Source organism: Amycolatopsis orientalis DSM 43388 (assembly GCF_000411975.1).
GTDB lineage: Bacteria > Actinomycetota > Actinomycetes > Mycobacteriales > Pseudonocardiaceae > Amycolatopsis > Amycolatopsis orientalis_D.
The window spans coordinates 1-55,445 of record NZ_ASXG01000099.1; the positions used below are offsets into that span (position 1 = coordinate 1).

The 55,445-nt window shown below is 71.0% G+C and carries 54 protein-coding genes and 1 tRNA gene; 24 read left to right on the forward strand and 31 right to left on the reverse strand.

Translation table 11 applies throughout. The features are described 5' to 3' along the window. Nucleotides 1-241 precede the first annotated feature (241 nt). Entirely contained in the window at nucleotides 242-838 is a 597-nt protein-coding gene (locus L942_RS19290; RefSeq protein WP_037362315.1) for a hypothetical protein, read from the forward strand. Between the two features lie 76 nt (nucleotides 839-914). Here the strand turns inward: L942_RS19290 and L942_RS19295 are convergent, their stop codons facing one another. The 4 genes from L942_RS19295 to L942_RS19310 all read right to left on the reverse strand — a co-directional run bounded on the left by L942_RS19295 (nucleotide 915) and on the right by L942_RS19310 (nucleotide 4,915). Beyond that, entirely contained in the window at nucleotides 915-1,847 is a 933-nt protein-coding gene (locus L942_RS19295; protein WP_037362316.1) for a PrsW family intramembrane metalloprotease, read from the reverse strand. A 52-nt stretch (nucleotides 1,848-1,899) separates the two neighbouring features. After that, complete coding sequence (locus L942_RS19300) at nucleotides 1,900-3,264, reverse strand: erythromycin esterase family protein (protein WP_235079264.1); 1,365 nt, start codon at nucleotides 3,262-3,264, stop codon at nucleotides 1,900-1,902. Between the two features lie 31 nt (nucleotides 3,265-3,295). Next, nucleotides 3,296-4,489: a tRNA uracil 4-sulfurtransferase ThiI gene (gene thiI, locus L942_RS19305; RefSeq protein WP_037362318.1), complete on the reverse strand. Its 1,194-nt coding sequence runs from the start codon at nucleotides 4,487-4,489 to the stop codon at nucleotides 3,296-3,298. 108 nt (nucleotides 4,490-4,597) lie between these two features. Continuing rightward, nucleotides 4,598-4,915 carry a helix-turn-helix domain-containing protein gene (locus L942_RS19310; RefSeq protein WP_081655132.1) on the reverse strand — a complete coding sequence of 106 codons (318 nt, stop codon included), beginning with the start codon at nucleotides 4,913-4,915 and terminating at the stop codon, nucleotides 4,598-4,600. A 797-nt stretch (nucleotides 4,916-5,712) separates the two neighbouring features. Here L942_RS19310 and L942_RS19315 point away from each other — a divergent pair. The 3 genes from L942_RS19315 to L942_RS19325 all read left to right on the forward strand — a co-directional run bounded on the left by L942_RS19315 (nucleotide 5,713) and on the right by L942_RS19325 (nucleotide 6,909). Further along, nucleotides 5,713-6,144 carry an Hsp20/alpha crystallin family protein gene (locus tag L942_RS19315; RefSeq protein WP_037362557.1) on the forward strand — a complete coding sequence of 144 codons (432 nt, stop codon included), beginning with the start codon at nucleotides 5,713-5,715 and terminating at the stop codon, nucleotides 6,142-6,144. Nucleotides 6,145-6,238: 94 nt separating this feature from the next. Further along, on the forward strand, nucleotides 6,239-6,622 hold the full coding sequence (locus L942_RS19320) for a hypothetical protein (protein WP_037362320.1): 384 nt from the start codon (nucleotides 6,239-6,241) through the stop codon (nucleotides 6,620-6,622). Further along, the gene (locus L942_RS19325; protein WP_037362322.1) at nucleotides 6,619-6,909 is read left to right on the forward strand and encodes a J domain-containing protein; all 291 of its coding nucleotides are present in this window, start codon (nucleotides 6,619-6,621) and stop codon (nucleotides 6,907-6,909) included. The genes L942_RS19320 and L942_RS19325 overlap by 4 nt, the downstream gene beginning before the upstream one ends. Before the next feature lie 90 nt (nucleotides 6,910-6,999). On the opposite strand, the gene L942_RS19330 is transcribed toward L942_RS19325, so the two are convergent. From L942_RS19330 to L942_RS19345, 4 genes are all read right to left on the reverse strand, one after another. Further along, a complete protein-coding gene (locus L942_RS19330) occupies nucleotides 7,000-8,019 on the reverse strand; it encodes an LLM class flavin-dependent oxidoreductase (protein ID WP_051166092.1) in 1,020 nt (339 codons plus the stop codon). Further along, a complete protein-coding gene (locus L942_RS19335; protein ID WP_037362324.1) occupies nucleotides 8,016-9,332 on the reverse strand; it encodes an MFS transporter in 1,317 nt (438 codons plus the stop codon). Before L942_RS19335 ends, L942_RS19330 begins: the two co-directional genes overlap by 4 nt. Before the next feature lie 88 nt (nucleotides 9,333-9,420). Continuing rightward, nucleotides 9,421-11,037, reverse strand: coding sequence for a carboxylesterase/lipase family protein (locus tag L942_RS19340; protein ID WP_051166093.1), 1,617 nt, complete (start codon nucleotides 11,035-11,037; stop codon nucleotides 9,421-9,423). Nucleotides 11,038-11,081: 44 nt separating this feature from the next. Beyond that, on the reverse strand, nucleotides 11,082-11,900 hold the full coding sequence (locus tag L942_RS19345; RefSeq protein WP_037362326.1) for an alpha/beta fold hydrolase: 819 nt from the start codon (nucleotides 11,898-11,900) through the stop codon (nucleotides 11,082-11,084). Between the two features lie 211 nt (nucleotides 11,901-12,111). Here L942_RS19345 and L942_RS19350 point away from each other — a divergent pair, with 211 nt between their 5' ends. The 4 genes from L942_RS19350 (at nucleotide 12,112) to L942_RS19365 (ending at nucleotide 18,229) form a co-directional block, all read left to right on the forward strand. Continuing rightward, nucleotides 12,112-12,945 (forward strand): IclR family transcriptional regulator, encoded by an 834-nt coding sequence (locus L942_RS19350; RefSeq protein ID WP_051166094.1) that lies wholly within the window; start codon nucleotides 12,112-12,114, stop codon nucleotides 12,943-12,945. Nucleotides 12,946-13,171: 226 nt separating this feature from the next. Next, complete coding sequence (locus tag L942_RS19355; protein WP_051166095.1) at nucleotides 13,172-14,722, forward strand: AMP-binding protein; 1,551 nt, start codon at nucleotides 13,172-13,174, stop codon at nucleotides 14,720-14,722. 74 nt (nucleotides 14,723-14,796) lie between these two features. Further along, nucleotides 14,797-17,028, forward strand: a complete 2,232-nt coding sequence (locus tag L942_RS19360; protein ID WP_037362328.1) for a CaiB/BaiF CoA-transferase family protein — start codon at nucleotides 14,797-14,799, stop codon at nucleotides 17,026-17,028. A gap of 433 nt (nucleotides 17,029-17,461) precedes the next feature. Beyond that, nucleotides 17,462-18,229: an enoyl-CoA hydratase/isomerase family protein gene (locus tag L942_RS19365; RefSeq protein ID WP_037362330.1), complete on the forward strand. Its 768-nt coding sequence runs from the start codon at nucleotides 17,462-17,464 to the stop codon at nucleotides 18,227-18,229. Nucleotides 18,230-18,270: 41 nt separating this feature from the next. On the opposite strand, the gene L942_RS19370 is transcribed toward L942_RS19365, so the two are convergent. Then, complete coding sequence (locus L942_RS19370; RefSeq protein ID WP_037362332.1) at nucleotides 18,271-18,606, reverse strand: indolepyruvate ferredoxin oxidoreductase subunit alpha; 336 nt, start codon at nucleotides 18,604-18,606, stop codon at nucleotides 18,271-18,273. Nucleotides 18,607-18,622: 16 nt separating this feature from the next. Beyond that, nucleotides 18,623-19,609 carry an NAD(P)/FAD-dependent oxidoreductase gene (locus L942_RS19375; protein WP_037362333.1) on the reverse strand — a complete coding sequence of 329 codons (987 nt, stop codon included), beginning with the start codon at nucleotides 19,607-19,609 and terminating at the stop codon, nucleotides 18,623-18,625. 226 nt (nucleotides 19,610-19,835) lie between these two features. On the opposite strand from L942_RS19375, the gene L942_RS19380 reads away from it, so the two are divergent. The 7 genes from L942_RS19380 (at nucleotide 19,836) to L942_RS19410 (ending at nucleotide 26,869) form a co-directional block, all read left to right on the forward strand. Then, entirely contained in the window at nucleotides 19,836-21,062 is a 1,227-nt protein-coding gene (locus L942_RS19380; protein WP_037362335.1) for an aromatic ring-hydroxylating oxygenase subunit alpha, read from the forward strand. Next, a complete protein-coding gene (locus L942_RS19385; protein ID WP_037362337.1) occupies nucleotides 21,062-21,994 on the forward strand; it encodes a catechol 1,2-dioxygenase in 933 nt (310 codons plus the stop codon). Before L942_RS19380 ends, L942_RS19385 begins: the two co-directional genes overlap by 1 nt. Beyond that, nucleotides 21,991-23,262, forward strand: coding sequence for a M20 family metallopeptidase (locus L942_RS19390; protein ID WP_200862866.1), 1,272 nt, complete (start codon nucleotides 21,991-21,993; stop codon nucleotides 23,260-23,262). The genes L942_RS19385 and L942_RS19390 overlap by 4 nt, the downstream gene beginning before the upstream one ends. Continuing rightward, nucleotides 23,259-24,125, forward strand: coding sequence for an alpha/beta fold hydrolase (locus L942_RS19395; RefSeq protein ID WP_037362341.1), 867 nt, complete (start codon nucleotides 23,259-23,261; stop codon nucleotides 24,123-24,125). The genes L942_RS19390 and L942_RS19395 overlap by 4 nt, the downstream gene beginning before the upstream one ends. 106 nt (nucleotides 24,126-24,231) lie before the next feature. Next, on the forward strand, nucleotides 24,232-25,086 hold the full coding sequence (locus tag L942_RS19400; protein WP_037362343.1) for an alpha/beta fold hydrolase: 855 nt from the start codon (nucleotides 24,232-24,234) through the stop codon (nucleotides 25,084-25,086). Continuing rightward, nucleotides 25,083-26,036: a quinone oxidoreductase family protein gene (locus tag L942_RS19405; protein WP_037362345.1), complete on the forward strand. Its 954-nt coding sequence runs from the start codon at nucleotides 25,083-25,085 to the stop codon at nucleotides 26,034-26,036. Before L942_RS19400 ends, L942_RS19405 begins: the two co-directional genes overlap by 4 nt. 62 nt (nucleotides 26,037-26,098) lie before the next feature. Beyond that, complete coding sequence (locus L942_RS19410; protein ID WP_037362347.1) at nucleotides 26,099-26,869, forward strand: IclR family transcriptional regulator; 771 nt, start codon at nucleotides 26,099-26,101, stop codon at nucleotides 26,867-26,869. Between the two features lie 355 nt (nucleotides 26,870-27,224). Here the strand turns inward: L942_RS19410 and L942_RS19415 are convergent, their stop codons facing one another. The 11 genes from L942_RS19415 to L942_RS19470 form a co-directional block, all read right to left on the reverse strand. Next, on the reverse strand, nucleotides 27,225-28,355 hold the full coding sequence (locus L942_RS19415; protein ID WP_037362349.1) for a glycosyltransferase: 1,131 nt from the start codon (nucleotides 28,353-28,355) through the stop codon (nucleotides 27,225-27,227). Then, nucleotides 28,352-28,942 (reverse strand): TetR/AcrR family transcriptional regulator, encoded by a 591-nt coding sequence (locus tag L942_RS42060; protein WP_158684493.1) that lies wholly within the window; start codon nucleotides 28,940-28,942, stop codon nucleotides 28,352-28,354. The genes L942_RS19415 and L942_RS42060 overlap by 4 nt, the downstream gene beginning before the upstream one ends. A 207-nt stretch (nucleotides 28,943-29,149) precedes the next feature. After that, nucleotides 29,150-30,400: an alpha/beta hydrolase gene (locus tag L942_RS19430; protein WP_037362351.1), complete on the reverse strand. Its 1,251-nt coding sequence runs from the start codon at nucleotides 30,398-30,400 to the stop codon at nucleotides 29,150-29,152. Then, nucleotides 30,393-30,647 (reverse strand): hypothetical protein, encoded by a 255-nt coding sequence (locus L942_RS19435; protein WP_037362353.1) that lies wholly within the window; start codon nucleotides 30,645-30,647, stop codon nucleotides 30,393-30,395. The genes L942_RS19430 and L942_RS19435 overlap by 8 nt, the downstream gene beginning before the upstream one ends. 1 nt (nucleotide 30,648) lies before the next feature. Then, nucleotides 30,649-31,287, reverse strand: coding sequence for a VOC family protein (locus L942_RS19440; protein WP_037362355.1), 639 nt, complete (start codon nucleotides 31,285-31,287; stop codon nucleotides 30,649-30,651). A gap of 12 nt (nucleotides 31,288-31,299) precedes the next feature. After that, nucleotides 31,300-32,058 carry a maleate cis-trans isomerase family protein gene (locus L942_RS19445; RefSeq protein WP_037362357.1) on the reverse strand — a complete coding sequence of 253 codons (759 nt, stop codon included), beginning with the start codon at nucleotides 32,056-32,058 and terminating at the stop codon, nucleotides 31,300-31,302. Next, complete coding sequence (locus L942_RS19450; protein WP_037362359.1) at nucleotides 32,055-33,578, reverse strand: FAD-dependent monooxygenase; 1,524 nt, start codon at nucleotides 33,576-33,578, stop codon at nucleotides 32,055-32,057. Before L942_RS19450 ends, L942_RS19445 begins: the two co-directional genes overlap by 4 nt. Then, entirely contained in the window at nucleotides 33,575-35,245 is a 1,671-nt protein-coding gene (locus L942_RS19455; protein WP_037362361.1) for an AMP-binding protein, read from the reverse strand. The genes L942_RS19450 and L942_RS19455 overlap by 4 nt, the downstream gene beginning before the upstream one ends. A 169-nt stretch (nucleotides 35,246-35,414) precedes the next feature. Beyond that, the gene (locus tag L942_RS19460; RefSeq protein WP_037362363.1) at nucleotides 35,415-36,101 is read right to left on the reverse strand and encodes a TetR/AcrR family transcriptional regulator; all 687 of its coding nucleotides are present in this window, start codon (nucleotides 36,099-36,101) and stop codon (nucleotides 35,415-35,417) included. A gap of 22 nt (nucleotides 36,102-36,123) precedes the next feature. After that, complete coding sequence (locus L942_RS19465; RefSeq protein WP_235079265.1) at nucleotides 36,124-37,269, reverse strand: alpha/beta hydrolase; 1,146 nt, start codon at nucleotides 37,267-37,269, stop codon at nucleotides 36,124-36,126. A gap of 164 nt (nucleotides 37,270-37,433) precedes the next feature. After that, entirely contained in the window at nucleotides 37,434-38,270 is an 837-nt protein-coding gene (locus L942_RS19470; RefSeq protein WP_037362365.1) for a helix-turn-helix transcriptional regulator, read from the reverse strand. Between the two features lie 101 nt (nucleotides 38,271-38,371). On the opposite strand from L942_RS19470, the gene L942_RS19475 reads away from it, so the two are divergent. Further along, nucleotides 38,372-39,247, forward strand: coding sequence for an alpha/beta hydrolase (locus tag L942_RS19475; RefSeq protein ID WP_037362368.1), 876 nt, complete (start codon nucleotides 38,372-38,374; stop codon nucleotides 39,245-39,247). Between the two features lie 17 nt (nucleotides 39,248-39,264). On the opposite strand, the gene L942_RS19480 is transcribed toward L942_RS19475, so the two are convergent. Next, complete coding sequence (locus L942_RS19480) at nucleotides 39,265-39,603, reverse strand: P-II family nitrogen regulator (protein WP_037362370.1); 339 nt, start codon at nucleotides 39,601-39,603, stop codon at nucleotides 39,265-39,267. Beyond that, nucleotides 39,600-40,910 carry an ammonium transporter gene (locus L942_RS19485; RefSeq protein WP_081655134.1) on the reverse strand — a complete coding sequence of 437 codons (1,311 nt, stop codon included), beginning with the start codon at nucleotides 40,908-40,910 and terminating at the stop codon, nucleotides 39,600-39,602. Before L942_RS19485 ends, L942_RS19480 begins: the two co-directional genes overlap by 4 nt. Before the next feature lie 304 nt (nucleotides 40,911-41,214). Between L942_RS19485 and L942_RS19490 the strand changes: the two genes are divergently transcribed. Beyond that, nucleotides 41,215-42,189, forward strand: coding sequence for an alpha/beta hydrolase (locus tag L942_RS19490; RefSeq protein ID WP_037362371.1), 975 nt, complete (start codon nucleotides 41,215-41,217; stop codon nucleotides 42,187-42,189). 73 nt (nucleotides 42,190-42,262) lie between these two features. Next, complete coding sequence (locus L942_RS19495; protein WP_051166098.1) at nucleotides 42,263-43,348, forward strand: GlxA family transcriptional regulator; 1,086 nt, start codon at nucleotides 42,263-42,265, stop codon at nucleotides 43,346-43,348. Here L942_RS19495 and L942_RS19500 read toward each other — a convergent pair. Genes L942_RS19500 through L942_RS19510 form a run of 3 tightly spaced genes read right to left on the reverse strand, consistent with a single transcriptional unit; the run spans nucleotide 43,308 to nucleotide 46,237 of the window. After that, nucleotides 43,308-44,228, reverse strand: coding sequence for an NAD-dependent epimerase/dehydratase family protein (locus tag L942_RS19500; protein WP_037362374.1), 921 nt, complete (start codon nucleotides 44,226-44,228; stop codon nucleotides 43,308-43,310). The two genes, L942_RS19495 and L942_RS19500, sit on opposite strands and share 41 nt — an antisense overlap. Nucleotides 44,229-44,262: 34 nt before the next feature. After that, nucleotides 44,263-45,042 carry an alpha/beta fold hydrolase gene (locus L942_RS19505; protein WP_051166099.1) on the reverse strand — a complete coding sequence of 260 codons (780 nt, stop codon included), beginning with the start codon at nucleotides 45,040-45,042 and terminating at the stop codon, nucleotides 44,263-44,265. Beyond that, nucleotides 45,029-46,237, reverse strand: a complete 1,209-nt coding sequence (locus L942_RS19510; RefSeq protein ID WP_037362376.1) for a saccharopine dehydrogenase family protein — start codon at nucleotides 46,235-46,237, stop codon at nucleotides 45,029-45,031. The genes L942_RS19505 and L942_RS19510 overlap by 14 nt, the downstream gene beginning before the upstream one ends. Nucleotides 46,238-46,308: 71 nt before the next feature. Between L942_RS19510 and L942_RS19515 the strand changes: the two genes are divergently transcribed. From L942_RS19515 to L942_RS19525, 3 genes are all read left to right on the forward strand, one after another. Then, nucleotides 46,309-46,884 carry a TetR/AcrR family transcriptional regulator gene (locus tag L942_RS19515; protein ID WP_037362378.1) on the forward strand — a complete coding sequence of 192 codons (576 nt, stop codon included), beginning with the start codon at nucleotides 46,309-46,311 and terminating at the stop codon, nucleotides 46,882-46,884. An 84-nt stretch (nucleotides 46,885-46,968) separates the two neighbouring features. Next, nucleotides 46,969-47,895 carry an acetoacetate decarboxylase family protein gene (locus L942_RS19520; RefSeq protein ID WP_037362380.1) on the forward strand — a complete coding sequence of 309 codons (927 nt, stop codon included), beginning with the start codon at nucleotides 46,969-46,971 and terminating at the stop codon, nucleotides 47,893-47,895. Nucleotides 47,896-48,012: 117 nt separating this feature from the next. Next, nucleotides 48,013-48,717, forward strand: coding sequence for a type 1 glutamine amidotransferase domain-containing protein (locus tag L942_RS19525; protein ID WP_037362381.1), 705 nt, complete (start codon nucleotides 48,013-48,015; stop codon nucleotides 48,715-48,717). A gap of 150 nt (nucleotides 48,718-48,867) precedes the next feature. On the opposite strand, the gene L942_RS19530 is transcribed toward L942_RS19525, so the two are convergent. The 3 genes from L942_RS19530 to L942_RS19535 form a co-directional block, all read right to left on the reverse strand. After that, nucleotides 48,868-50,469 (reverse strand): TROVE domain-containing protein, encoded by a 1,602-nt coding sequence (locus L942_RS19530; protein WP_037362383.1) that lies wholly within the window; start codon nucleotides 50,467-50,469, stop codon nucleotides 48,868-48,870. 111 nt (nucleotides 50,470-50,580) lie between these two features. Further along, a tRNA-Ser gene (locus tag L942_RS44330) sits at nucleotides 50,581-50,651 on the reverse strand. 296 nt (nucleotides 50,652-50,947) lie between these two features. Beyond that, nucleotides 50,948-52,015: a hypothetical protein gene (locus tag L942_RS19535; RefSeq protein ID WP_158684494.1), complete on the reverse strand. Its 1,068-nt coding sequence runs from the start codon at nucleotides 52,013-52,015 to the stop codon at nucleotides 50,948-50,950. Nucleotides 52,016-52,114: 99 nt separating this feature from the next. On the opposite strand from L942_RS19535, the gene L942_RS19540 reads away from it, so the two are divergent. From L942_RS19540 to L942_RS19550, 3 genes are read left to right on the forward strand one after another with little or no spacing between them, the layout of a single operon-like run. Continuing rightward, nucleotides 52,115-52,534: a MarR family winged helix-turn-helix transcriptional regulator gene (locus tag L942_RS19540; RefSeq protein WP_037362578.1), complete on the forward strand. Its 420-nt coding sequence runs from the start codon at nucleotides 52,115-52,117 to the stop codon at nucleotides 52,532-52,534. Between the two features lie 8 nt (nucleotides 52,535-52,542). Continuing rightward, nucleotides 52,543-53,109, forward strand: a complete 567-nt coding sequence (locus tag L942_RS19545; protein WP_037362387.1) for an isochorismatase family protein — start codon at nucleotides 52,543-52,545, stop codon at nucleotides 53,107-53,109. Further along, nucleotides 53,106-54,500 carry an MFS transporter gene (locus tag L942_RS19550; protein WP_037362390.1) on the forward strand — a complete coding sequence of 465 codons (1,395 nt, stop codon included), beginning with the start codon at nucleotides 53,106-53,108 and terminating at the stop codon, nucleotides 54,498-54,500. The genes L942_RS19545 and L942_RS19550 overlap by 4 nt, the downstream gene beginning before the upstream one ends. Before the next feature lie 106 nt (nucleotides 54,501-54,606). On the opposite strand, the gene L942_RS19555 is transcribed toward L942_RS19550, so the two are convergent. Beyond that, nucleotides 54,607-54,873 (reverse strand): hypothetical protein, encoded by a 267-nt coding sequence (locus tag L942_RS19555; protein WP_158684495.1) that lies wholly within the window; start codon nucleotides 54,871-54,873, stop codon nucleotides 54,607-54,609. 143 nt (nucleotides 54,874-55,016) lie between these two features. Then, nucleotides 55,017-55,421: a hypothetical protein gene (locus L942_RS43010; RefSeq protein WP_158684496.1), complete on the reverse strand. Its 405-nt coding sequence runs from the start codon at nucleotides 55,419-55,421 to the stop codon at nucleotides 55,017-55,019. Nucleotides 55,422-55,445 lie beyond the last annotated feature (24 nt).

The window sequence follows — 55,445 nt, forward strand, 5'->3', positions numbered from 1 at the left end:
CGATCGGCGGTCGTGCTGCACGCCGTGATCACCTGGACCAAAGCTTTGTCAGACACGCCCTAGGCCACGTCGCACCGGCCTCGCCGCGGCACCAGCGCGTTCCGGCTGCCGTGCCGCCGGGGTCCGAAGCGCTTGGCCTCCACTGGTCCAGACCTCCGCGGAGGTCCTCCGCCAGCCACCACAGTTCGCACGAGCAAATACCTCCGTGTCGTTTCGGCCGATCCGGGCTTACGTTCGGGCGATGGCGAACGAATTGACCATTCCGCTTCTGCCCTGTCCCTCCGTCGACGAAATCGCGTCGTTCTACGAAATGCTCGGCTTCGGGATCACCTACCGGCAAACCCGGCCGAACCCGCACGTCGCGCTGCGGCGGGAGGACATCAATCTGCACTTCTTCGGGATGGCCGGCTACGACCCGGCGCAGTCGTACAGCACCTGCCTGGTCATCGTGGCCGACACCGGCGAGCTGTTCGAGGACTTCGCCGCGAGAATGCGTTCCATGCACGGAAAACTGCTCGTCTCCGGCATCCCGCGGATCACCCGGCCGCGGCTGCGCAACGACCGCTACACCGGCTTCACCCTCGTCGACCCGGGCGGCAACTGGATCCGGATCCACCAGGCCGGCCAGGCACCGGAAGCGCGGACCAAGCTCGCGAAAGCCATGGAAAACGCCGCACGGCAGGCAGACGCGCACGGCGACGAACGCCAGGGGCTGAAAATCCTGGAAGGCGCGCTGAAGCGAGCGACCGGCGACGAACCCGAGTTCCAGGCGGCTCGGGAGTACCGCGACGAACTCCTCGAACGCGTCCAAGGGAACCAGCCGCCTCCCCTCGTCTGAGCACGGCCCGGCACGACGGCGCTGTCCGGCGAGGTGAAGCTCGCCAACAGCCAGAGCTTCCCGGCCGGCTCCGCGGTCACCCTCGGACAGTCGGCATCCGCCACAGCACCGCGGACCGCTCCTGCCTGTTCGCGCCGCGGCGTTCCAGGACGAGCCACCCCACGCCGACCAAGGCCAATACCACCAGGCCTCCCCAGCTCAGCAGCGTGAAAAGGTTGGCCTGCAAGGGAGTCGGCTGGACTTGGTAGCCCTGTTCGAGCAGCCAGGACTGCGTCGGCGTGCCGGTGAGCAGCAGTGTGAGGGTCAGCGCGATGCCGTGCATGGAATCCCACAGGGCGTGCAGCACCGAGACGCCGAGGTACGACAGGAGCAACCGGCGCGTGAACGCGAAATGCCGGTGGTCGCTGGCGGAGAACAGCACTCCGCCGAGGATCGCGGTCCACAGCCCGTGGCCGACCGGGGCGAGCAGTCCCCGCAGGATCTCGGTCTGCACCAGGTCGACCAGCGAGAGGCCGTGTTCGGTGAACAACGCGGTGAACGCGTAACCGGCGGATTCGAAGGCAGCGAAGCCGAACCCGACCGCGGCGCCGAGAATCATGCCGTCCAGGGCGAATTTGCGGGTCAGGCGGCGGGTGAGGAAGGCCAGCGCGGCGAGTTTGACGGCTTCCTCGACCAGTCCGACGCCGAAGAACAGGCCCGGCGAGGGATGCAGCAGGTACGTCTCCAGCAGGGAGGCCCCCAGCACGCCGAGCACGCCGCCGGTAATGAACGTGTTCAGCAGCAGTTCGGCCGTCACCTCGCCGCTGTGCCGGCGGCCGAACGCCCAGGCGACGAAGGTGACCGGCACGAGGAAGCTGCCCAGCAGGACGAGCGTGGGCACCAGGTTCGGATTGCCGGTCGCGAACGTGACGACGACCGTCAGCAGCCACAGCAGCAGCCCGACGCCGAGAATCCGGAGCCAGGACCGGCGGGGGCGGCTCGGCGCGGAGCCGGTGGACTCGTAGTGCATGTCGTCTCCTCAACAGGTCGATGCGCGGCCGGAATTCCTTGCGGGGAGCCAGTTACTGCCCGCTCGGGTACGTCTCGGGCTCCCTGGGGGCCAGTTCCTCCTCGAGCGGATGCAAGGGAGTCAGCGCACTGCTGGAATCACAGTGCACGAAAGCGTCGTAGCGGCGGGCCGGAACGGTGGGCACGTAGTGCCCGAAGTCGGAGTCCGGGCGATAGACGACGCCGATCGCCCGGTGGCCGCGAAGCTGGTCAGCCCATCCGGAAGGCTTGCCGGGGAACAAGAAAAGCGTGTCGGCGTCGGGAACCGCTTGGTGCAGCAGCCCTTCGAGGCTGTTCTCCCGCGCCGGGGGAACCTCCACCCGGGCGGGCGACGCGCCCCAGCGCTCGCCGGCGATCACCGAACCCCGGTGACTGCCGAACCCGACGGCGACCACGCCCTCTCGCTCGTGCCGCTGGCGCACCAGCTGGCCGAGGTTGAGCAGCCCGGCCGCGGCCATGTCGGTGGCTCGCGCGTCCCCGATGTGGGTGTTGTGCGCCCACACCACCGCCTTGGCCTGCGGTCCGTAGGCCCGCACGAGCCGGTCGAGAGTGTCGGCGAGATGCCGGTCGCGGACGTTCCAGGACCGCCGGTCCCCGCGCACCAGCTCGCGGTAGTAGCGTTCCGCACCGGCCACGACCTCGGCGTTCTGCCGGGCGACGAAGCCCGGGTCCAGCCCGGGCGGCGACGAACCGTCCTTCCCGCGGCGCAGCTCCGCCAGCAGCGCCACGACCTCGTCCCGGCAGCCGTCCGGCACGATCGCGCTGGCCCGCGCGTACCGCTGCGGCTCCCCCGAATACGGCTCGAAACAGCGCCACGCGGCCAACGCCCGGTCCACGTGCTCCGGCCGGTGTTCCCGCAGGTAGCCGAGCACCGCGCGCAGGGAGTCCCAGAGGCTGTAGACGTCCAGCCCGTGGAACCCGACCGGCGGGCGCCCGGCCGAGCGGGCCGCGTTGAACTCCCGCAGCCAGCGCGCGAACTCGGCGACCTCCTCGTTGGCCCACATCCACCGCGGCCACCGGTCGAACTCCCACAGCACCTGGGCCGGGTCCTTCGGCACGCCCGGCGCGCCCGAGACACAGCAGTGCAGCCGGTGGCAGTCCGGCCAGTCGCCTTCCACCGCGACGAACGAGAAGCCCTGTTCGGCGATCAGCCGCCGGGTGATTTCCGCGCGCCACCGGTAGAACTCCGAGGTGCCGTGCGACGCCTCGCCGAGCAGCACGTACCGGGCGTCGCCGATCCGGTCCAGCAACGGCTCCAGCTCCCCCGGTTCGGGCAGCGGCACCGCTGCCCGGCGAACCTCGTCCACCTCGTCCATCCGGCCCTCTTCCTCGAACGGCGCCTCGACCCTCCCCGGATATCCGCTGTGGACGGTCGGCACACCTGCCGCGTCCGGTGCGGCTGCCCGCGGCTCAGGCGGGCGCGGGCTGCGCGGGAGCGGGCCACGGCTCGAGAATCCGGGCGGACTCCAGCAGGGTCTCGGCGAGATCGTCCGGACCGAGGCGGCGCTCGATGGCGGCCAGCCGGTCCGGCGTCGTACGGGTGGCCGCGCGCGGCGGCGCGAGCAGGGAGCAGCAGTCCTCGTCCGGCAGCACCGAAATCTCCGCGGTGCCGATCCGCCGCGCCTCGTCGATGATCTCCTCCTTGTCCCAGGCGAGAAGCGGACGCAGCAGCGGCAACGAGCATCCGTGCTCGACCGCGGCGAGATTGCTGAGCGTCTGGCTCGCGACCTGGCCGAGACTGTCGCCGGTCACGACGGCTTCCGCCCCGATCCGGCCGGCGAGCCGCTCCGCGATCCGCAGCATCAGCCGGCGCTGGGCGGGGATCTGCTCCGGTCCGGCACCCGCCGTGGCCAGCGCGCGCTGCGCCGTTCCGATCGGCACCACATGCAGCCGGGCCTCCCCCTGGAACCCGCCGAGCACGCGGGCCAGGGCGTACGCCTTGTAGACCGAATCCGGTGCGGCATAAGGCGCACCGGTGAAATGCACGAACTCGCAGCGCAGGCCGCGGCGCATCGCGCGATAGCCCGCCACCGGCGAGTCGTACCCGCCGGACAGCAGCACCAGCGCCCGGCCGCTCGCCCCGACCGGCAGGCCGCCCTGGCCGCGATGCCGCTGGACCGAAACGAGCGCGTCGCTGCCGTCCACTTCGACCTCTACCTCGACCTCCGGGTCCCGCAGATCGACCGGCCAGCCGAACTCCCGGCGCACCCGGCTGCCGACGACCGCGGCGAGTTCCGCGGACGTCAACGGGAACCGCTTGTCCCGCCGCCGGGCCCGCACCGCGAACCGCGGCGCGCTTCCGGCCGCCGCGCGGTCGCGGACCAGCTCGACCGCGGCGTCTCCGATGGCTTCGGGCGTCCGGGCCGTGCGCAGCGCGGGCTGCACCACACTGATCCCGAACACCCGCCGGGCCCGCTCGACGATCTCCTCGCGCGGCAGCCCGGACGTCAGCACCAGCACCCCCGACCGGCGGCTGATCCGCAGCACGTCCGGCCCGCCCACGACGCGGTGGATGCTCTCGAGCAGGCACCGCTCGAACATGCCCCGGTTGCGGCCTTTGAGCATGACCTCGCCGTACTTGAGCACCACGCACCGCCGCGGCATCCCGTCAGCCTCCTTACCTCTCCGTCCGGTGTGCGCGCCACGCCCGCGCCGTACCGCCGGAGCCTCGTCCCACTGCGGTGCGGTCGACCGGCCGCCAGCCGGATGCGGTCAGCTGTCGCGTTCGTCGAGGCGGGCGCGGAGGCCAGTGATGGTGTCGTGGGCGTCGGCGAGTTCGTCTTCCAGCCCGATGATCCGGGCGGCCGAGGCGAGCGAGTGGCCCTCGTCGAGTTGCTCGCGCAGCCGCAGCACCAGCGACAGCTGACGGCGCGAGTAGCGGCGGTGTCCGCCTCCGGAGCGTTGCGGCCGCACCACCTCCGCGGTGTCCAGGCTGCGCAGGAACGCCTGCCGCACCCCGAGCATCTCCGCCGCCTGCCCGGTCGTGTAAGCCGGGTAATCGTCGTCGTCCAGATTCTCCAGTCCGGCCACGCACACCCCCTTCCTCGGGATCCCGCCTCTCGCACTGCCGACTCGAGGTTATCTCGACCGACCGCTTGACACAATCTCCAGTCCGCGCTATAGAAATAGGCAGACGCGAGAACTGACCTGGGTGCCGACACGACGTAGCCGGGGAGTGATCGACGATGCCGGACACCGCCCGCCGCGAGGACGCGACCGCCCGCGCGTTCGCCGAGCTGGTCTGCGCCGATCCGGCCTGGCTGCACGCCGAATTCGCGGCGATCGTCACCGCCGGCTTCCCCGACCCCCCACCGTCCCCGGAGCCCGCCGACGACGCGCGCCCCCAGCACCCCGGACGCGCCCGCGCCGGGCAGCCGGTCGCGGCGAGCAGGTGGCGGGCGTGGACCCGCGAACGCCGGGAGCGCTCTCCTCCGTCCCCGGCACGGGAACCCGACAGCCGTGACTTTCGCCCGGGAGGTGATAGCCCGGCGCTACCGGACCCGAGCGGGGAGGTCTGCCTCCCGCACCAGCCGGAGAGGCTCGTCCAGCCCCGGCAGCGCGTCTCGCGGCGCGATCCCGCGACCGCCCCGCCCCCTTCGGCAGCGCCAGCACGACACACACGAGCACGGTTGCTTTCTCCCTGAACTGGTCCCGGCCCCGCCGCACCTCGGGCGGGGCCGGATCTCCGCATCACCCCGTAGTCACCACTGAAGAAAAACTACAGCCGCGGGAACAAATAACCCGCACTGGTCGTTGACAGAAGTGCAGACGAAACGCCCGCCCCCCTCCGGCGGGCCCCAGGAAGGAGAACAAGGAGGCGCATGGTCATGCTGATGCGAACCGACCCGTTCCGCGAACTCGACCGGCTGACCCAGCAGTTCTTCGGCGGCAACGGCACCGCCACCCGCCCCGCGGTCATGCCCATGGACGCTTACCGGTCCGGCAACGACTACGTCGTGCAGTTCGACCTGCCCGGCGTCGCCCCGGACTCCATCGACCTCGACGTCGAACGCAACGTGCTGACCGTCAAGGCCGAACGCCGTCCGGACTACGGCGACGACGCCGACGTCCAGGTCACCGAGCGGCCCCGCGGCGTCTTCTCCCGCCAGCTGTTCCTCGGCGACACCCTCGACACCGACAGCATCAAGGCCGACTACCACGCCGGCGTCCTCACGCTGCGGATCCCGATCGCCGAGCAGGCCAAGCCGCGCAAGATCGCCATCGGCAGCAGCGGCGACGCGAAACAGATCAAGGCCTGACCAGCTCAGCGTGCCCCGGCTCGCGTACGGCCGGGGCACCGGTCCCCATCGTCCCCGTTCGCGTAACCAGCCCGTTCGGAGAACAGCGATTCCGATGCCCCGCACCCGTCCCGCTCCGGATCTCGCGCGCACCCTGGCCGGCGCCGCCCGCTCCGTCCGGCGCGAGATCCGCGCCCCCGACCTCACCCGGCCCCCGGAAGTGGCCGACCTGCGCGAAACCGGCTGGCAACTGGCCCAGCTCGTCGCCGATCTGTCCGAGCTGACCGCCCTGCTCGCCGAACACACCGGCGCCCACACCCGGCACCCGGACCGGATCCGCCGCGCCGACGGCTCCCCGGCCGCCCGCGAACTGGCGGCCGCGTGCCGGGACCTGACCGCCCTGCGCCGCGCCTTCGACAACGCCCACGCCGCCGCCCGCGACTACTACGCCAACCTGACCCACCTCAACCCAGCGCCGCAGCCCGAGCGATCCCCATGACCCGCCCGTCCGCCGACCCCCACCGCGTCCTCGGCCTGTCCCCCGACGCCACCGAAGCCGAAATCACCACGGCCTACCGCCGCGCGGTCCGCGCCTGCCACCCCGACACCGCCCACCCCGACCTGGACCGGCTCGCCGCCGTGCTCGAGGCCTACCGGCAACTCCGCCCTCCCCCGACCCGCGAAAGCAGTGCCGCACAAGAGATTCCGGTTCGGCGGCACCGTCCGGCGCCCCGCCGGCCCGACCTGCGCGCCGGGCCCGTGCGCCGCCATCCGGACACCCCCTGACTCCGGCGTTTCCCTTCCGTCGGAGAATCCAGTCCGGAAAACGGGGCGGCAATCAAACCGCCTCCGCCGACGCACGGGTGACCTGCCCGTTCACCGAGACGGCCGGTCCCCGCCCCGGGATTCCGCAACAGGCACCAGCTCGGCGAAATCCGCGACCAGAGTCCTCGGCAACTCGTACGAGCCGACCTCCTGCAGCAGCACTCCCGACACCCCGGCCTGGCGCAATCCGGTCAGCCGCCCCGCGATCTCGTCCGCCGTGCCGTACAAGCAGAACCGGCGGGCGAACAGCTCCGCCGCGTCATCGTCCACAAAGGACTCGCACGCCCGGATCGCGGATTCCCACGACTCGGCGTGCAGCAGATCGGGCGACAGGTCCGGCAGGCGTTCGGGCACGCGCACCCCGACGCCTGCCTTTTCCAGGAACTCAGCTCCGCCGTTCGCCGCGATGCTGAGGCAGACCGGTTTCAGTTCCCGGGCGTCCCGACGCACGGTGCCGGTGATCCGGCAGAACGCCGACACGGTGATCGGCACGGCATCCCGGCCGACCGCGCCGTCCGCCACCTGGCGCATCGCGGCCGCCAACGGATCCGGTGCCACCCCGGACAGGAGAATGGCGCCGTCCGCCAGCTCGCCGGCCAGCCGCAGGTTCCGCGGTCCGCTGGCCGCCACGTGGATCGGCACCGGAACCGGATCGCGCAACCGCGTCCGCGCGTCGCCGAAGCCCGTTTCCTCGCCGGAGAGGAGGCGGCGGATCGCGGTCAGCCCGGCGCGCAACCCGGACCGGGTCGACGGAGCGAGGCCGACCGGCGCGACCGAGCTGTTGCCGACCCCGACGCCGAGGACGAACCGGCCCGGCGCGAGTTCGGCCACTGTCCGCGCCGCGCCGGCTACGACCGACGGGTGCCGGGTCACGACGTTCGTCACCGCCGTGCCCAGGCCGATCCTCGACGTGCCCGCGGCGGCCGCGGCCGCGGTGGCGAAGACGTCTCGCCACAGCAGCTGCGAGTCCGGGAACCACACGTCGTCGAACCCTCGGCGCTCGGCCTCCTGGACGAACTCCACCAGCTCGGGCAGAGGCGCGCACGGCGGGACCCGGACGCCGACCCTCATGCCGCCGGGGCCCCGGACTCCTGGCGAAGACCGTCCGGCTGCGCGGAACGGGCCTGCCGGATCAGCAACCCGGCGACCAGGCTGACCGCCGACGCGGCCGCCATGTACACCGCGATGGAGACCCAGGTGCCGGTCGATTCGAGCAGCGACGCGCTGATCGCGGGCGCGAAAGCGTTGCCGCCGATCGTGCCGAGCGTGAACCCGATCGCCATGCCGCTGAAGCGCAGCGAAACCGGGAACGCCTCGGAGAAGTACACCGGGAACATCGCGTAGTTGCCCGCGTATCCGGCGAACAGCAGCGCGAACCCGAGCAGCATCAGGCCGAGGTTTCCGGTGTTCAGCAAGGGAAACCAGACGAACGGGAGCACGACCATCGACGCGGCGGTCGCGGTGAAGACCGTCCGCGCGCCGATGCGGTCGGCGAGCTTGCCGTACAGCGGCGCGGCGATCACGACCACCAGCAGCCCGGGCAGCAGCGCTCCGAGCATCTTCGACGTGCTCAGGTGCAGCGCGGTCTTGCCGTAGGTCAGCACGTAGACCGACGTCACGGTGATCATGATCCCCGCGCCGACGGTCGCCAGCGTCACGACGAGCACCGTGCCGCCGCATTTGCGCAGGACGTCGACCAGCGGCAGCTTGTGCACCGAACCGGCGCCCTTGACGTCCGCGAACTCCGGGCTTTCCCGCAGGCCCAGCCGGATCACCAGCCCGGCGACCACGAGCAGCACGCTCACCAGGAACGGGATCCGCCAGCCCCACGACAGCAGCGCGCTGTCGGGAAGCTGTGCCACGAGCAGGAACATGACGTTCGCCAGGATGGTGCCGACCGCGGTGCCGGTGTTGAGGATCCCGCCGAAGAAGCCGCGGCGCTCCTTCTCCGCGTGCTCGACGGTGAGCAGCACCGCGCCGCTGGTCTCGCCGCCCAGCGAAATCCCCTGCACGATGCGCAGCGCCACCAGCAGCACCGGCGCGGCGAGGCCGATCTGCCCGTACGACGGGAGCAGGCCGATCGCCGTGGTCGCGAGGCCCATCATGATCAGCGTGGTGACGAGGATGGACTTGCGGCCCATCCGGTCGCCGAGATGCCCGAACAGCAGCGCCCCGAACGGCCGCGCGACGTAGCCGACGCCGAAACTGGACAACGAGATCAGCGTGCCGACCACGGGATCGGCGGCGGGGAAGAAGATCTTCGGGAACAGCAGCGAAGCGGCCAGGCCGTAGACGGAGAAATCGTAGAACTCGATGGTGGTGCCGAACCAGCCGGCCAATGCGGCCCGGGCCGATTGCCGACGCGGTGGTGTGCCAGCGGACATTGCTGCCTCCGGAAATCCGGTTGGGTGGACGTAGGGTTGGGCAAGAGCGGGACCGCGGCAACGCCGGGGTCCAGTCAGCGGACCGCGGCTAGCCGGCCACGCCGATGCGGTGCGCGAACTGGTCGGGATCCAGGTCCAGCCACCGGTAGCCGATGCTGTTCCAGAGACCGCAGTGCTGGGCCGCGGCGAACGTTTCGGCGCTGACCGTGGAGCTGCCGCCGGTTTTCAGCACCATCGCCCGGTTCTGCCGGACGCTCGGCCACTCCGCCTGACCCGCGGCGTCGGGCGAGCCGGTGCGGACGAACGCGCCCCAGTACCGGACCATTTCCGCGGAGAGCCGGAGTTTGTCGCGGTCGTAGACGCTCGTCGGAGTCGGCCACAGGTACGCCTGGTCGGCCGCGTGGGAGGCGCCGGGGTCGAACCCGGCCGGAGCGGGCGACGGGCTGGGCGCGTCGAAGCGGTAGAGGAAGGTTTTCGGCTCGTACTTCGCGAACGTGCGGGCGAGTTGCGCGTATTGGCATCCGCCGAGTCCGTAGAAGACGCTGGAATCCGTCCACACCGCACCGAGGGCGTACGCGGCGGTGTCGCTGGAAGGGTAGTTCCGCAATGGATACTGCTTCAGCACGTCGGCCGCATGGTCGCCGTAGAGGTATTCGAGGCTCTTCTCGTACTGCGCGGGAGTGGCCTTCGCGAAGGGCCGCGCCCAGGCTCGTACCTCGTCCCGGGTGCTGCCGATCAGCAGCGGGACTTTGGCGAAGCGGCCGGTCTGGATGGCGGTCATCGGCGCGACCGGCAGTTCGGGGACTCCGGCGGTGGGCAGCGGCCCGGAAAGGATTCCGCCGCGGAATCCCGCGCTCGCGCTGAGGACTCGGGAGGCCGGTTCGGCTCGCAGGCAGTCCGCCGGGTCGGCCGCGGCACCGCATCCGGCGTCGTTCGAGAACCGCTGGCCGGCCGCGCGTGCTTCGGCGACGGTGTGGCTCGGGCATCCGCCGCTCTGGATGATCGCGCCGTCGACCAAGCCGTGCGTCATCGGCGAGGCGAGCAGCGAGCAGACGGAATGGCCGCCGGCGGAAAGGCCGGAGATCGTCACGGCATCGCGGTCGCCGCCGAACTGGCCGATGTTCTGCTTCGTCCAGCGGAGCGCGGCGATCTGGTCGAGGAGGCCGTAGTTTCCGGCACCGGACTGGCTGAGTCCCGGCAGGTTCAGGAAACCGAAGACGCCGAGCCGGTAATTGACGGTCACGACGACGATGTTGTTTGTTTCGGCCAGCAGCGAACCGTCGAACTCGTCGCCGGAGCCGCTCGAAAAACCGCCGCCGTGGATCCAGAACAGCACCGGAAGACGCTGCCCGCTCGGCCGCGCGGGCCGGTAGACGTTGAGGTTGAGGCAATCCTCGTTGACCGTCGAGCGCGACGCTTGCGGGCAAGCGGGGCCGTAATCGGTCGCGGGCCGGACGCCGGTCCATTTCGCCGCCGGCTGCGGCGGTTGCCAGCGCAGGCTTCCGACCGGAGGTGCGGCGTACGGGACGCCCAGGAAGGAGTCGACCGCACCGGTCGTCTTGCCCCGCAGGCTGCCGGTGTCCGTCTGCACGGTAAGCGAGTACGGGTTTTCCCCGCCCGCCGAAGCGGTACTGCCGGCGAGGACCGGCAATCCGGCCGCTAGCAAGGAAACGACAACGCCGAGCCAGGCGAATCTGTTTTTCATCTGCGCTCCTCGGTGGTGGGCGAGGCGAAGGGCGGGAATTCGGGTCAGCGGGCGAATCGCCGCAGGAACGGGAGCACCGCGGCGGCCACGTCGTGCGGCTTGTCTTCCATCAGCGCGACGGTTCCGCCCGCGATCACCGTCTGTTCCACGGACTCGGCCGCCGTCAGATGCGCGGCCAGCGGTTCCAGCGCGGGCAGGGAGAACGGGTCGCCGTCCGCGCCGAGCAACAGCACCGGTGCCCGCACGCGGCCGATCCGGTGCTCCATTTCGTAGCGTGCACAGGCGAGATGGCCTTCTCGCGGATCGACGCCCGGAGCGAGCGCGTCCCGGACGAACCGGTCGAGCAGCGCGGTCGCCGCGGCCGGGTAGTACGGCCGTCGTTGTTCCCACCAGGCGAGCAGGTGCGCCCCGCCCGGATCGCGGCGGGCGTCGTCCACGCCGGGACCGTCCACATGCGACTTCCGGTAGACCGCGTCCGCCCAGGGCGTCGAGGACAGCACCACCGCGGCGACCCGTTCCGGTGCGGCGGCGGCGATCTGGACCGCGACCGCGCCTCCGGTGTGGTGCCCGACGATCGCGGCTCGCTCCACGCCCAGCGCGGCCAAAGCGGCGAGCGTGCCCTCGGCGTAGTCCTCGATGCGCTGCGGGGCCGGGAGCGGCGTGCTGTTGCCGAAGCCCGGCAGGTCGAGCGCGAGCACTCGGTAGCCGACGGCGAGAAGCGGCTGCAGCTCCCGGAATTCGTCGAGCGAACGCGGGGTCTGGTGCAGCAGGACGACGGCCGGGCCGGCGCCCTGCTCCGCGTAGTGCACCTGTCCGCCGGGCACTGAGACGTACCCGTAGCGGGCCGGACCTGTCGTAGTCACCCTTCGACCTCCACCGGGCTGGCGTTCGGGCCCGCGACGCCGCGAGCAGTGCCCGGGAGTGTTCGCCTTCCGTGCCGCCGGGCCTACTCTCCCGGTCCGCCCACCGGACCCGGGCGCGACCGCGCGGCAACGACGGGGTGACCGGCGCTGGACTTGGATCTTGCCGCCTGGTGATAATCACGGCTCGTTCCCCGACCGCCGAGGAGGCGCCATGACAGCACCGGACGGCGGGCGCCCGAGTTCGGTGCTCGGCAAGGCGCAGCTGCTGCTCGGCGCGTTCGAATCGGGCGCCTACCAGCTGGGGCTCACCGAGCTGAGCCGCCGCTCCGGCGTGCCGAAGGCGACCGCCTACCGGCTGGCGCAGGAGCTGACCGAATGGGGCCTGCTGGAACGCCGCGGCGACCTGTACCAGCTCGGCCTGCGGATCTTCGAACTCGGCCAGCGGGTGCCGGCGTCCGCGGTGCTGCGGGCGGTGGCCCGGCCCGCGCTGACCGACCTGTTCGCCGCGACCCGCGCCACGATCCACCTCGCCGTGCTGGACGGCGTGCACACGCTGTTCTTGGAAAAGGTCGCCGGCGAAGCCAACATCCACTCGCATTCCCGCATCGGCGGACGGCTGCCCGCGGCGGGCACCGCGACCGGCAAAGTGCTGCTCGCGGCCGCGCCGGACCTGGAAGCGCACCTGGCCCAGTTCCGCGAATCCGGGCTGCCCCACCTGACTTCCCGCACTGTGTCCACGGTGGACGATCTGCGCAAGCAGCTGACCGCGGTGCGAGCACAGGGTTTCGCGCTCGAGATCGAGGAAACGATGCCCGGCGTCGGCAGCCTCGCGGTCCCGGTGACCGGCGCGGACGGCACGGTCCACGCGGCGGTGTCGACCACCGGCCCGGTGCCTCGCCTCGCGCCCCGCCGCCTGCTGCCCGAACTGCGCTCCACCGCGGCGACGATCGCACGCGCACTCGACCGGGCGCTGCTGACCGCCTCCGAGGTGCGCAACGAACGCACCTCGACCGCGCTCACCCCAATCCGGCACGCAGCGGGCTGATTGTCCGCGCTGGCGCCGTGAGTTGATGCCCTTGCCGACGGACCACCCATCCGCGGATCGATCGACCCGCTTGGCCCTCTCTCGTGCCCGCCCGACGGTCGCGCTCATCCCGCTCCGGCAGGCAACAGGTTGACCGTCCGCGCACCGGCCCCGATCCACCGGCGGATCGGTCCGCTCACCGATCCACCTGCTTGGCCCTCCCCCATCACCGCCCGACGATCGCCGCGTGGACGAGACCCAGCCGCGCACCCTGCCCGACCTGCTCACGCTCCGGGCTCGGCAGGACCCGGACCGTGAGCTGATCCGCTTCGAAGACGGCCGCGGCCTGCGCGTCGGCGACGTCGAAGCCGGATCCCGGACGCTGGCCGCCCGGCTCGCGCTGCCGCCCGGCACTCGGGTGCTGACCTGCCTGCGCCCCGGCCGCACCGCGGTCGAGCTGCTGTTCGGCCTCGCCCGGCTGGGCGCGGTGGAAGTGCCGCTGGCCCTGGACATCACCGCGCCGGCGGCGGAAGCGCTGCGGCATTCCACCGGCGCGGCCCTGCTGATCGCCGGCACCTCCGCGCTCGCCGCCAACCCGGCGGTGGCGGCCCTGCTCCCCCGGACGAACCGGGTCGTGCTGGTCGCCGAGGACGACGACGGGCCGTCCGGGCACCCGTTCCTCGACGAGCTGCCCGCGACCGCGGCCGGCGAGCACCGTCCCGCCGCGGAAGACCTGCTCGTCGTCCTGTCGACCTCGGGCACCACCGGCCGGGCCAAGGCCGCCGAACTCCCGCACTTCGCGGCGATGCGGCACGCGCGCCGGGTGGCCGCGACGATGCGATACGGCCCGCAGGACGTGCTGTTCAACGTGTTCCCGTGGAATCATGTGAACGTCCGGCACACCGCGCTGCTGCCCGCGTTGCTGACCGGCGCGCGGCTGGTCGCGCACCGGCGTTTCTCGGCGTCGCGGTTTTGGGAAGTCTGCCGGGCCGAAGGCGTCACGGCGTTCAACTTCATGGGCGCGATGCTGGCGATCCTCGACCGGCAGCCGCCGTCCGTCCGCGACCGCGACCACGCGGTGCGGCTCGCCTACGGCGCCCCGGCACCCGCCGAGCTGGCCGCGAGATTCCACGAGCGGTTCGGGGTGCGGGCGCTGGAGGCCTACGCGAGCACCGAACTCGGCGACGTCGCGGCCAACACCCCGGACGACTGGCGGCCGGGGACCGCGGGGCGGGTGGTCGGCGAGTACGAGGTCGCGATCCTCGACGAAGCCGGCCGGCCTCTCCCGCCCGGCCATACCGGGCAGATCGCCGCGCGCGCCCGGCTGCCGCACCAGCGGTTCCGCGGCTACGCGGGCGATCCCGCGGCGACGGCGGCGGTCCTGCGCGACGGCTGGTTCCGCACCGGCGACCGCGGCCTTCTCGACGCCGACGGGTACCTGGTCTTCGCCGGGCGGCGCGGCGACGTGATCCGCCGGCGCGGGGAGAACATCGCGACCTGGGAGGTCGAGCAGGTGCTGCGGGCGATGCCCGGGGTGGTCGACGCCGCCGCGGTCGGAGTCGAATCCGATCTCACCGAACAGGAGATCCTCGTCGTGCTCGCCACCTCCGACCAGGCTCTCGACGGGCCCGCGGTGCACGAGTGGTGCCGCTTCCGGCTGCCCCGGCACGCCCGCCCGCGCTACGTGCGGATCGACCGCGAGCTGCCGCGCAACGGCAGCGGCAAGATCGTCAAGCAGCTGCTTCCGTCCACAGTGGACGAGTCCACGTGGGACGCCGAACGCCGGTCCGCTGGGTGAACCGGAACCCGGCTTTCCCGCCGGGGCGCTGCCTACGGTCGGCAGATCATTCCCGTTCCCGCCAGGAGGACCCGGTGCGCGTACTCGACCTGACCGACGAATTGGCGCGGCAGGGCGCCCGGCTGCTGGTCGGCCTCGGCGCCGACGTGGTGCGGGCCGACCCGGACGACCAGCTGCCGGAGACCGCGCGGATCCATTGGCACGCCGGGAAAAAGCTCGCCACGGGGACCGCCCTCGACGCGCTCGCCGCGGAAGCGGACGTGGTGCTGGAAAGCGGACCGGCCAACCGGTTGCGCGGGCTCCGTCCCGACGGCTCGTCGCGGTGGCCGCACGCGGTCCACGTGGCGGTGACCCCGTTCGGCCTCACCGGCCCGCGGCGCGGCTGGGTCGGCGGCGACCTCGTGCTCGCCTCGGCCGGCGGGATGACCTGGCTCGGCGGGAAACCCGGCGGACAGCCCAAGCCCCCGCCGCGGGAACAAGCCCTCCAGCTGGCCGGGGCGCACGGCGCGATCGCGGCCCTGCTGGGCGTACTCGCCAAGGACCGCACCGGCGCCGGGCAGCTGATCGACGTGTCCGCGCAGGAAGCAGTCGCCGCGACGCTGGAAACCGGGGCGATCTCGTGGATCCACGCCGGACGTTTCCCGGTCCGCAACGGCGGCGTCTACGACCATGTCGCGCACCGGATTTTCGCGGCCGCGGACGGCTATGTCGCGGGCGGCTATTCCGGCAGCGAACGCATGTGGACCGATTTGCTGGCCTGGCTGGCCGAGGAGGGCGAGGCGGCCGATCTGCTGGACGAGCGGTTCGCCGACCCGGTCCTGCGCTGGGCGGAACGCCCGCACGTAGACGAGGTGATCGCGCGGTTCGTCGCGAAACGCACCGCGCGGGAGGTCGCCGAACAGGGCCGGGCCCGCGCGCTGCCGTGGGCCGAAGTGACTCCGCCGAGCCAGTTGACCGGCAACCCGCAGCTGCGCGACCGGAAGTTCTTCGTTTCCGTCGACGGGATCGAAAACGCCGGTTTCCCCTGGAACGCACCCGCGCTGCCCCGGCCGGTCGCGCTGTCGCGGCTCGCCGAGGGCCGGTGGAGCAGCGCACCGCGCACGCCGCGGGCCGCGAGCGGCAGCCGGGCCCTGGACGGGGTTCGCGTCCTCGACCTGACCTGGGTGCTGGCCGGGCCGTACGCCACCAAGATCCTCGCCGAACACGGTGCCGACGTGATCAAGGTCGAGTCCCGGCACCGGCACGACCCGACCCGGTTCTCGCCGTCCATGCGGCTGCGGCCGGACGCCGGACCGGACGACTCGGGCTACTTCCTCAACTTCAACCGCGGCAAGCGCAGCCTCGCGCTCAATCTCCGCACCGAAGCCGGCCAGGCCGTCCTGCGCGACCTGGCTGCCCGCTGCGACGTCGTCGTCGAGAACTTCAGTCCCGGGGTGCTGGCGAAGTGGGGCCTGGACTACGAGTCGCTGCGGAAGCTGAATCCGCGGGCGATCCTGGTGTCGATGTCCGGCGTCGGGCACACCGGTCCGTGGCGGAAAGCGGTGACCTTCGCCGACACCCTCGCCGCGATGTCCGGGCTGTCCAGCGAAACCCGCGACCCGGGCGAGCCGCCCCAGGGCCTGGTGTTCGGCCTCGGCGACATGGTGGCCGCCAACGCCGCCGTGCTCGGAGCGCTCGATCTGCTCGCCCGGGGAGAGGGCGGGCACGTCGATCTGTCCCAGCTCGAAGCGATGGCCGCCACCATGGGTCCGGCCGTCCTCGACGACGGCCGCGACGACCCGCGCACGGCAGCACACCCGAACCGCTCGCCGCACGCGGTCCCGCACGGCGTCTACCCCGCCGCAGGCGACGACCGGTGGATCGCCATCACCGCGCAAGACGAGGCGCAGTGGGCTGCATTGCGCGATATAGCCGGACTCCCCGGCGACGGAGACCTCGCCCAGCGCCGAGCGGCCGAGGACGAGATCGACACCGCGCTCGCCGCCTGGACCCGCGACCAGTACGCCGCCGACCTCGCGGCCCGGCTGCAGGCCGCCGGAGTCGCCGCCGCACTCGTCGCCACCGGCCGCGACCTCGTCGAAGCCGACGAACACCTCGCCGCACGCGGTTTCTACCCCGCGCTGGAACACCCGATCGCGGGCCCGGTGCGACACGAGGGGATCGTCGCGCGGCTGACCGCGACTCCAGGCGCACTCGGCTCGCCCGCTCCCCTGCTCGGGCAGCACACCGAAGAGGTGCTGACCGAGCTGCTGTCTCTCGACGACGACCGCATCGCCGCATTGCGCGCCGCCGGGGCGACCGAATGAGACCCGTCGGTGCGACACGAAGGCATCGTCACCTGGCTGACCGTCGCCCCGGTCGGCCAACCAGCGCCCCGCGAACCACCCCATCACCACCACAACCACCCGCCGCCCCGCACCCCGCCGGGACGACCGGAAAGAGAACCACCGCAGGCCCGGCGCAACACGAAGACAACGTCACCCGACTGACCGCGACCCCACGCGGCCAACCAGCGCCCCGCGAACCACCTCATCACGCCCCCCGGCACGCCGCCAGGACGACTGAACGAGAACCACCGCCCACCTCGCAGAACCCGCTCCGAGCACCCACGACAGGCACGGCGCGCCACGAAGACACCCGACTGCCCGCCCAACCAGTGCCCCAGCGAACCACCCCATCACCACGACAACCACCCACCGCCCCGCACCCCGCCAGGGCGGCCCAAGGAGAGGAGTGCGCATGCCGGTCCTGACCATCACCCGGGACTCGGGGGTGGCGACCATCCGGATCGACCGTCCCCCGGCCAACGCGGTGAACCCCGGGATGATCGAGGAATTCCTCGAAGTCCTGCCTCAGCTGCTGGCCGACCCCGCCGTGCGGTGCCTGGTCGTCACCGGCACCGGCAGGTTCTTCGTCGCCGGTGCCGACATCGCCGTCATGCGGGATCTCTCCGACGCCAACCAGGCGAAGATGCGCCGCTGGATCGACGTGCAGCGGCTGCTCGAGCGAGCCGCGAAACCCGTCGTCGCCGCGCTCAACGGGCATGCGCTCGGCGGCGGCGCGGAGTTGTCGCTCGCGTGCGACGTGCGGATCCTGTCCGCGACAGCCAGTTTCGGCTTTCCCGAGATCGCGCTGGGGCTCTTTCCCGGCGCGGGCGGCAGCCAGCGCCTTCCCCGGCTGGTGGGTCCGCATCTGGCGAAGCAGCTGATGATCGACGGAACCCGGCTGACCGCGACGCGGGCGCTGGCGCTGGGCCTGGTGGACCGGGTCGTCGAGCCCGGCGAGTTCGAGGAAGCGGTCGCCGAAACCGCACGCGGACTGGCCGCCAAACCGACCGCGGCGATCGGGCTGCTCAAACGGGTGGTCGACGAGGGGTACGGGCTGCCGATCGAGGAAGCGTTGCGGCACGAGGAAAAAGGCGTGCTGGAATTGACCCGCACCGCGGACGCCGCCGAGGGACTGCAAGCGTTCCTGGACAACCGCCCGCCGGAATTCACCGGGCAGTGAACGGAAAGGCGGCACCGAACTCCTCGGCGCCGCCTTTCCGTTCAGTACTGCGCCACCATCGGCGTGTCCACTCCGAGGTCGCCGACCGTGCCCGCTCCGCCGGGAGAGCCCAGCGGAGTGTCGCGGCCGGGAAGCGGTTCCTCGAAGAACGCGATCGAGTCGGTCACGAACACCGCCTTGCTCTCGTCGCCGCGCGCCTTGCGGTCCACGAAGATCGCGTCCACCGGGCATTCCGGTTCGCAGGCGCCGCAGTCGATGCACTCGTTCGCGTTGATGTAGCTCTTGCGGTCGCCGACGTAGATGCAGTCGACCGGGCAGACGTCCAGGCACGCCCGGTCGGTGACGTCGATGCAGTTGGCTCCGATGACGTAGGCCATGATTTTCCTTTCCGGGTCAGGAGTTTTCGGTCGAATGACCGGGGAACAGCGACAGCTCCGGGTCGAGCGCGACCGCGGCGTTGTTCACCGCCGTGGCGACCTCGCCGAAGCCGACGGACATCAGCCGGACCTTGCCCTCGTACTCGGTCACGTCCCCGGCCGCGTAGACGCGTTCGAGGTTGGTGCGCATCCGCGAGTCGACGACGATCGAACGGCCGCGCAGCCGCAGGCCCCAATCGTTGAGCGGTCCGAGATTGCTGACGAATCCGAGCGCGGCGACCACACTGTCCACTTCGAACACCCGAGGCGCGTCGTCGCCGCGTACGCGAACGTGGGCGCGCCGCAGCGACTCGTCTCCGGTCAGCGCCTCGACCTCCGCGTCGGTGACCACGGTCGCGGTGCTTTCGGTGACCGCGGTGACGTTCGCGGCGTGCGCGCGGAACGCGGACCGGCGGTGGACGAGCGTGACCGACCGCGCGATCGGCTCCAGCGCCAGCGCCCAGTCGACCGCGCTGTCCCCTCCGCCGACGACGAGCACGTCCTGCCCGCGGTGCACGCCCGGGTCGGCGACGAAATAGCTCAAGCCGCGGCCGAGGTAGTCCTCCCCCGCCGGGAGTTTGCGCGGGGTGAACGTGCCGATGCCGGCCGTCAGGATCACCGCCCCGGCCCGGATCGCCTGACCGTCGGCCAGCGTGACCTCGGCCCGGCCGTCGGTGGCGTAGTCCAGCGTCACGGCCTGCCTGCCGAGCAGGTACTCCGGCCCGTACTGCCCTGCTTGGTCCAGCAACGCGGCAACGAAATCCCGGCCGCGCACCCGGGGCAGCCCGGCGACGTCGAGGATCTCCTTTTCCGGGTACAGCGCGGAAATCTGGCCTCCCGGCTGCGGCAGCCCGTCGACCACCACGGTGCGCAGCCCGCGAAATCCCGCGCAGTAGGCGCCGTAGAGACCGGTCGGGCCGGCCCCGACCAGCAGGATGTCGGTTTCGATGGGCGCAGTGGGCATGAGCCGACCTCCGTCGATGCGATGTGTCTGAAGTGGACAGACTGTGTCCGCGGCTGACCGGGACGGTAAGCCGGAGCCCGGTCCGGGCGGGCGCCGTGCGGACCGGTGAGCGGACCGCGGACCGGATTCCGGACCGGGGTCCGGTGAGCGGACCGGAGGCATTGGCGGCACGGGCTCGCGGTGGTGGACTCGCGACCGGCTTCGGCACAACGAACTTGGAGCGGTCATGAGCGTGCAGAACGGGGAGAAGACCGGCACCGCGCCGCGCGGGCGGAACCCGCGGCCGGGAAGGCTTCCGGGCCGGCAGGACTGGTCGAGCTGGCCGCACTACCAGGCCGCGGCGGCCGGGTTCCGCGGCTACTGGTACCCGGTGGGCCACGCCTCGCGGTTCACCGGCAAACCGCGGCAGATCACGCTGCTCGGCGAGAAAATCGTGCTGGTGCGCGACGGCGGCGCGGTGTACGCGCTGAAAGACCGGTGCCCGCACCGCGGAGTGCCGCTCTCCCAAGGCAACCAGCAGTTCCCCGGAACCATCTCCTGCCCGTACCACGGCTGGACTTTCGACCTGAAGAGCGGCGCGTTGAAGGCGGTGATCACCGACGGTCCCGGGTCGCCGATCTGCGGCAAGGTCACCCAGCCCGCCTACCCGGTCGAAGAACGGCTCGGCCTGGTGTGGGTCTTCGTCGGCGACGGCGAGCAGGCCCCGCCGATCGACGAGCAGCTGCCGGAGGAACTGGTCGGGAACGCCGCGGTGGTCGGGTCGCGGATCCAGCCGCGCGAGGGCAACTGGCGGTTCGCCTGCGAGAACGGCTACGACGAGGGCCACGCGAAATACCTGCACCGCACCGCGTTGTGGCGGTTGTTCAAGCCGATGCCGGTGTGGAACGAGACCTCGATCGTGCAGCGCGGCCGGTGGATCTACCGGGTGCAAGACAAGCAGTACTGGACCGCCGACTTCCCCGGCCTCGGCAAGTGGGACAACCAGGCGTGGTTCAAGCTGCGGCCGCCGAAGGAGGTCGGCAACATCGGCAACACGAGCACGCACCGCGAAACCAACCCGGTGATCGCCGCCCAGCAGTTCCCCGGCTTCGCCTCGGTGAGCATGCCCGGCGTGCTGCGCATCGTGTACCCGACCTTCATCCACTACGAGTTCTACGTCCCGGTCGATGCCGGCAACCATCTCTACGTCGGCGTGCTGGCCAGCTTCCAGCGCGGCTGGAAAGCCCTGCCCTTCTACGCCAAGTACCTCGGGTTCGTCCGCTGGCTGTTTCACGGCCAGTTCTCCGGGCAGGACAAGTGGATGGTCGAGGTGACCGACGCGCCGCCGGAGAAGCTCTACCGCCCGGACGATTCGCTGCTCAAATGGCGCAAGCTCGCCGAGGACACCTGCGAGGACCGGGCCGAGCGGCTCGCCGCGCAGGGCATCGCCGTCCCGGCGCCGGAGGTGCGCTGATGGCCCGCGTCGTGCTCGGGGTCGGGGCGTCGCACTCGACGCTGATGAACACCCACTGGGACAAGGTCGTGCACACCGGCCGCGCCGAACGGTTCCGGGACGCGCTGCGCGAAGCCCGCGACGAGATCGCCGCCGCGGAACCCGACCTCGCGATCATCGTCGGCTCCAACCATTTCCGCGGCTTCTGGCTCGACCTGATCCCGCCGTTCACCCTCGGCGTCGGCGAGGTCATCGGCTCCGGGGAAGCGAAAACCCCGTCCGGACCGCAGAAAACGGCCCCCGAATTCGCGCAGCGGCTCGCCGGGGAGCTCATCGAACGCGGCACCGAGGTGGCGATCTCGGCACGGCTGCAGATCGACCACGGCCAGACCCACGCGATCCAGTACCTGCTCGACGGGCTCGCCGTGCCGGTGGTTCCGTTGGTGGTCAACGTTTTCGCCGCCCCGCTTCCGCGCCCCGACCGGTGCGCCGAGCTGGGCCGCAACCTGACCGAGGCGATCGAAGCGCTGCCGGACGACCTGCGGGTCGTCGTCATCGCCTCGGGCGGGCTTTCGCACCAGCTGCCCTGGCCGGACGACTGGCGCGCGCCCGACGGCGAGGACGAGGAGTTCCTCGTGGAAGCCTGGCTCAACGGCCGCGGCGACTGGGAACGCTACGACGGCCGCCGCCGGAGCATCACCACCGCGGCCCGCCCCGTGCTGTTCCCCGAATTCGACGAGGCGTTCCTGGCCGACCTGGAACGCGGCCGACTGGCGAAGTACACCTCGATGACCACTGAGGAAATCGGCAAGGCCGCCGGCAACGGCGGGCAAGAGCTGCGCACCTGGCTCGTCATGGCCGCCGCGCTCGGATTCGCCCCGGGCCGCGCGCTGGCCTACTCCCCGATGCCGGAGTGGCTGACCGGGATGGGGGTGGCGGTGATCCGGCCGTGAGCGACCTCGACGCCGTCCTCGAGCGCGTCACCGAAGACCGGCTCCGCGCGGCCGCGCACGCGGTCACCGACATTCCCAGCCCGACCGGCCGGGAAGCGCCGCTGGCCCGGCTCCTCGCCGCCCGGCTGTCCGCCGCCGGTTTCGCGGCACAGCCGCAATACCTCGACGAGTTCCAGGCCAACGCGGTCGGCCGGCTGCGCGGCACGGGCGGCGGCGAGGACCTCCTGCTGTACGCGCCGATCGACACCCTGACCACCGGACAGTCCGAATTGGACGTTCCGTGGATCGGCCCGGAGCTGCGCCCGGACATGCTCGCGGAAGCACGCGACGAAGGCCCGTTCGTCTCCGGCCTCGGCGCGAGCAACCCGAAGGGGCACGCCGCGTGCATCCTGGTGCTCGCCGAGGCGCTGGGCGAGGTCCGGCCCGACTTGGCCGGGGACGTGGTGGTGGCCTTCGGCGCGGGCGGAATGCCCACCAACGCCGTCGACGCGCCCGGCTATCCCGCGCGCGCCAACACCGGCCAGGGCGTGGGATGTTCCTTCCTGCTGGAACGCGGATGGCACACCGACCACGCGGTGATCGCCAAGCCCGGCGATTTCGTCGCCCACGACGAGGTCGGGCTGTGCTGGTTCGAGATCACCGTGCCCGGGATCCACACCTACGCCGGAAGCCGACACCGGCTGCCCTACCGCAACCCGATCGTCACCGCAGCGGACATCGTGACGCGCCTGGAGCGGTGGCTGGCCGACTACCCGGCCCGCCACCGCACCGCCACCGCCGCGCCGCAGGGCGTGGTCGGATCGATCGCGGGCGGCTGGGAACGGATGCTCGCGGTCACCCCCGCGGCGTGCCGGATCCGCCTGGACGTCCGGATCGCGCCGGGGACGAAACCCCTTGCGGTCAAAAGGGAACTCGCCGCGTTCCTCGCCGGCGTCGACCCCGCGCTCGACCTGGAGATGGTCCTCGCGATCCCCGGCACCAGCACGCCGCCGGACTCGGCGATCGTCCGGACCGCGATCGAGGCGTGGGAGCGGACGTCGGGCCGGAGCCACGATCCGGCGCCGGACAACAGCGGCGCCACCGATGCCAACATCCTGCGCGCCCGGGGCATCCCGACCGCCCGCGTCGGCATGCCGAAGGTCGCCGCCGCCGAGTTCGACGTCGATTTCAGCCGCGGCATGAACACCGTCGACGTCCGCGCCATGCGCCGGCTCTGCGAGGTGCTGGCGCGCACCACCTTGTCCATCACCGGGAAGGAAGCAGCATGACCCCACCGCCCGAAAGCCGCTTCGCGGACGCGGACGGCGTCACCTACCACTACCACGATCTCGGGTCCGGACCGGACACCGTGTTCCTGCACGGCGGCGGCCCCGGCTGCACCGCATGGAGCGACTTCGGCCCGGTGGCCCCGCTGTTCGCCGCCGACCGGCGCTGCCTGCTCGTCGACATCCACCAGTACGGCAAGTCGGCGAAAACCCCGATCACCGGGCCGATGTGGGACCACCACGCCGCCAAGACCGTTGCCCTGCTCGACACGCTCGGCGTGGAGCGCGCGGACTTCGTCTGCAATTCCTGGGGCGGCACGATCGCGCTCAACCTGGCCGCGAAATACCCGGACCGGGTGCGGTCGCTGGTCGTGACCGGCAGCATGCCGGTGTTCTACGGCCCGCTCGCCCCGCTCCCCGAAGGCGCGCGCCGCGGCCGCAACGCCCGCGACGCCTACTACGGCGGCGAAGGCCCGACCCGGGAGAAGATGCGGCACCTGATCACGAGTCTCGAGTGGTACGACGGCGAGAAACTGCCGGAGGAGACCCTCGACCTGCGCTACGAGCAGAGCCTCGACCCCGGCGAACGCGAACTGGCCGGGATGTCGGACTCCCCGCGCGGCGACTGGCAGGACCTCACCGGCGAACTCGGCCGGATCCAGGCTCCGGCGCTGTTCATCTGGGGCATGCACGACGCGTTCCTCACCCCGGACTACCCGCTGATGCTGGCGCGCATGGTCCCCAACGGGAACCTGCACGTGATGGACCACGTCTCCCACCACCTGCAAGAGGAACGCCCGCACGCCTACCACGCGGTCGTCGACGGGTTCTTCCGTTCCCTGGCCGGAAACGAGGTGCCCGCGTGAAAACCGTCCTCGCCCTGCTGGCCGCCGCGGCCGCGGCCGTCGGCCTCCGCAAGCTCGCCGCCCGCAGCAACACCCAAGTCCACCGCATCAACACCAAGGAGCACGCGTGAGCATCTGGACCGAACTGAGCCCGACCCCCTACCGGGTCGAATACGTCGACGCCGCCGGGGTCTCGACGCGCACGCTGCGTGCCGGGAACCCGGATGCCGCGGCGGCGGTGTTCCTGCACGGCACCAGCGGGCACCTGGAAGCCTTCGCCCGCAACATCAGCGCGCACCGCGAGTTCGACGTGCACGCCATCGACATGCTCGGCCACGGCTACACCGGGAAACCCGCTCACCCGTACGAAATCGCCGACTACGTGAAGCACCTTCTCGACTACTTCGACGCTGTGGGCATCGAAGCCGCGCACATCGTCGGCGAATCCCTCGGCGGCTGGGTCGGCGCGCGCGCCGCGATCGACCACCCGGAGCGCGTGCTGAGCCTGCAACTGCTGTGCGCGGGCGGGACGGTGGCCAACCCCGAGGTCATGGACCGGATCCGGACCAGCACGAAGAACGCCGTCGCGACCGACGACGTCGAGCTGACCCGCAAGCGGCTGCGGCTGCTGATGGCCAGCGAAGCCGACGCCACCGAGGAACTGGTGCAGGTGCGGCACGCGATCTACCACACGCCCGAGTTCGTGTCCAATGTAGACAATCTGTTGTCGTTGCAGGACATGGAGCGCCGCCAGCGCAACCTGCTGCGCCCGGAACACCTGGCCCGCATCACCCAGCCGACGCTGATCGTGTGGGGCAGGCAGAACCCGTTCGGCGAGGTCCCGGAAGCGGCGAAGATGCACGAGAACATCCCCGGCTCGCGGCTGGAGCTGTTCGAGGAGTGCGGGCACTGGCCGCAGCACGAACAGGCCGCCCGGTACAACCCGCTGAGCCTGGAATTCCTCCGCAAGGCCGCCGCGTGAAGGCGGCCCGCTTCCCCGCCTGGGGCGCCGACCCGGTCGTCGACGAGGTGCCCGAGCCGGTCCGCGGAGACGGCGAAGTGCTGGTCGACATCCAGGCCGCGGCGGTGGCGCACCTGGACGTCACCGTCGCGAGCGGCACCTTCGGGCTGAAACCGCGGCTGCCTTACATCGGCGGGGTCGAAGGCGCCGGAATCGTCGTGGCGTGCGACGAGGACTCCGGGCTCGAACCGGGCTGCCAGGTGATGCTGCGCGGCGGCGGGCTGGGCCTGAAACGCGACGGCACCTGGACCGAACGGGCCAGCGTCCCGGCCAAGGCGGTCACCCGGCTCGCCGCGCCGCTGGCTCCCGAGGTCGCCGCGACCTTCTTCGTTCCCGCGACGACCGCGTTCGTCACCCTGCACGACGTGGCGAAGCTGGGCGCCGACGAGGAGGTGATCGTCGTCGGCGCGGCCGGCGCGGTCGGCGCGATGGTGGCGCAGCAGGCCCGGCTCGCCGGCGCGAAGGTGACCGGCGTCGTCGGCCGCGCCGAGCAGCTCGCCGACGTGCCGGACGGCGTCGTCGGCGTCTGCCTCGACTCGGCGGAGGACACCGAACGGCTCGCGCGGGACCGTCCGGCCTCCCTGCTGGTCGACACTCTCGGCGGAGACGGGCTCATCACCCGCAGCCGCTGGGTCCGCCCGGGCGGACGGGCCGCGGTGATCGGCTACGTGACCGGCGCCGAAGCCAAGGTCGACCTGCCGTCCTGGCTCCTCGACGACGTCGCGCTGCTGCCGGTCAACATGATCCGCCGGGAGCGCGAGGCCCGCGAAGCCTGCGGCGATCTGATCAAGAAGCTGTCCGAGGGCGAACTGGAAGTGCGCGTCCAGCGCTACCGCCTCGCCGACGCGGGCGCCGCGCTCGCGGACCTGAAGGCCGGTCGCGTGCGCGGCCGTGCTGTCCTCGTCCCGTGACCGGGTCCGGTCAGCGGACCGGTCCGTTGGCCGGACCCGTTCCGCTGACCGAACCTGGTTCCATGACCGGCGGTGACTCCATGAACAGCGTCCTCGGCAAGGTCCAGCTCATCCTGGAAGCCTTCGGACCCGACGACGAGCACCTGAGCCTGACCGAGCTGTCCCGGCGCTCCGGCGTCGCGAAGGCGTCGGTGCACCGCCTGGCGCAGGAACTGCTCGCCTGGGGCCTGCTGGAACGCCGGGGCAGCGACTACTGGCTCGGGATCCGGCTGTTCGAAATCGGCCAGCGCGTGCCGCGCCAGCGCATCCTCCGCGACGCCGCCCGCCCGTACATGGAGGATCTCTTCCAAGCCACCGGAGAAACCATCCACCTCGCCGTCCCGGACGGCCGCGAGGTCCTCTACCTCGAGAAAGTGTCCGGCCACCGCCAGGTGACCACCCCGTCCCGCGTCGCCGGACGAGTGCCGATGCACTGCACGGCGACCGGCAAGGTGCTGCTCGCGTTCGGCCCGCGGAACCTGGTCGAGGAAGTGCTCGCCTCCCCACTCGAACGACGCACCCCGCACACCGTCACCGCACCCGGCGTCCTGCTGAACGAACTGGCCCGCGCGAAGGCGAACGGCTACGCCGTCGAGTACGAACAGACCCGCGTCGGCTACGCGAGCGTCGCCATCCCGCTGACCGGAGCGACCGGCCTGACCACCGGCGCCCTGTCGATCACCGCGCCGACGGTCCGGGTGGACGTGGACAAATACACCGGTCTGCTCGCGATGGTCAGCCACCGGATCACCAAGACGCTCAGCGCGATGCGATCTTCGGCGGAGGTGCTTTAGGCACCGAGTGCTGGTCAGAGCACAGGGGACACCCGCCCGGTGCGCGGCAGGTGGAGTTGAGTGGCCTTAGGGTTCGCGAGGATGCCAGCCCAGAAGGCACGCGCCCGGGAGCACAAGCCGCCAGGCGTCAAGCCCCGGGCTGCGCGGTACTGATCGCGGCGCGTTCTCGGTGAGACCGCGGCGGCTTTGGTGCGCAACGCGGCACCGCTCCCGACGTTGCACATCCGGCACGATAGGCAGATGCCAGGCGTCGCGAAGCGAGTCGGTGAAGACGGTGGCGGGCGGCCCTCCCTTGCCGCCCGCCACCGTGGGTTGTCCGCGGGACAACCTTCCTCCGGTCCCCGACCGGAAGCTCTCAGCCGCCGAGGATGCTGACTGCTCCGCCCGCACCCGGCATGGCGGCGATTGCCGCGGCGATCGCGGACGCCGCATCCCGATAACCGTTGTCTCCCAGCACTTTGCCGACCGCGGCGCGGATGTCGGCTGGCGTGGCACGTTCGCCGTCGAGCGCGATTCCGGCACCCCGCTCGGCGAGGTGCGCGGCCAGAGCCGGTTGGTCGGCCGCTTGGTTGGGAAGTCCGACCACGGGCACCGCGTGCCGCATCGCCGCGGCCACTGTGCCGTGGCCCGCGTGGGTAACCACGGCGGCCGCCTCCGGGAACACCTTGGCGTGCGGGAGGAACGGCACGACGGCGGCGTCACCCGGCACGCGGACTCGCCGCGGGTCGACCATGCCGGCGGTGACCAGCACCCGGTGCGAGCCGTCGTCGAGCGCGTCGAGGGTGCGTTGCACGCGGCTGGTCTGGTCCCATGCCGGGCCGGTGGAGAAGCTGGCCACGATCAGCGGGCGCTGGTCGCCGGCCGCCCACGGCGGCGTCCAGGCGGACGGCTCGACCGGCTCTTCGACCGGGCCAACGAAGGAGAACTCCGCGGGCAGCCGGGCGGCCAGCGGATCCAGCTCCGGCACGCTCGTGCACAGCGTGCGGAAGGGAGTCCAGGCGTCCCACAGCCGCTCGAGACGCGCGCGACCCCCAGCCGCGCGCGTCTCGTTGACCGCGGCCAGGACAGACTGCTCAAACGGACCGTGCGGGGGCGCCAACGCACCCGGGCAGCTGTGCACCAGCACCGCCGCCGGGATCTCGGCGCGTTCGGCGGCGGCGAGCGCGCCGAACATCAGGCAGTCGACGATCAGCCGGTCGGCCGGCTCGTCGGCGAGCAGCTGTCCGAGGTCGTCCAGGTGCTCGCGGCACGCCCACACGGCGTCGGCCAGGACCGGCATCCAGTCCCGCGGCGGCCGCGCCGGCCACCGCCGCTGGGCCGCGGGCAGCACGCGGAACGCGAACCCGAGCGCGGCGAAACGTTCCCGCTGCGCCTCGTACCCGGCGAAGGTCACCTGATGCCCGGCGGCCCGCAGCGCGGCGGCGATGCCGATCGCGGGCACCTGGTTTCCCGCGCCGGGCCAGGTCAGGAAGAGGAATCGGCTCATTGCCTGCTCCGCACGATCGACTCGATCATCAGCCGCATGGTCGCTTCTGCCTCGGTGCGCGAGCGGCCGAAGTCCCGCCGCAGCAGCTTCCAGGTGTAGACGTCGGAGGCACAGACCAGCGCGTCCAGGACGCGGGCCCGCTCGTCCGCCTGCCGGGTGGTCAGCAGCGGCCCCAGCAGGTGCTCGACCCGTTGCCGGTGTTTGGCCCTGCCGACCTCGACGATCGGGCTCACCGCCGGATCCGTTTCGTCGGCCAGGGTGCGGACGACCACGTCGCCGAACTGCTCGTAGTGGTCGAACCAGGTCCGCACGGCGGCGTCGACATCACCCGGCTCGGCACCGTACAGCTGCTCGGCGATCTCCGCGAGGAGGTGCTCGAAAGCCACCTGGAACAGCTCTGTCTTGCTGCCGGCCACCCGCAGCACGGTCTGCACCGTCACCCCCGCGCCGGCCGCGACGTCCTCCAGCCGGATGTCGGCGCGCAGCCGCTGCCGCAGCAGATCGGCGGCAGCGTTGAACACACGCCGCCGGGTGGCCTCGGCCGCCTCCGCTCTCGCGCGCATCCGGTAGGGCCGCCCAGAATTCATGTTAGTCAGATTAACACGAAATTGGCCGCCGAGGGAACGGAGCGGGACGACCGGTGGCCTCCGCCGTCCGCACCGCCTTCGAACACAGCGAACAAGCGGACCAAGACCGACGAGTCCGAGGCAGCGCCATAGTCACCGGCACGAGGTGCCGCCCATTCGCAGGCATGCCCCGCGGAGCCGCACGACGCGATACGGAGGAACCGGCGGTCAAGACACCGCCATCGCCCCGGCCGCAAAGCGGGTGCGGAGCCACTCCCCCATTTCCGCGCCGGCCAGCGTCGCCCCGGAGGTCATTCCTTCCCGCAGCGGAGCGCCGAAATGGCGGCCGGGCACCCGCACGTGCGTGATGTCCGCGGCGCCGCTCAGGTCGCGGAACCGCTGGGCGTCGGCCGGGAAGCACGCCTGGTCGCCGGTCAGTTCCACGAGCAGCGTCGGCACCGTCACGTCGGGCAGGCACGCCGCCAGGTCCGCGTTGCCCGAAATCGCCGACCAAGTCGACAGCCACGAATCCGGGGTCGTCAGGCGCCCGAAGCCCAGGACTCCGTAGTTGGTGAGGTCCGGGCGGCGGCCGAACAGCGAGCCGTACGGGCGGTCGTTCGGGTCCAGGGACAGGTCGACCGAGCGCAGGTCGGCATCGGTGCGGTAGACGGTCAGGACGCCGGTGGCCAGCGCGGTCCGGCGATCGGCGGCGTCCCGGGTTTCGCCGTACCTGCGCCGCGCCGCCGCGGACTGCTCGGCGAGTTCGCGGGCCTGTGCGTCGATCCGGGCGATCCGGTCGTACTGTGCCTTCCGGTAGGCCGCGACGAACTCTTCCGAGTACGCGGACGAGCCGGGCGGTTCGGCGAAGCCGTTGGGCGGGAGGTACGGGTCCAGGTCCGGCGCGGCCGAGCGCGGGTCCCGCTCGTCGACGACCGACGGATCGATCAGCCGCAGCAGCAGCGCGCCCTGGCCGGGGTGCGGGGCCATCATCAGGAACCCGTCCGCGAGCGGCATTTCGACCTCCCCGAGCGGAACCGGCTTCCCGCTCGGGGCCTTGCGCAGCCGCTCCGCGGCCGGGCGGGCGGCCTGCTGGAGGTAGAACGCGGCCAGCGCGGCGCCGCCGGAGTGTCCGATGAGGACTACCCGCGAGAATCCCTTGTCCCGCAGGAAGACGTTCCCGGCGGCCAGGTCGAGCAGAGCTTGCTCGTGCAGCAGGGTCAGGTCGTTGCCGACGGTCCGGGTGCCCTGGGTCCACACCGCGTATCCCTGGCTCAGCAGCTCCGGCACCAGCACGTGATGCGAGAAGTCCTGCCGCGGATGCATCAGCACCGCCACCGTGGTCGCGCCGGGGACTGTCCTCAGCAGACCGTTCACGGTCGCGCCGTCGCTCGTGGAGAGCTGGTGCGCGGTCGTGGTCGTCGCCTCGGGCAGCTCCGCCGGGGCGAGATACCGGCCGGCGCCGAGTCCGTTCTCAGCCATCGGACCGCCTTTCGACCCGCAACGCGTTCTTGTCGTGCTGAGTGATCACGGATCCTTCCAGCCCGGCCACCGCGCTGTACCAGACCGCGTGCCGGCACCCGGTCGCGCGGCGGTCGATCACGATGGTTTCCGGTGCGGTGACGCGGAAATACGGCCCGATCCGGTCGACGGTGGTGTGCTCGTCTTGGCGCGCGACGTCGACCACGCCGACGTTTTCGGGCACATCGAGAACGTAGAACCGGGCCATGTCAGACCAGCTCCTTCCCCGCCGGCTCCCACGACGCCGCCCGCTCGACGATCAGCTCCGCCTTGCGGGTCAGCAGCTGGTCCATCGACGGCGCGTCGCCGGACACGACGTCGCACAGCGCCTGCAGGGTCAGCTCCGCGTCGAGGTCCTCCTGCGGCGTGACCGGGCGCAGCGCGCGGGTGATCTCGACCATGTAGCCGTTCGGGTCGTGCGTGTAGATGGATTCGATGGTCTCGTGCATCACCTGCATTTCCACCGGCCATTCGGATTCGTCCAGGCGGCGGCGGTACTCCAGCAGGTCTTCCTCGTCCGCGACATTGATCGCGAGATGCCTGCTGTCGGCGAAGAACTTCGGCGTGCCGTGCGGCAGCCGGGCCCAGGCGTCGCCGGGCGCGGTCTGGTCGCCCGCCGGTTCCCAGCCGAAGTAGTAGAAGAACGCCAGCCGGTCGCCGCCGCCGATGTCGAAGAAGAAGTGGATGAAGTCCGGGTGCCGTTCCGGACCCCAGCCGGCCGCGCAGATCGAGTGCACGATCGGGAACTTGAGCACGTCGCGGTAGAACCGGACGGTGGCGGCCGGGTCGAAGGTCGGGAACGCGGCGTGGTCGACCCCGCGCACCCGGTGCACTGGCTTGTCAGTCATCGGAACTCCTTGTCAGACCTGGACGTTGGCGTCGGCGCGCAGCAGCGAACCCGCGCCGGGAAGATCGACGGGCAGGCCGAGGCCGCGCAGGATCGAGTACGCGCCCGCGGTGGCCGCCGACAGCACCGGCAGCCCGAACTCCTCTTCCGCGGGCTGGACGAGGTCGAGCGACGGCATCTGGACGCAGCACGAAATCACCAGCGAGTCGCTGTCGCTCAAGTCGAGTTCGCGGGCCGCGGCCAGCACCGTCTCGCCGGGAATGCAGCCGACTTCGGCGTTGTCCGCGACGCCGAGCGCGCGCCAGCCGGTGATCGTGAACCCTTCGGCTTCAAGGTATTCGACGACCGTGCGCGCCACGGATTCGGTGTAGGGCATGACCAACGCGACCCGCTTCGCCGCGAGGTCGCTCAACACCCGCACCAGCGCGCCCGCGCTGGACAGCACCTTCGTGTCCGATCCGCCGAGTGCGAGCTGCTCGGCGATCCGCAGCTCGGCGTCGCGGTGCTCGCCCGCACCCATGGCCATCACCGCGACGAGACAGGCGTAGAGCAGCACGTCCGTCTGCGCGTCGCCGATCTCCAGCACGCATCGCTCGCGCTGCGCGTTCATCGCGCGCAACTGTTCGGGCGTGACGGCGTGCATCCGCATCCGGCTGGAGTGGAAGGAAAACTCGACACCGTCCACGCGCCGCAGCAGCCGCGGCAGCTCGGTCTCGACAGTCACGTTCGAGCTCGGCACGATCAGCCCGACGCGCCGGGAATTGCTGGTCACGAATCCTCCTGGGAGACAGTCACGAAATCGGCCCGGCCGGCGCCGACCGAAGTGGCCGCGAAGGCCCGCGCGGACCGCGGCAGGTCCACTCCGACCGTCCGCTGGGTCTGCAGCCGCAGCCGCTCGGCGAGGTCCACCCGGGCCCAGAACTCCCCGGGTTTCCCGGTCACCAGCACCGGCCCGGCGCCCGCGGCGAGCCGCGCGACCGTCCGGTCGGCGGCCTCGCCCCACACGTCCGGCTCGGTCCACGCGACCTCCTCGACCGGCTGCCCGAGGTCCGCTCGCGGGACCGCCCGCGCGGGCAGCTGGATTCCGTTGCCGCGCAACGGTTGTGCCAACACCCACTCCGCCGGGTCGCCGGACGGCGCGGCGCCCAGCCACTCCAGCGCGGTGCGCACGACCTCGGGTTCCGAGGCGGCGTAGTCGGCCATGGTGAGGTTTCCGGAGCGGGTCATGTAGGACAGGCCCAGCCGCTCGGCCGGCCAATCCGCCCGCCAGCGGTAGGAGTCCCACCACCGCTGGCTGCGGCCGGCGAGCTGCTTGAACCGCTCGACCGCCGGCCGGCGGGCCCGCTCGTACGCGGCGAAGGCGGCCGTCGCCGAGCTTTCCCCGGCAAGGGCGTCCGCCAGCGCGATCGCGTCTTCCAGCGCCAGCTTGGTACCCGAGCCGAGCGTGTAATGCGCGGTGTGCGCGGCGTCGCCGAGCAGCACGACGTTCCCGACGTGCCACCGGTCGAGGCCGAGGTTGACGAACCGGCTCCACCGCGTGCGGTTCGCGAGCAGTTCCCCGCCGCGCAACTGGTCCGAGAGCACGTTTTCGAGCAGCCGCACGCTCTGCTGGTCCGTTTCGCCGGGCGCGGTCGCCGCGTCGAACGCGCCGAGGCCGGCGTCGGTCCAGGTTTCGTCGTCCACTTCGATCAGGAACGTGCTGCGGTCCTCGGCATACGGGTACGCGTGCGTGACGAAGAGCTGGTTCCCGCGCCGGACCGACGCGAAAAACGCGGACGAGGCGGCGAACGGCGCGCCGCACCAGACGTACCGCGTCCGCCCGAGGCTGGTGCGGACGCCCAGTTCGGCGCTGAGCTTGGCGCGCGTCCCGCTGCCGACGCCGTCCGCCGCGATCACGACGTCGCCGTTCACCGAGCCGAGATCCGCGCGGGACCCGGCCCGGTACTCGACGCCGACCTCGGTCGCCGCTTCGGTCAGGACTCGCAGCAGCGCGGCGCGGCCGACCGCGAGGTTCCGCGCGCCGTGCAGGCACACGGACCGGTCCTCGGCGGCGAACCGCAATTCGTGGCCGACGTAGCTGACCTCCCGGACCCGGTCCGCGGTCTCCGGATCGGCCTGTTCGAGATTGCGCATGGTGGCCTCGGTCAGGCCGACGCCGAACCCGAACGTGCCCTGCGCGCCGTCCATGCGTTCGTGGACGACCACTTCCAGAGCCGGCTCGCGCAGTTTCAGCAGCCGGGCGGCATACAGCCCGCCGGGGCCGCCGCCGAGCACGGTCACCCGCCGGGTCATCGCGCGCTCCCTTCGGCCAGTTTCGCCCGGACGTCCTCGCGCAGCCGGTTCTTCGCGACCTTGCCGACGTTTGTCAGCGGCAGCGCGGGCACGACCTCGACGCGTTCGGGCAGTTTGTATTTCGCCAGCCCGCGGGCGAGCAGGTGCGCGCCCAGCGTTTCGACCGTCAGCGGCGCCGCGCCGTCCTCCAGCACGAGATACGCGCAGGCCCGCTCGCCCAGCACCGGATCGGGCATCGCGACGAGCGCGGCGGTGACCACGTCCGGATGCGCGACGATGATCTCCTCCACCTCCTCGGCGAAGATCTTCTCGACGCCGCGGTTGATCACGTCCTTGATCCGCCCGTCGATCGAGTAGCTGACGCCCTCCGCGGTGACGTGCCGCCGCGCCAGATCGCCGGTGCGGTAGAAGCCGTCGGGCGTGAACGCGGTCCGGTTGTGCTCGTCGGCGCGGTAGTAGCCGCGGATCGTGTACGGCCCGCGCGCGGCGAATTCGCCGACCTCGCCGTCTGGCACCTCGTCCTCGGACACCGGGTCGAGGATCCGGATTTCGTCGGCCGCGGAGATCGGCGCGCCGACCGTGTGGTGGCGCACCGCCTCGTTCGCGCCGGCAGGCGTGAGCAGGAACATCCCTTCCGCCATGCCGAACATTTGCCGGATCCGGATGCCCAGCTCGTCGCGCAGCCGCTCGGCGACCTCGACCGGCAGCCGCTGCCCGCCGACGACGAAATCGCGCAGGCCGGAGAAATCGGTCCGCTGCGCGCGCGCCGATTCGAGCAGCCGGACCGCGAGTGCGGGCGGGACGAGCGGCAGGACGTCCGGGTGGTGCTCGGCGATGAGGTCGAGCAGGGTGTCGACGTCCGCCGACGGCGCCAGCACGAGCGTCGCGCCGGCGAAGATCGACGGCTGGAGCGCGAGCGAAATCCCGGCGTTGTGCATGAGCGGCAACGGATACAGCAGACGGGAGCGCTCGTCCATCTCCATCGCGGCGGCCCAGGCGCGGGCGTTGTAGGCGTATTCCTCGTGCAGCCGCGGCGCGACCTTCGGCAAGCCGGTCGTGCCGCCGGAAAGCTGGAAGACCGCCGGCCGGAGAAGGTCGGATTCGAGATAGGGCAACGGTTCCCGGACCGGTTCGCGCACCAGCCGGGCATAGGCTGGTGCCGTGCCGATCGGTTCGCCGCGGCACGTCACGACCTCGGCGACCGCGCCCTCGGCCAGAAGCCGTTCGGCCTGAGCGCGCAGCCGCCCGTCGCGGAAATCCGCCTGCACGAGGAGCGTGCGGGCGCCGACGTGCGCCGCGAGCAGGCCGATCTCGCGCGTTCCGTGCTGCGGCAGCGTGCACACCGGCGGCGCGGCGGCGAACAGGCAGCCCAGGTAGGCGACGACCGTCTCGGCGACATTGCCCATCTGGAACATCACTGGCTCGCCCGGCCGGGCCGCGCCGGAGCGAAGCAGCCCGGCCGCGAACCGCTGGGCTTCGTCGAACAGTTCGTCGTAGGTCCACGCGCGGCCCTCGGCCAGCAGCGCGGTCCGCGTCCCGTGCCGGCGGGCGGAGTCGAGCAGTTCCGCCGGCAGCGACCGCCCCGCCCAGAACCCGGCACGCCGGTAGGCAAGCACGCTGACCTCGTCGTACGGGGTCGTCGGTGGTGCAGGTGGAGGCAACGTCATGCGAATGACGGTAAGCCGGTCCGAGCGAAAGTTCAATAGCTATGTCGAAAGTTCGACACTCATGTCATGAGACCGGGCCAGCCGAGGATCCGAACCGGGAACCCCGCCCCGGACATGCGAAAAGGCCGTGCGGCGCGGAGTGCGCCGCACGGCCGGAGCAGGAACCCGGTCAGCCTTCGAGACGGTCCAGGAGCACGCGGATCTGGGCGATCGTCTTGGCGTCCTGGCGTCCGCGCCCGGCACGGTCGCCGGCGGCGAGCATCGACGTCGCCAGGCCGGTGATCGTCGCGACGACCGCTTCGACGTCCGAGCCGGGCCGGAACCACCAGGCGACCCAGTTGCACATGCCCAGCAGGGACAAGGCGGCGGTGCGCGCGTCGACCGGGCGGAACTCGCCGGTTTCGATGCCCGCCTCCACCAGCGCGGTGAACTCGCGCAGGACAGTGCGCTTCGCCCGCAGGTGCTCGCCCGCGAGCGGTTCCGGCAGGATCGACTCGGACCGGTCGAGAATGCGGAACTGGTCGGAATGCTCCGCGCGCTGCCGCACGATCAGCCCGACGACGTCGGCGATCTTCTCCGACGGCGCGAGATCGTCGCGCGCCTTGAACTGGGCGAGCACCTCGGCGAACCCGTTCGTGACCTGTTCGACGAGCATCGCGAGCAGGTCTTCCTTCTTGCTCACGTAGTGATACAGCGCGGGCCGCGAAATGTTCAGCGCGTTCGCGATGTCCAGCAGGCTGGTCGCCTCGTAGCCCTTCTCCGCGAACAGCCGGGTCGCGGTGTCGAGCAATTCCGAAGTCACCAGCGTGCGGCGCAACTCGCTGCGTTTTCCCTTACCCCGCTCTGCTGTGGACATGATCCGCAGCTTACCCGGGCGCTCACCGCACGCCGTGGATGCCGTGCGCCCCGAGCCAGCCGACGATCTCGTTCAGGTAGTCGACGCCGCCGTAGCCGAGCAGCGTCGCGTGGCCGGTGTTCTGCACGATGTATTTGGTGAACATGCCCGGCCGGTAGTAGCCCGGCTCGTTCGCGGACATCGGATCGGTGTCGCAGTCGTCAGTGGTGCCGCACCAGATCTTGTCGTACTGGCCGGGCGACCACAGGATCGGCACGTCGATGTTCTTGGTCTGGTCGGTGTAGGTGCGCAGGGTGATGTCCGCCAGTTCAGTGGCCGACATCGTGTCCTTCGTCGCGTCCTCGACGGTCAGCTGCTGGGGGTCGAAAGTGGACGCCGGACCGTAGAAAATGGTGCGGCGGCCCGGAATGCTGGTGAGATACGCGGGATCGGCCGCCCACGGCTGCCCGGAGAACTTCGGGTCCAGCAGCGCGGGATAGGCGAAAGTGCCCAGCCGCGCGGTCGAAGCCGGGGTCAGCAGCCCGTGTCCGACGGCGTGCACCATCAGCGCGTCGACGTCGTGGAAGGTGCCCGCCTCGACCTGCGAGGTGAGGCCGCCCATCGAGTAGCCGTTCAACGTGACCGTGCCGAACGACGCACCCAGGCCGCCTTGGCGCAGGTATTGCACGATCTGATGCGTGGTGTTCGCGGCGACGTCGAAGTTCAGGCTCGCGCCGAGCGGATGGTCGCTGTGGCCGTATCCGATCCGGTCGAGGTTCAGCGTCGTGAAGCCGCGCTGGGTCATGTAGCGGACGTAGTTGTAGCGGTCCGGCTGATACGGCCAGTCGTAATAAGTGTGGTCGTAGGTCCCGCCGTGGATCAGGACCTGCACCGGCTGTTTGCCCAGCAGCGCCGGGTCGGACGTGCACAGCTGGCCGAATTCCTTGAGCACAGCGGAACTTCCCGGTTCGGTGACCGGGAAGAAATAGTCGCGGCACTGCGCACCGCTCGCCGAGGCCGCGTCCGGCAGGTCCGCCTCCGCCGGGGCGCCGGGCAGCCCGGGCACCGCCCGCGGGGTCAGCGGCCAGCCGTCGGCCGCGCTCGCGACGGCCGCGGCACCGGCCAGCGCGAGCGCCGCGGCGGACGCCACCGCCGCGATCCGGGAAATACGTCGTTGCACGCTGCGCACGGTGGTCTCCCTTCGACGGGCGGGCCCCATTGCCCGCCCTCTTACATGAGTGTCATGTTATCGACACACGTGTTGAAGTCAAGGGTCGGCGCAGGTGAAAGCGCTGCGTCCGCCGGGAAGGCGGCGCAGCGACCCGTCGAGAACGCGGGCGTCTTCTCCGAATTTCAGCGGGTTCGCTCGGGAGACCACTGCAGCAGGAACCGCAGCGCTTCCTCGCTCGGCGAGCCCGGTTGCGCCGTGTAGGCCACCAGCAGCTGCTCCGGATGAGTGTCCACTGTGAACTGTTGAACGTCGAGCTCGAGCTCGCCGGCCACCGGATGCCGGTACCCCTTCGACAGCGCTCGCGGCCCGCGGACCTGGTGATCCGCCCACCACCGCCGGAAATCCGGGTCCCGCACGCTCAGCTCGCCGACCAGTGTGTTCAACGCCGGATCGTGCGGTGTCCGGCCGGCTTCCATCCGCAGCACCGCGACGCATTCGCGCGCCGCCCGCGGCCAGTCCGCGTACCGCGACCGGAACGATTCGTCCACAAAGGTCAGCCGGATCAGATTTCTTTCCGCCGCCGGCAGCAGCCCGAAATCGGTGAGCAAGGCGGCGCTCCCCCGGTTCCAGGCCAGCACGTCCATCCGGCGGTGCAGCACCATGGCTGGCACGTCGCGCATCGTGTCCAGCAACTGCCGCAACCGGGGCGCGACCTCGGGCCGGGCCGGGAGACGCGGCGAGACCGGCGCGACGTCGGCGACCGCGAAGAGGTACGCGCGTTCGTCCGGCGCGAGGCGTAGGGCGTCGGCCAGCGCGTCGAGCACAGACCGGGACACGCGCTTCGTACGACCCTGTTCGAGCCGCACGATGTAGTCGATGCTGAGGTGGGCGAGCTGAGCCAGCTCCTCGCGGCGCAACCCGGGGACGCGCCGCCGCCGTCCGTCGTCCGGGTACCCGGCCTGCCGCGGATCGAGCGCCGCCCGGCGGGCACGCAGGAAGTCGCCCAGTTCGTTTGCCATGCCTCCAGTGTGCGGGGTGCGCCGATCCGCTTGCCTGGTACTGGGATGCATAGGCAGCACTGTCCCTGGTCGCGGCCGTGGACCGCGCCGAAGCTGGAGGCATGCGAAACGACGTCTCCTTCCCCAGCAACAACCTCCGCATCGCCGCCCACCTCTACCTCCCGGACGCCCCCGGCCCGCATCCCGCGCTGGTCGTCGGGCACCCGGGCACCGGCGTCAAGGAACAGACCGCGGGCACGTACGCCGAACTGATGACCGCGCACGGCTACGCCGCTCTCGCCTTCGACGCCGCCTACCAGGGCGAAAGCGAAGGCCTGCCGCGCGGACTCGAAGACCCGGCTCAACGAGTCGAGGATTTCAAAGCCGCCGTCAGCTGCCTGGCCGGCCGCGAGGACATCAACCCAGCCCGTATCGGCCTGCTAGGCATCTGTGCGTCCGGCGGCTACTCGCTGACCGCCGCCTCGACCGACCGCCGCGTGCGAGCCGTCGCCACGGTCAGTGCCGCCGACGTCTCCCGCCAGCTGCGCCTGGGCGCCGACGGAACCCAGGACCCGGCGGTCTTCGACGGAATGCTGAACGCTTCGCGGACCGCTTCCGGCGGCTTGCCGGTCTTCCCCGCGAACGAACAGGAAGCCCGGACCGCCGGCGAGCACGCCCACGAGGGCTGGGAGTACTACTGCACCCCGCGCGGCGCGCACCCCCGGTCCGCCACGACGCTGACCTGGGACAGCATCGACCGGCTCGCGTTCTTCGACGCTTTCGCACCGCTCTCGCTGCTCGGCCCGCGGCCGCTGCTGACCATCGTCGGCGAGCGCGCCGAGACCGCGTGGATGAGCATCGAGGCGTTCCAGCGGGCGACCGGCCCGAAGGAGATGTTCCGGGTGGCCGGAGCGTCCCATGTGGACCTTTACGACCGGCCGGCCGCGGTCGGCGCGGCGACGGAGAAACTGGCCGAGTTCTTCGGCAAGCACCTCTGACCCGGCGGGCGCGCGGGCTACAGCGCGTCGCGGCCGCGCTCGCCGGTGCGGACCCGCACGACGGTCTCCACCGGCGTGACCCAGATCTTGCCGTCGCCGATCTTGCCGGTGTGCGCGGTCTCCAGCACCGTGCGCAGCACGGTATCGACCTGGTCGTCGTCGAGCAGGATCTCCAGCCGGTACTTGGTGATGAAGTCGACCGCGTACTCGGCGCCGCGGTAGACCTCGGTGTGCCCCTTCTGCCTGCCGTAGCCGCGCACCTCGGTCACCGTCATCCCGGCGATGCCGAGATCCTGCAGAGCCGTCCGGACATCGTCGAGCACGAACGGTTTGACGACGGCGGTCAGCAGCTTCATCGAGTCTCCTCGCGCGCCGGCCGGGACGTCCCCGGCGCACCGGCGGGCGCGCTCCCCCGGCGTCCGGACTGGATTGCCAGCTCGTACGCGCCTTCGGCGTGCTCGGCTTCGTCGACACCGTCGATCTCGGCCTCGCGGTCGATCCGGAATCCCAGGACTTTGTGCATGACCCAGCCGATCAGGAGGGTCACCGCGAACGAATACCCTAGTACCGCCAGCGTTCCCGCCGTCTGGCGCCACAGCTGGCCGAATCCGCCGCCGTAGAACAGGCCGTTCGCGCCCTGCGGATTGACGTCCGCCGTCGCGAACAAGCCGATCAGCAGCGTCCCGGCGAACCCGCCGAGCCCGTGCACCGCCACGACGTCCAGCGAATCGTCGAAGCCGAACCGGTACTTCAGGCTCACCGCGAACGCGCACGCCACACCCGCGACGGCGCCGATCGCGATCGCGCCGAGCGGTTCGACGAAGGCGCACCCGGGCGTGATCCCCACCAGCCCGGCCACCGCGCCGGACGCCGCGCCGAGGGTGGTCGGCTTCCCGTCGCGGATCTGCTCGACCAGCAGCCAGCCCACCACCGCGGCCGCGCCCGCGACGGCGGTGTTCAGGAACGACGTCGCGGCCAGGTTCTTCGCGGCCAGCGCGGAACCGGCGTTGAACCCGAACCAGCCGAACCACAGCAGCCCGGCGCCGAACATCACGAACGGCAGGTTGTGCGGCCGGACCGCCTGCCTCGGCCAGCCGTGCCGGCGGCCGAGCACCAGGGCCAGCGCCAGCGCGGCGGCGCCGGAATTGACCTCGACGACGGTGCCGCCCGCGAAGTCCAGCACGTGCAGCTTCGCCGCGATCCACCCGTCGGGCGCGAAAACCCAGTGCGCCACCGGCAAATACACCAGCGTCACCCAGACGACGGAGAACAACGTCCAGGTCCAGAACCGGGCCCGCTCGGCGATCGCGCCGGCGAGCAGCGCCACGGTGATGATCGCGAACATCATCTGGAACGCGACGAACGCGTAGAGCGGCACCACGGCCCCGCCGAGGGTGACGGTCTGCTCGGCGAGCCCGCGCAGCCCCGCGAGCCGCAGGGTGCCGAGCAGGCCGGCGAGCCAGTCGGAGCCGAACGCGAGCGAATAGCCGTAGGCCACCCAGATCAGGCCGACCGTGGCGAGACAGACGAACGTCATCGCCATCACGTTCAGCACGCTCCGCGCGCGGACCATGCCGCCGTAGAACAGCGCGAGACCGGGCGTCATGAGCATCACCAGCGCCGCACTGACCAGCAGCCACGTCGTGCTTCCGGTATCGACCACGCTGGAACTCCTCGCTTTCGGCTACTGGCCGCTGCAAGTTAACCGCGCGGTGTTACGGGAATGTTTCCGTTGTTTTTCAGCAGGCCGCCCCCGATGGGGCGAAACCGGCGAAGCGGAAGAAACCGCGCAGCGGGACCATTCTCGTCCATTGTGGACGGTTCATGCGGATCGGCCGCCCGGCCGCGCTCGCCGCGCCGGGGTGTCGCGATCACCTCGAAGGGAGTCGTGCGCGGCACTCGGTCCGGACTCGAGCAGTCCGTAGCGTCGCGGACGCAAGCGAGGGCATCCGAGGAGAGGACTTCCGATGACCGACCTTCCCGATCCGACCACGCCGTACCTGGAGCCCGAGGCCAGGCAGCTCACCGAGGACACCGATCCGCACCCGCGCATCTACGAACTGCCGCCCGAGGAGGGCCGCAAGATCCTCAGCGACCTGCAGCGCGGCGAGGGCGTCGAGCGCCCCGACGTCGACGAGGAGTGGGTCGACGTCGACGCGGGCGAATGGGGCGCCGTCCGCACCCGCGTCATCAAGCCCAAGGGCGCCGCCGGCCCGCTGCCCGTCGTGTTCTACATCCACGGCGCCGGCTGGGTTTTCGGCGACGACAAGACCCACGACCGGCTCTTCCGCGAACTCGCCGTCGGCGCCGGCGCGGCCGGTGTCTTCCCGGTCTACGACTGGGCGCCCGAGAAGGGGTACCCCACGCAGGTCGAGCAGAACTACGCCGTCGGCCAGTGGCTTCAGCGGAACGGAGCGGACCGCGGTCTCGACACTTCCCGTGTCGCCGTCGCCGGCGAGTCCGTCGGCGGATGCATGTCCGCGGTTTTCGCGCAGATGAACAAGGACCGCGGCGGGCTCGAGCTCAAGACGCAGATCCTGCTCTACCCGGTGACCGGACCCGACTTCGACACCCAGTCGTACCACCAGTTCGCGGAGCACTACTACCTCACCCGCGACGGGATGAAGTGGTTCTGGGACGCGTACACGACCGACGAGAGCAAGCGCGAGGAAAAGTACGCCTCGCCCCTGCGGGCCACTCTCGAAGACCTCAAAGGACTGCCGCCCGCGCTGGTCATCACCGCGGAAGCGGACGTCTTGCGGGACGGAGGCGAGCTCTACGCCAACAAGCTCCGCGAGGCCGGCGTCGAGGTGACTGCCGTCCGCATCAGCGGGACTGTCCACGATTTCCTGCTGCTGGACAGCCTGCGGGACACCCCGGCCACGAACGTCGCCCGGAAGCTGGCGATCGACACGCTGCGAGAGGCGCTGCGCCAGAAGTGACCGTGCGGGACCGTGGGGGCAGACTCAGCACAGGTCTGTCCCCGCGCCGGCCACGGACACCGAGGAGACGACGATGAGCCCGACCGCCACCGGTCCGCACGTCGACGAGACCGGCGCGCGGATCGTCGGCGAGGTCGGCCTCCTGGAGTACGAGGACTGCCAGGTGTCGGCGATCCACGGCCTCCGGGACATCTTCCGCGTCGCCAGCGAGTACGCCGTCGAGTCAGCGGATCCGCCGAGCGTGATCCGGGTCAGCACCTGGACCGTGTCCGCGACCGGCGCCGGCCCGGTCCTTGCCTGCACCTCGGACACCCATCCCGAACTCCAGCACCGGCTCAGCCACCTCGTCATCCCGCCGAGCCTCGTCGTGCCCGAGCTCATGAGGCCGGTCAGCGAGCTCGCCGGCTGGCTCGGCGGGCTGCGGGCGGAGGGCACGACCCTGTGCGCCGTGTGCGCCGGGGTCTTCGTCCTCGCCGAGACCGGTCTGCTCGACTCCCGGGACGCCACGACCCACTGGGCGTTCGCCGAGGAGCTGGCCCGGCGCTACCCGAAAGTCCGGGTGGACGCTTCGCGCATGGTGATCGACGACGTCGACATCGTGACGGCCGCGGGGATCCTCGCCTGGGTCGACCTGGGCCTCACGCTGGTCGACCGGATGCTCGGCCCCAGCGTCATGCTGCACACCGCGCGTTTCGTCCTCGCCGACCCGCCCCGTCGGCGGCAGTCGCTCTACCGCGAGTTCACGCCTCGGCTCCAGCACGGCGACGCCGACATCCGCGAGGTGCAGATCCGCCTGCACGCCGCCCTGCACGAGCCGCACTCGGTCGAGGACCTCGCCCGGGCCGCGGCCATGCATCCGCGCACCTTCCAGCGGCGGTTCAAGGAGGCCACCGGACTGACGGCGACGGAGTACCTCCAGGCGGCGCGCATCGCGAAGGCCCGCGAGTCCCTGGAGCTGACCACCGAGCCGGTCGCGCGGATTTCGCGCAGCGTCGGCTATCTCGACGTGTCGAACTTCCGGCGGCTTTTTCAGCGCGCCACCGGCGTCACGCCGTCGGAGTACCGGAACCGGTTCGGCATCGCGGCACGCGCCGGCAGCCAGCCGGACGACCAGGCGGTCAGCCCGCGAGGATCCGCTCCACTCCCTCCCGGTACGTAGTGACCCGGAAGCCGGGGAACCGGGCAGCGAACTTCGAGCTGTCGAAGATGTTGTCGCCGCGGTAGCGCACGAGCAGCTCGTACATCTCGTCGAGCGGCTTGACGAAGCGCCGCCCGATGCGGAACGCGAGCATCGGCAGCACCGTGTAGCCGAGCTCGCGGCCGACGGTCTCGCCGGCGATCTCGACGAGTTCGGCGTAGGTCTTGCGGTCGGGGTCGATCGGCAGATGCCACGTCTGGCCGTAGGCGTCCGGCGTGTTGCCGAGCAGCGCCAGCGCCCGGCTCGCGTCGGGGGTCCAGATCAGCGAGCGCTTGGCGTGGGCGTTGACCGGGACGAACGGCCGTTTGCCCGCCTTGATCCGGTCGAACACCAGCGAATTCGTGTAGCTCTTCGTCGGACCGGGGCCGTAGAACTCCGGGGCGCGGCCGATCAGTCCCTCCACCCGGCCGGTCCGCATGGCCTCGAGCAGCATGGTGGCGAGCTCGCCGCGGACGCGTCCCTTGCGACCGCCCGGCGCGAAGGCCGTCGACTCGGTCTGGGGCTCCGGCGTCCCGGGATACATGTAGGTGTTGTCGAAGAAGACGAGCTTCGTCCCGTGTTCGGCGCAGGCGTCGATGACGTTGCGCATGATGACGGGGAACTGCCGCTCCCACAGCTCCGAATCCAGGGGCAGGCCGACGGTGAGATAGGCGATCTGGCTGCCCGCGACGGCCCGGCTGGCGGCCTCGGCATCGGTGAGGTCCGCGGCCACGAGTTCATCGGTGTCGTGGACCCGCGCCGGCTTGCGGCTGACGAGGCGAATGTCCTTGGTGTGCGTGCGATGGAGCTCTTTCACGAGCTCGTCGGCGATCGGTCCGCCGGCGCCGAGGACGGTGTGCATTCGGTCTCCTTGAAGTACGGGGGTCGGCGGCCGCTCAGCCGCGAGCGGCGCCGGGCCACCAGCGGACAATGCGGTCGACCACCGCGGCCGGGGTGCGGACCCAGCCGATGTGGTCGTTGGTCGCGCCCGGGGGCGCCTGGTCGCGGGGGTAGTGCCAGCGCGTCACCGAGTCCGGTGCGAAGAGTCGCTCGGCGAGGTCGTCGACGGCCCCGACCGGGGACAGCCGGTCCTCGCCCAGGCTGATGACGAGGGACGGCGTGGTGATCGGCTGCTCGACCGGGTAGGGCGGCCGGCCGGTGAGGACCATGCGCGCCCATTCGCGCATGAACGTACGCGCACCGGGGCCGCCGAACGCCGGCTTCGGGAGGTAGCCGAAAACCGCGGTCGCCACCGGGACGACGAGCGCCGCCATGACGGCGAGATGGAGACCCCGGCAAGCGAAATGCCGATAGCGCGGGATCGCGCCGCCGACGGTGATCACCCCGTCGGCTGGCGGCCGGGTGAGCTCGTGCCCGGCGACGAGCTGGCCGCCGAGGCTGTGCCCGAGGAGGAGCACTGGCCGCGCCGGCGACTCCGCCCGCGCGGCGGCGACTGCGTGGGCGATGTCGTCGATTTCGTCGCGGTAGGCCCAATCCTCGTGTCGGCTCGCCCGCGGCTCGCCGCGCTCGAACCCTCGCCGGCGCAGCGCTCGGGCCGGCCACCCGCGTCGCTCGAACTCCGCGACCAGCGGCCGGTAGTAGCCGGAGCCGACGGCCATCGCCGGCGAGATGAGGACAATCGGCGCGCTGGCACCGGTTTTCTCAGCGTCCGTCATGAGGTGCCGCCGTCGTGGTGATCACGGTGAAGGCGATGCCCGCGTCGCGAAGCCGGCGCAGCAGGTTCTCGCCCATCGCGGTCGCGGTGGTGACCTGGCCGGCGGTGGGCGGGTTGTCGTCGAAGGCGAGGCACAGCGCCGACTCGGCCAGCATCTTGGCGGTCTCGGTGTAGCCGGGGTCCCCGCCGCGGACCTGGGTGTGCACGGTCTGACCGCCGCTCTCGCCGACGAAGTCGACGGTGAACCAGGCGCGCTCCCGGCGCTCCGCCGCCGGCCCCTCGCCTTGCGGGAGGCGTCGGCCGATGGCGCGGCGCAGCGGCGGGACCTGCACGGCGGCCAGGGCGGCGGCGAAACCGGCGACTGCGCCGGCGACGGTCGCGACGCGCCGGACCCCGGCGTAGTGGGAGTAGGCGAAGTCGGGTCCGTAGTCCGGGCGAGCGAGTGCGGACCGCCGGACGACCTCGGGGTCGATCGTGGGCAGCGGGATCAGCCAGGTTCCGAGCACCCGGTCGCGACCGGGGAGGCCGAGGCGAGTGCGGACCCGCCGTCCCCGCGGCCGCGGCTCGAGCCGGCGGCGGGCGGACGCGGCCCGCACCATGGCGCGCGGTCGCGACAGCTGGCCCAAGCCGGAGTGCAGCGTCCCGCCGGAGATGGCGGCGTTCGTGCGAACCACTCCCCGGAGGGTCACCGGCGCCCCGGGCGGCAGCTGCTGGACGGTGAAGAGCGCACCGAGATCGTGCGGGATCGAATCGAAGCCGCACGCGTGGACGATGCGCGCACCGGTCCGCTCGGCAGTCGCGTGGTGCTCGGCGTACATCCGGTCCACGAACTCGGGCTCGCCGGTGAGGTCGACGTAGTCCGTGCCGGCCGCGGCACAGGCGGCCACGAGCGGTTCGCCGTGCTCCAGGTAGGGGCCGACTGTGGTGATCACGACGCGCGCGGACTCGGCGACGCGGGACAGCGACTGGCGGTCCGACGAGTCGGCCTGGAGGAGCGCGAGGTCCTCCAGCTGCGGGTTGCTCCGCAGGAGACGGCCGCGGACGGCCTCCAGCTTCGCCGGGTTGCGTCCGGCCAGAGCGAGCTTCGCCTCGGACGGGAGGCGGGCGGCGAGGTACTCGGCGGTCAGGCCGCCGGTGAAGCCGGTGGCGCCGAAGAGCACGACGTCGAAGGGACGCGCGTTCGTGCGGGGGGACATCGGGTCTCGGCTCCTCCGGACATGCGGTATGTTTACAGTGCTAACACCACCGTAGAAGGGCAAAGTAAGCGATGTCAACTTCCGAGAAGGGTGGCTACCATCACGGCGACCTGCGGGCGGCGCTGCTGTCGGCCGCGATGGAGATGCTCGAGGCCGGCGAGCCCTTCTCGCTCCGTGCCGTCGCGCGCCGGGCCGGGGTGTCGCCGACAGCGCCGTACCGCCATTTCAAGGACCGCGACGCCCTGGAGTCCGCACTGGCCGCCGAGGGCTTCCGCGACCTGCTGGCAGACCTCGGCGACGGACGCGAGCCGCCCGCCTCGCTCGCGGACCTGGCCGAATTCGCGGTCGCCTACGTCGCCTTCGCCCTGCGGCGCCCGGCGCTCTTCCGCGTGATGTTCGGCAAGCCGTGCGACGACGCGGACGACGACCGGGTCAAAGCCGCCGACGCCCTGCACGAACTGCTGGCCGCCGCGCTCGCCCGGGTCTCCCCCGAGGCGGACACCTCGGCACTGGCGTCGGCCGGCTGGGGGCTCGCGCACGGGCTCGCCTGCCTGTACCTCGACGGAAAACTGCAGGCGGCGTCAGACCAGGAGATCGCCGAGCAGGTGCGCGGCGCGTTCCTCGCGATCGCGTCGATCGGCCCCTGACCCGGGCGCGCGACCGGTGTTGACAGTGCTCACATGCCGTGTCATCCTCGGTGTTAGCACTGCTTACATCAGAGGAGAGAGTCCATGGCATCGACCGGCACGAAACCCGGCCGGACCGTAGAGGTCGACCTCGGAGGCCGGCTCGTCCCCGTCCCCGAAGGCGGCCTCTACGACCGGTTCCGGATGGACACCGACCTCGACGAGGTCGCCCGGGACCCGAGGGTCAGCAGCGTCGACTTCTTCCGCCGGATGCCGAAGACCCGCGTGGACTCCCGCATCGGGCCCACGCTGACGCCGAACTTCTACTACCGCATTTCCACGGCCCGGCTCACGATGCTCGCGCCGGCGAAGGCGATCCGCGCCCGCCTGCCGAAGGAGCTGGACCCGCTCGAGCTCGCCCCGGGGCTCGGGATCGTTTCGGTGATGGCCTTCCGCTACGACGTGTGCGACATCGACTTCTACACCGAGGCCGCCGTCGGCATCGCCGTCAAACCGGCCCGGCACGGCGGGCTGGGGTTCCTCGACCTGGCCGCCGGGCTCAAGAACGACTCCCTGCACTCCTACGTGCTCTCGCTTCCGGTCAACACCGAGATCGCGCAGGTGCGCGGCCACGACGGCTACGGTTTCCCCAAGTGGGTCACCCAGCTCGACGTCGACATCGACACCGACCGCACCTCGTTCCGGGTCGCCGACGACGAGGGCGGCCTCGACCTCGCCCTCGCCGCGCCCACCCCGAAGCAGACCGTCCGGCGCACCGGCGAGCACGTCTCGACCCTGACCTCCTACACCACGATCGACGGCGCCTGGCACTCCACGACCAGCCAGATCAACCAGCTGGCCGCGGGCGCCACGCGGTTCCCCCGCGGCCTGGACCTGCGGCTCGGCAAGGGCCGGATGAGCGACGACTTGCGCTCGCTGAAGCCGGTCCGGACGATCCAGCTCGACGTCGCCACCGAAGCACAGCTGGCCCTGCACATGCCGGTGCCCACCTCCGTCCAGGAGCGGAGCTGAGAACGAAATGCCCGCCACCCGTCCGGCTCCGCTGACGCCGGCCCGAATCGAGCGACTGGCCGGCCGCAAGCGCGGCCCGCGGCCCAGCCAACCGCTCCGCACTAAGGAAAATCAGCCATGACCAAGCGCATCCTCCATGTCGTCACCAACGTCGGCCACTACGACGACCCGTCCCACGCCACCGGGCTGTGGCTCTCCGAGCTCACGCACGCCTGGCACGTGTTCGACGAGGAAGGCTTCGAGCAGACCCTGGTCAGCCCGGCAGGCGGCGCCGTGCCGCTCGAGCCGCGGTCGCTGAAGTTCCCCAACTACGACAAGACCGCCAAGGCCTGGCGTGCCGACCCCGCGAAAATGGAACTCCTCGCGACCACGAAGAGCCCCGAGGAGATCGACTCCGCCGCCTTCGACGCCATCTACTTCACCGGCGGCCACGCAGTGATGTACGACTTCCCCGGCTCCGAGGGCCTGCAGCGCATCACCCGCGAGATCTACGAACGCGGCGGCATCGTCTCCTCGGTCTGCCACGGCTACTGCGGCCTGCTCGACACCCAACTGTCCGACGGCAGCTACCTCATCGACGGCAAGCACATGACCGGCTTCGCCTGGCAGGAAGAGGTGCTCGCCCGCGTCGACAAGCTGGTGCCGTACAACGCCGAGGACCGCGCGAAGGAGCGCGGCGCGCTCTACGAGAAGGCCAAGCTGCCGTTCGTCTCCTACACGGTGACCGACGGCAACCTCGTCACCGGCCAGAACCCCGGCTCGGCCAAGGCCACGGCGCGAAAGGTGGTCGAGGCTCTCGCGGGTGCCACGTCGCACTCCTGAGATGCGTTCGTTTCCCGCACATTATCCGAACCGTGGCAGCGCGATCGCTCGCAGCTTCCGCTCCTTGCGATCGTCCGGGGTGGCGGCCGACTGGGCGTTCGAGACCGGAGCCGGCGAGCCCCAGTCTCGAACGCCCTTGCGCGACGCCGATCAGAATGGCCAAACGGCGTTCTGGCCGGCCTCGAGCAGCGAGATCATCCGGAACGCGGTGTCGGTCAGCCCGCCGAACGTGTGCCGGTTCCGGCCGCCGCTGGGGGCGTGGCCAGTCCGGTAGCCCGCGAGGTTCCACGTGTACAGCGGCATGTTCTGCGGGACCGCGGAGCCGACGTCGCCGAAGCCGGCCTGCTCGTCGGTCAGGAGCACGACTCGGTCGTGGAAGCCCGGACGCAGGTGCCGTTGGATCGCCCCGGCGGTGTCGGTGCCGCCGCCGATGAAGTAACCGCCGCTCTTCCAGCGGTCGACCGCGCGGAGCAGGGATTCGCCTCGCTTCACCGGAAACTGGACCGAGGGCGGCTGGTTTCCCCAGTCGCTGGAGAACGACACCACGTCGGCGTGCTCGCAGCGCGCCCCGAGCGCGATCCCGAAGACCGCGGCCGCGTCCCACCGCAGCAGAGTGCCGTCCTTGCTGAACCTGCTGTTCATCGAGCCCGAGGTGTCGACGAGCACCAGAGTCCGGCCAGTCAGTTCGGGCACATTCGCCAGCGACAGCGTGATCGCTTGTTCCAGCGCCCATGCCCACCGCAGTGAAGGCGCCGCCCGATACGCGGACAGGAACCGCATCGGCATCTGGCGAGACCGGGCGACCTCGTCCGGGTCGGCGAGCTTCGCCGCGACCGTCGCGGCGACCTCGTCCGAGACACCGGCCTCGTCGAAGTTGCGCAGGTTCCGCAGCAGCGCCAGGTAGCCCATCGAAGGGATGATCGCCTCCCACACCGCGGCGGTGAGCGGACTTCGCAGCCATCCGGCGAGCGCTTCCCAGGTCATCCCGGCCTGGCGCAGCCGCGACCGCGCTTCGTCCAGATTTCCTGTGGTGAACAGCTCGCGCCGCTCCTCCACCGGCCACGCCATCAGCTCCGCGCGCGAACCGAGGACTTCGAGTTCGGCGGGAATCTCGCGGTCCGGGTTGAACCGGACGTCGAGGATGTGCGCGAACAGCGCGTTCTGCCAGTCGGCCCGGGTGTCGGGATGGGTGATGCCGAGGACGTCCGCGAACCGGAAGCCCCGTGCGGCCGAGTCCCACTTGAGGAACGACTTCTCGTTGTAGAGCCGCTTGACGGCGTCGGCGACGCCGCGCTTCACCGGCTTGGGCACGGTCCGGCCGTGCACGCTCGTCCAGTAGCCGAGCATCTCCCCGGGCTCGTCGGCGCGCTGGAGCACACTGTCGACGACGTTGCGCGACATGCCGTTCTCGCCGGCGTCCAGCCGAGCCCTCGCGAATTCCGCGCCGCCGACGATGGCCGCGGTGCGCATGTTCGCGCCGCTGCGCAACCAAGCGAGAAACCGGGCAGTCCACTCGGGATCGGCCACGGTCGCCGCCCGGACGAGTTCGGCGTAGCGGATGTCGCGCTCGTCCGCTGTCTCGTAGAACGTGTTCTCGCTGACCAGGTTCGTCACGGCGAGCAGGAACAGTTCGCTCTTGGTGTCGCGCGCGTAACCCGCGCCGCCTTCATAGGTACGGCCGGACAGAGTTCGCGCGGTGACGACCGGCGACGAAACCGCCGCCCGAAGGCCGGCGATGTTGAACTTCGGCATGTCCCCCAACCCCTCGTTGTGCCGAGAGGAGTCGCAATCTCCAGATGCGGCCCGAGAAAAAGTCGGCGACGGTGACAAAGCTGCTCTGCCGATTGAGCTACCCCGCGGTTTCCCGCGGTGACGGGACTCGAACCCGCAACCCGCCCATTAACAGTGGAAGTAACCATTGCCTGCGCACCGGGCGCATCTGAAGTTGTGGCTCCCGAGAAAAAGGTTGCCCTGCGGTGGTTTCCGGACAGTGAAGTAACCGCGAGGCTTCGCACCGGGAGTGCTCTGCCAAGCTAGCAGGCCGGCGTCTGCTGCCGCACCTGGTTTTGTCGCCTCCCGCCCGACCCCGGAGAAAACCCGTTGCACTGCCTCGTTTTCGACGCACCGAAGCCGCGCACATCTTTCTGATTCTTGCCGACGTGAACAACCGTTTCGGGCCTGATGACGCGCGGAAGGCGCAGAACCGGCGCGACGCGGTGTTGGACCGCCTTCACCCGCTGCCTGGCGTCAGCGAGCGCCAGAACTCGGCAGGATGTCGGGCCGGGGCGGTGCGGATGATCTCGATTTCGGTGCTGACACACTGCTGCCGCTCGGCGGCATCCCCGACGTAGCGCGGACCGGCGACCGCGAACAGTTCCAGTGCGCGCAGCAGCTTGCCGGCCGCGCGTGCCGCCTGCGGTCCGACGCCCATCTTGGCCAGCCGCTCGCCCAACAGCTCCAAGTCGGCCTCGCTGACCGTTCCCGGGCGCGAACCTGCGACCCAGCCCAGAAAGCGCTCGCTCAACCGTTCGCCGGCGGGTCGGCGGGCCATCGCCAGCACGGTGGACCCCGGCATGCGCGTGACCCGGCAGAGCCGCCGGGAGGACAACCCGGCCGCCGCGGCGGCAGCCACCGCGGCGGTTACCGCGTCATAAAAACCGAGCATGGCGGCGGCCGCGGCCTGGTGCGTCTCGTCGACGACGGCCACGGCCTCCTCCATGTCCCGCCGCAGGCCGTTCATCGTTTCCACCAGAAACCGCCCGATCACCCGGTCCGCCTGCCAGCCGGGCGGTGTCCGCTTCGGCAGCCTCGCGTAAACCGCGTGGGCGACCGTGGGCGCCGAGAGCCGCAGATAGGCGCCAGTCAATTCGATGGCAGCCGGTTCGGACAATGCCGGGTCAGCCGCGCGCAGCGCCGTGAAGGCGAAACTCGCCCACTCCTTTCTGGTCTCCCAGCCATCGACGGCTCGACGCATCGCGTCCAGCGCCGCGCAATAGGCGTCGACCGCCGCGGCCGGGGTCACCGCAGCCGCCCTGATCGCCGCCGCCAGGTCCCCGCTCGCCGTCATCGCAGTGCGCCCTCCCGCGCTCGTCACCACCGGCTTTCGGCGTCCGAACCAGCCTGGTCCAGTTATACGCCGACTCGGCACCAGTTCGACCTCGTCGGCATCGAACCCTTCGCCGTCCGGGACGTCGTCCCCGCAGATTTGCGATAAGCCCAGTAAAAGCAGGCTCGATCGGCCCGGAAATACGCGATCGCACGCCGCGTATTCACCTTCAGGCTTGCTGTCAATTCCCATTTCGTGGCCGACGATGCCGAAATGCCCATCGAGGCCGCCAGTCCGGAGGTACGAAGGAAAGCTTTGTAGGTTACCTTCATACCTGCTACCGTGAACCACGTGACCGACACTGCAGACCTGGCCCAGTCGCTGCGCGAGGTTCTCGGCAGAGCCCAGCGGGCGCTGCGCGAGCAGGGCGGCCGGAAGGGGTTGACCGCCAGTCAGACCGAGGCCTTGGGATATGTCTTGCGGGAGGGGCCGATGACGATCACCGTGCTGGCGAACCGGCTACGCGTCCGGTCCCAGTCCATGGGCGCGACGGTCTGCGTCCTGCGCGAGCGCGGCTTCGTGACGGTCACGCCGGACCCGAGCGACGGCCGCCAGAAAGTCGTCGCCGCCACGGACGAGGCCAGGGCCTTCGTCGCGGAAGCCCGCAGCAAGCGCGCCGATTGGCTGGCGAAACAGCTCGAGACGCTCACGCCCGCCGAGCGGCAAACCCTCACCGCGGCGCACAAGGTGCTCGATCGACTTTTCCCGTAAGGAGCCCGATGCCCATTACCGCCCTCGACCCCAGAACGGCCCTGATCGTCATCGATCTGCAGGCCGGCAGCGTCGGCATGGACCTGGCGCCGCACGCCGCCTCCGACGTCGTCGCCCGCGCCGCCCGGCTGGCCGACGCCTTTCGCAGCCGTGGCCTGCCCGTTGTCCTGGTCAACGTCGCCGCGGCGCCCGGCGTGCGCAGCGACCGGAATCCCAGCGGAGCACCGTTCGAGCTGCCGGCGCAGGCGTTGCCGGTCGTCGCCGAACTGGGCGCGCCCGACAAGCTGATCACCAAGCGCACCCCTGGCGCGTTCACCGCCACCGACCTCGAGCGCTATCTTCGCGAACAGGGCGTCACCCAGGTGGTCGTCACCGGTGTCGCGACCAGCGACGGTGTCGCCGCCACCGTGCAACAGGCCTTCGAACTCGGCTTCCACGTGACCACCCCGACCGACGCGATGGCCGATCCCCTCGCGGACCGGCACGAGTTCGCGGTGACCCACCACTTCCCGCAGCGGGCCGAGACCGGCAGCACCGACGACGTCCTCGCACTGCTCGCCACCAACTCCCGATGACACCGGCGACGCCGTCCGAGACGGTTGCGCAGCGCCCTTTCTCGTGGCGGTTCACCACGCCGCTGTACCTCGCCTCGGTCCTCAATCCCGTCAACAGCTCGCTGATCGCCACCGCGCTGGTCCCGATCGCGCACGGCATCGGCGTCTCGATCGGACAGACCGCGGCCCTGGTGACAGCTCTGTACCTGGCCAGTGCGGTGGCGCAACCCACGGCGGGCAAGGCCGCGGAGGTCTTCGGCCCGCGCCGCGTCCTGGTCGCCGGCATCGTGGCCGTGGCGGCGGGCGGACTGGTCGGGGCGGTCGCGCACGACCTGCTGACCCTGGTGATCAGCCGTGTCCTGATCGGCCTCGGAACCTCGTGCGCCTACCCGACCGCGATGCTGCTGATCCGCGAACGAGCCAGCGAAGCCGGCCTGGAGCAGCCGCCCGGTCTCGTGCTCGGCGGGCTCCAGATCGCCGGCGTCGCGACCGCGTCGCTGGGTCTGCCGGCCGGAGGCCTGCTGGTCAGCGCCTTCGGGTGGCGAGCGGTCTTCCTCGTCAACCTTCCGGTCGCGCTCGTCACGCTCGTCGCGACCCTGGCTTGGATCCAGCCCGACGGACCACGGGAATGGCGCGGCCTGCGCGACGTCGCCGCCCGGCTGGACCTGATCGGCATCCTCGGCTTCGCCACCGCGATGCTCGCCCTGCTGGCCTTCCTGTTCGAACTCCCCACCGCGCATTGGTGGCTCCTGGCGCTCTCGATCGCGCTGTGGATCCTCGACGTGCTCTGGGAGCTGCGGGCGGCCAGTCCCTTCCTCGACGTGCGCCTGCTGGCCGCGCGCCCGGCACTGACCAACACCTACGTGCTGTTCGGGCTGGTCATGCTGTGCCAGTACGTCGTGCTCTACGGAGTCACCCAGTGGATCGAAGCGGTCCGCGGCTACAGCGAATCCGCTTCCGGCCTGTTGCTGCTGCCGATGACCCTGATCTCCGGGATCGTCATCGCGCTGGTCTCCCGCCGCAACATGGTGCGCGGCCCGGCCATCGCCGCCGCCGCGACGGCCCTGGCCGGCTCCGCCGGGGTGCTGCTGCTCGACTCCAGCGTGTGGATCGGCACCGTCGCCATCCTCACGTTCCTGTTCGGCGCTTCCACTGGCTTCGCCGTCGCCGGCTACCAAACCGCCCTCTACACCCACGCCCCGCCCGAACAGCTCGGCACCGCGGCCGGCCTGCTGCGGACCTTCGGCTACGTCGGCTCCATCGCCTCCTCCGCCATCACCGGCATGGTCTTCCACCACCAGGTCAGCGACAGCGGAATCCACCTCATCGCCTGGATCATGATCGGCATCAGCCTCGGCCTGACGGTCCTCACCCTGGCCGACCGAACCCTGCGCACCCGGTCCCATCCATAGCGGACTCCACTGAGCAGGCCCGGAAGCGTGCCGGAGATCATTCCAGTACATACGCGGCGACGGTCGTGAGTTCGTCGCGCGTCCTGTTCCGGTAACGCAGCGGCGCCTACTCCCCCACGACGGCCGGCTGCGCGCCGGGACCGGCGAGTTCGACGAGCGCGAGCTGGGTCTTGCCGCGGACGACGGCGATCTCGCCGGGATTCTGCTTGAGGGCTTCGGCGACGCGGTATGCCTCGCCGGTTGCGGGTCCGCTCGGGATCGCGGCATGACGTTTCGGCCCGTCGCGTTTGAAGAGCCGGAACAGGGCCCACACCGTGACGAACGGCCAGGTGACGGTGGAGGCCACATCCACCAGGAACTCACCGATCTCCACCAGGCACCCGCGCGGACCGTCGTCGCGCGCGGCACCGCGTTCCCGTTTCCCGCGGCGGTCCCGTCGCGAGCCAACCGCGACCCGGCCCATCCCGGGGACCCTTGCCGCCTGGCTACGACCCGACGAACTAACGGGCGCAACCACTAGCTGCCGTCTCGGTGGAGTCCGCGGCCTCCTGGGAGCTTGAGAATCGTGCGCGCTTTCTCTGATGGGTTAGCGGTTCCCTGGGCCATCGAGTGGAGAATTCCGTTGTACACGAGATCCCACATTTTCTGATTCGCCTGCACGTCCTTCAGTTTGAGAGATCCGATATCGCGGCCCGCTGTGTCCTGAAGACGCAACATCATGTTGACGCCGCTGGCGTGTACGTCGACGGCGGTCAGGTTGTAGGTGTTGACCCACTTGTCCTTGTTCTGCACCCAGCATGCGCCAGCCGCCAACCAACTGCCCCGCATGATCAGCCAGATCAGCACTCCTGCGAGTGCGATGAACGGCCACCAATACGGTGTGGCAGCCCAGGAAAACCCCTGTGTCTCCACCGTAGGCACGACCGCGACGATAACGGCCGCAAT

What these genes read in the sequence shown, in the direction of transcription:
- L942_RS19370 (WP_037362332.1), bottom strand. Translation starts at nt 18,606, where the DNA reads ATGGCCTACGTCATCGGAGCCAACTGCATCGACGTCACCGACCGGGCG.
- L942_RS19335 (WP_037362324.1), bottom strand. Translation starts at nt 9,332, where the DNA reads ATGTCCGCTGGCACACCACCGCGTCGGCAATCGGCCCGGGCCGCATTG.
- L942_RS19510 (WP_037362376.1), bottom strand. Translation starts at nt 46,237, where the DNA reads ATGTCCCCCCGCACGAACGCGCGTCCCTTCGACGTCGTGCTCTTCGGC.
- L942_RS42060 (WP_158684493.1), bottom strand. Translation starts at nt 28,942, where the DNA reads ATGAATTCTGGGCGGCCCTACCGGATGCGCGCGAGAGCGGAGGCGGCC.
- L942_RS19530 (WP_037362383.1), bottom strand. Translation starts at nt 50,469, where the DNA reads ATGCCGAAGTTCAACATCGCCGGCCTTCGGGCGGCGGTTTCGTCGCCG.
- L942_RS19505 (WP_051166099.1), bottom strand. Translation starts at nt 45,042, where the DNA reads ATGACGGACGCTGAGAAAACCGGTGCCAGCGCGCCGATTGTCCTCATC.
- L942_RS19290 (WP_037362315.1), top strand. Translation starts at nt 242, where the DNA reads ATGGCGAACGAATTGACCATTCCGCTTCTGCCCTGTCCCTCCGTCGAC.
- L942_RS19475 (WP_037362368.1), top strand. Translation starts at nt 38,372, where the DNA reads ATGCGAAACGACGTCTCCTTCCCCAGCAACAACCTCCGCATCGCCGCC.
- L942_RS19435 (WP_037362353.1), bottom strand. Translation starts at nt 30,647, where the DNA reads ATGGCCCGGTTCTACGTTCTCGATGTGCCCGAAAACGTCGGCGTGGTC.
- L942_RS19460 (WP_037362363.1), bottom strand. Translation starts at nt 36,101, where the DNA reads ATGTCCACAGCAGAGCGGGGTAAGGGAAAACGCAGCGAGTTGCGCCGC.
- L942_RS19340 (WP_051166093.1), bottom strand. Translation starts at nt 11,037, where the DNA reads ATGAAAAACAGATTCGCCTGGCTCGGCGTTGTCGTTTCCTTGCTAGCG.
- L942_RS19380 (WP_037362335.1), top strand. Translation starts at nt 19,836, where the DNA reads ATGAGCGTGCAGAACGGGGAGAAGACCGGCACCGCGCCGCGCGGGCGG.
- L942_RS19440 (WP_037362355.1), bottom strand. Translation starts at nt 31,287, where the DNA reads ATGACTGACAAGCCAGTGCACCGGGTGCGCGGGGTCGACCACGCCGCG.
- thiI (WP_037362318.1), bottom strand. Translation starts at nt 4,489, where the DNA reads ATGCCGCGGCGGTGCGTGGTGCTCAAGTACGGCGAGGTCATGCTCAAA.
- L942_RS19515 (WP_037362378.1), top strand. Translation starts at nt 46,309, where the DNA reads ATGTCAACTTCCGAGAAGGGTGGCTACCATCACGGCGACCTGCGGGCG.
- L942_RS19295 (WP_037362316.1), bottom strand. Translation starts at nt 1,847, where the DNA reads ATGCACTACGAGTCCACCGGCTCCGCGCCGAGCCGCCCCCGCCGGTCC.
- L942_RS19545 (WP_037362387.1), top strand. Translation starts at nt 52,543, where the DNA reads ATGCCCATTACCGCCCTCGACCCCAGAACGGCCCTGATCGTCATCGAT.
- L942_RS19325 (WP_037362322.1), top strand. Translation starts at nt 6,619, where the DNA reads ATGACCCGCCCGTCCGCCGACCCCCACCGCGTCCTCGGCCTGTCCCCC.
- L942_RS19535 (WP_158684494.1), bottom strand. Translation starts at nt 52,015, where the DNA reads ATGGGAATTGACAGCAAGCCTGAAGGTGAATACGCGGCGTGCGATCGC.
- L942_RS19320 (WP_037362320.1), top strand. Translation starts at nt 6,239, where the DNA reads ATGCCCCGCACCCGTCCCGCTCCGGATCTCGCGCGCACCCTGGCCGGC.
- L942_RS19395 (WP_037362341.1), top strand. Translation starts at nt 23,259, where the DNA reads ATGACCCCACCGCCCGAAAGCCGCTTCGCGGACGCGGACGGCGTCACC.
- L942_RS19495 (WP_051166098.1), top strand. Translation starts at nt 42,263, where the DNA reads ATGAGCCCGACCGCCACCGGTCCGCACGTCGACGAGACCGGCGCGCGG.
- L942_RS19525 (WP_037362381.1), top strand. Translation starts at nt 48,013, where the DNA reads ATGACCAAGCGCATCCTCCATGTCGTCACCAACGTCGGCCACTACGAC.
- L942_RS19490 (WP_037362371.1), top strand. Translation starts at nt 41,215, where the DNA reads ATGACCGACCTTCCCGATCCGACCACGCCGTACCTGGAGCCCGAGGCC.
- L942_RS19410 (WP_037362347.1), top strand. Translation starts at nt 26,099, where the DNA reads ATGACCGGCGGTGACTCCATGAACAGCGTCCTCGGCAAGGTCCAGCTC.
- L942_RS19455 (WP_037362361.1), bottom strand. Translation starts at nt 35,245, where the DNA reads ATGACGTTGCCTCCACCTGCACCACCGACGACCCCGTACGACGAGGTC.
- L942_RS19330 (WP_051166092.1), bottom strand. Translation starts at nt 8,019, where the DNA reads ATGAGGGTCGGCGTCCGGGTCCCGCCGTGCGCGCCTCTGCCCGAGCTG.
- L942_RS19450 (WP_037362359.1), bottom strand. Translation starts at nt 33,578, where the DNA reads ATGACCCGGCGGGTGACCGTGCTCGGCGGCGGCCCCGGCGGGCTGTAT.
- L942_RS19415 (WP_037362349.1), bottom strand. Translation starts at nt 28,355, where the DNA reads ATGAGCCGATTCCTCTTCCTGACCTGGCCCGGCGCGGGAAACCAGGTG.
- L942_RS19520 (WP_037362380.1), top strand. Translation starts at nt 46,969, where the DNA reads ATGGCATCGACCGGCACGAAACCCGGCCGGACCGTAGAGGTCGACCTC.
- L942_RS19385 (WP_037362337.1), top strand. Translation starts at nt 21,062, where the DNA reads ATGGCCCGCGTCGTGCTCGGGGTCGGGGCGTCGCACTCGACGCTGATG.
- L942_RS19315 (WP_037362557.1), top strand. Translation starts at nt 5,713, where the DNA reads ATGCTGATGCGAACCGACCCGTTCCGCGAACTCGACCGGCTGACCCAG.
- L942_RS19350 (WP_051166094.1), top strand. Translation starts at nt 12,112, where the DNA reads ATGACAGCACCGGACGGCGGGCGCCCGAGTTCGGTGCTCGGCAAGGCG.
- L942_RS19550 (WP_037362390.1), top strand. Translation starts at nt 53,106, where the DNA reads ATGACACCGGCGACGCCGTCCGAGACGGTTGCGCAGCGCCCTTTCTCG.
- L942_RS19500 (WP_037362374.1), bottom strand. Translation starts at nt 44,228, where the DNA reads ATGCACACCGTCCTCGGCGCCGGCGGACCGATCGCCGACGAGCTCGTG.
- L942_RS19470 (WP_037362365.1), bottom strand. Translation starts at nt 38,270, where the DNA reads ATGGCAAACGAACTGGGCGACTTCCTGCGTGCCCGCCGGGCGGCGCTC.
- L942_RS19430 (WP_037362351.1), bottom strand. Translation starts at nt 30,400, where the DNA reads ATGGCTGAGAACGGACTCGGCGCCGGCCGGTATCTCGCCCCGGCGGAG.
- L942_RS19375 (WP_037362333.1), bottom strand. Translation starts at nt 19,609, where the DNA reads ATGCCCACTGCGCCCATCGAAACCGACATCCTGCTGGTCGGGGCCGGC.
- L942_RS19365 (WP_037362330.1), top strand. Translation starts at nt 17,462, where the DNA reads ATGCCGGTCCTGACCATCACCCGGGACTCGGGGGTGGCGACCATCCGG.
- L942_RS19480 (WP_037362370.1), bottom strand. Translation starts at nt 39,603, where the DNA reads ATGAAGCTGCTGACCGCCGTCGTCAAACCGTTCGTGCTCGACGATGTC.